50 protein-coding genes and 1 tRNA gene (2 of these 51 running past the window's edge) are annotated in these 56,676 nt (G+C 73.5%); 17 read left to right on the forward strand and 34 right to left on the reverse strand.

What is annotated here, in order from left to right:
- On the reverse strand, positions 1-1,007 hold the 5' portion of the coding sequence (locus tag EUS26_RS11990) for an acetyl-CoA C-acetyltransferase (RefSeq protein WP_130014063.1). Its footprint begins 280 nt before the window's first position; 1,007 of the gene's 1,287 nt are visible here — the first part of the coding sequence; it begins with the start codon at positions 1,005-1,007; its stop codon lies beyond the left edge, outside the window.
- Positions 1,008-1,094: 87 nt separating this feature from the next.
- On the opposite strand from EUS26_RS11990, the gene EUS26_RS11995 reads away from it, so the two are divergent.
- Both EUS26_RS11995 and EUS26_RS12000 read left to right on the forward strand, forming a co-directional pair.
- The gene (locus EUS26_RS11995) at positions 1,095-1,769 is read left to right on the forward strand and encodes a TetR/AcrR family transcriptional regulator (protein ID WP_130014064.1); all 675 of its coding nucleotides are present in this window, start codon (positions 1,095-1,097) and stop codon (positions 1,767-1,769) included.
- The gene (locus tag EUS26_RS12000; protein WP_130014065.1) at positions 1,766-3,811 is read left to right on the forward strand and encodes an acyl-CoA dehydrogenase family protein; all 2,046 of its coding nucleotides are present in this window, start codon (positions 1,766-1,768) and stop codon (positions 3,809-3,811) included. The genes EUS26_RS11995 and EUS26_RS12000 overlap by 4 nt, the downstream gene beginning before the upstream one ends.
- 7 nt (positions 3,812-3,818) lie before the next feature.
- Here EUS26_RS12000 and EUS26_RS12005 read toward each other — a convergent pair whose 3' ends face one another.
- Positions 3,819-4,385: a DinB family protein gene (locus EUS26_RS12005; protein WP_130014066.1), complete on the reverse strand. Its 567-nt coding sequence runs from the start codon at positions 4,383-4,385 to the stop codon at positions 3,819-3,821.
- Between the two features lie 60 nt (positions 4,386-4,445).
- Between EUS26_RS12005 and EUS26_RS12010 the strand changes: the two genes are divergently transcribed.
- Complete coding sequence (locus EUS26_RS12010) at positions 4,446-5,390, forward strand: helix-turn-helix transcriptional regulator (protein ID WP_130014067.1); 945 nt, start codon at positions 4,446-4,448, stop codon at positions 5,388-5,390.
- Between the two features lie 75 nt (positions 5,391-5,465).
- Here the strand turns inward: EUS26_RS12010 and EUS26_RS12015 are convergent, their stop codons facing one another.
- The 4 genes from EUS26_RS12015 to EUS26_RS12030 form a co-directional block, all read right to left on the reverse strand.
- On the reverse strand, positions 5,466-6,143 hold the full coding sequence (locus EUS26_RS12015) for a YdcF family protein (RefSeq protein ID WP_337590219.1): 678 nt from the start codon (positions 6,141-6,143) through the stop codon (positions 5,466-5,468).
- A gap of 227 nt (positions 6,144-6,370) precedes the next feature.
- Entirely contained in the window at positions 6,371-7,591 is a 1,221-nt protein-coding gene (rocD, locus tag EUS26_RS12020; RefSeq protein WP_130014069.1) for an ornithine--oxo-acid transaminase, read from the reverse strand.
- Positions 7,592-7,817: 226 nt separating this feature from the next.
- On the reverse strand, positions 7,818-9,158 hold the full coding sequence (locus tag EUS26_RS12025) for an MFS transporter (protein WP_130014070.1): 1,341 nt from the start codon (positions 9,156-9,158) through the stop codon (positions 7,818-7,820).
- Between the two features lie 64 nt (positions 9,159-9,222).
- The gene (locus EUS26_RS12030) at positions 9,223-9,753 is read right to left on the reverse strand and encodes a TetR/AcrR family transcriptional regulator (RefSeq protein ID WP_130014071.1); all 531 of its coding nucleotides are present in this window, start codon (positions 9,751-9,753) and stop codon (positions 9,223-9,225) included.
- A gap of 52 nt (positions 9,754-9,805) precedes the next feature.
- Between EUS26_RS12030 and EUS26_RS12035 the strand changes: the two genes are divergently transcribed.
- Entirely contained in the window at positions 9,806-11,323 is a 1,518-nt protein-coding gene (locus EUS26_RS12035; RefSeq protein WP_130014072.1) for an MFS transporter, read from the forward strand.
- Between the two features lie 12 nt (positions 11,324-11,335).
- Here EUS26_RS12035 and EUS26_RS12040 read toward each other — a convergent pair whose 3' ends face one another.
- A complete protein-coding gene (locus EUS26_RS12040; RefSeq protein ID WP_130014073.1) occupies positions 11,336-11,833 on the reverse strand; it encodes a YajQ family cyclic di-GMP-binding protein in 498 nt (165 codons plus the stop codon).
- Between the two features lie 96 nt (positions 11,834-11,929).
- On the opposite strand from EUS26_RS12040, the gene EUS26_RS12045 reads away from it, so the two are divergent.
- From EUS26_RS12045 to EUS26_RS12055, 3 genes are all read left to right on the forward strand, one after another.
- Positions 11,930-12,012 (forward strand) — tRNA-Tyr (locus EUS26_RS12045).
- A gap of 186 nt (positions 12,013-12,198) precedes the next feature.
- On the forward strand, positions 12,199-12,747 hold the full coding sequence (locus tag EUS26_RS12050; protein ID WP_130014074.1) for an RNA polymerase sigma factor: 549 nt from the start codon (positions 12,199-12,201) through the stop codon (positions 12,745-12,747).
- 59 nt (positions 12,748-12,806) lie between these two features.
- Entirely contained in the window at positions 12,807-14,201 is a 1,395-nt protein-coding gene (locus EUS26_RS12055; RefSeq protein WP_130014075.1) for a hypothetical protein, read from the forward strand.
- Positions 14,202-14,255: 54 nt separating this feature from the next.
- Here EUS26_RS12055 and htpX read toward each other — a convergent pair whose 3' ends face one another.
- From htpX to EUS26_RS12095, 8 genes are all read right to left on the reverse strand, one after another.
- A complete protein-coding gene (gene htpX, locus EUS26_RS12060) occupies positions 14,256-15,128 on the reverse strand; it encodes a zinc metalloprotease HtpX (RefSeq protein ID WP_130014076.1) in 873 nt (290 codons plus the stop codon).
- Positions 15,129-15,237: 109 nt separating this feature from the next.
- Positions 15,238-16,776 carry an NADH-quinone oxidoreductase subunit N gene (locus tag EUS26_RS12065; RefSeq protein WP_130014077.1) on the reverse strand — a complete coding sequence of 513 codons (1,539 nt, stop codon included), beginning with the start codon at positions 16,774-16,776 and terminating at the stop codon, positions 15,238-15,240.
- The gene (locus tag EUS26_RS12070; protein ID WP_238148956.1) at positions 16,773-18,380 is read right to left on the reverse strand and encodes a complex I subunit 4 family protein; all 1,608 of its coding nucleotides are present in this window, start codon (positions 18,378-18,380) and stop codon (positions 16,773-16,775) included. Before EUS26_RS12070 ends, EUS26_RS12065 begins: the two co-directional genes overlap by 4 nt.
- Positions 18,377-20,395, reverse strand: a complete 2,019-nt coding sequence (locus tag EUS26_RS12075) for an NADH-quinone oxidoreductase subunit 5 family protein (RefSeq protein ID WP_238148957.1) — start codon at positions 20,393-20,395, stop codon at positions 18,377-18,379. Before EUS26_RS12075 ends, EUS26_RS12070 begins: the two co-directional genes overlap by 4 nt.
- On the reverse strand, positions 20,388-20,720 hold the full coding sequence (gene nuoK / locus EUS26_RS12080; protein ID WP_130014078.1) for an NADH-quinone oxidoreductase subunit NuoK: 333 nt from the start codon (positions 20,718-20,720) through the stop codon (positions 20,388-20,390). The genes EUS26_RS12075 and nuoK (EUS26_RS12080) overlap by 8 nt, the downstream gene beginning before the upstream one ends.
- Complete coding sequence (locus tag EUS26_RS12085; protein ID WP_130014079.1) at positions 20,717-21,277, reverse strand: NADH-quinone oxidoreductase subunit J family protein; 561 nt, start codon at positions 21,275-21,277, stop codon at positions 20,717-20,719. Before EUS26_RS12085 ends, nuoK (EUS26_RS12080) begins: the two co-directional genes overlap by 4 nt.
- Positions 21,274-21,801 (reverse strand): NuoI/complex I 23 kDa subunit family protein, encoded by a 528-nt coding sequence (locus tag EUS26_RS12090; RefSeq protein ID WP_130014080.1) that lies wholly within the window; start codon positions 21,799-21,801, stop codon positions 21,274-21,276. The genes EUS26_RS12085 and EUS26_RS12090 overlap by 4 nt, the downstream gene beginning before the upstream one ends.
- Complete coding sequence (locus EUS26_RS12095) at positions 21,798-22,778, reverse strand: complex I subunit 1/NuoH family protein (protein ID WP_130014081.1); 981 nt, start codon at positions 22,776-22,778, stop codon at positions 21,798-21,800. Before EUS26_RS12095 ends, EUS26_RS12090 begins: the two co-directional genes overlap by 4 nt.
- A 161-nt stretch (positions 22,779-22,939) precedes the next feature.
- Here EUS26_RS12095 and EUS26_RS12100 point away from each other — a divergent pair, with 161 nt between their 5' ends.
- Positions 22,940-23,389 carry a GNAT family acetyltransferase gene (locus EUS26_RS12100; RefSeq protein ID WP_130014082.1) on the forward strand — a complete coding sequence of 150 codons (450 nt, stop codon included), beginning with the start codon at positions 22,940-22,942 and terminating at the stop codon, positions 23,387-23,389.
- Here EUS26_RS12100 and EUS26_RS12105 read toward each other — a convergent pair.
- The 5 genes from EUS26_RS12105 to EUS26_RS12125 all read right to left on the reverse strand — a co-directional run bounded on the left by EUS26_RS12105 (position 23,386) and on the right by EUS26_RS12125 (position 27,287).
- The gene (locus tag EUS26_RS12105; protein WP_130014083.1) at positions 23,386-23,988 is read right to left on the reverse strand and encodes an NADH-quinone oxidoreductase subunit C; all 603 of its coding nucleotides are present in this window, start codon (positions 23,986-23,988) and stop codon (positions 23,386-23,388) included. The genes EUS26_RS12100 and EUS26_RS12105 overlap by 4 nt on opposite strands.
- Entirely contained in the window at positions 23,985-24,599 is a 615-nt protein-coding gene (locus EUS26_RS12110; RefSeq protein ID WP_130014084.1) for an NADH-quinone oxidoreductase subunit B, read from the reverse strand. Before EUS26_RS12110 ends, EUS26_RS12105 begins: the two co-directional genes overlap by 4 nt.
- 1 nt (position 24,600) lies before the next feature.
- Complete coding sequence (locus EUS26_RS12115; protein ID WP_130014085.1) at positions 24,601-24,957, reverse strand: NADH-quinone oxidoreductase subunit A; 357 nt, start codon at positions 24,955-24,957, stop codon at positions 24,601-24,603.
- A gap of 11 nt (positions 24,958-24,968) precedes the next feature.
- Positions 24,969-26,456 carry a serine hydrolase gene (locus EUS26_RS12120; RefSeq protein ID WP_130014086.1) on the reverse strand — a complete coding sequence of 496 codons (1,488 nt, stop codon included), beginning with the start codon at positions 26,454-26,456 and terminating at the stop codon, positions 24,969-24,971.
- A gap of 81 nt (positions 26,457-26,537) precedes the next feature.
- Positions 26,538-27,287 (reverse strand): fructosamine kinase family protein, encoded by a 750-nt coding sequence (locus tag EUS26_RS12125; RefSeq protein ID WP_130014087.1) that lies wholly within the window; start codon positions 27,285-27,287, stop codon positions 26,538-26,540.
- A gap of 42 nt (positions 27,288-27,329) precedes the next feature.
- Here EUS26_RS12125 and EUS26_RS12130 point away from each other — a divergent pair, with 42 nt between their 5' ends.
- Positions 27,330-27,836, forward strand: coding sequence for a low molecular weight protein-tyrosine-phosphatase (locus tag EUS26_RS12130; RefSeq protein WP_130014088.1), 507 nt, complete (start codon positions 27,330-27,332; stop codon positions 27,834-27,836).
- Between the two features lie 2 nt (positions 27,837-27,838).
- Here the strand turns inward: EUS26_RS12130 and EUS26_RS12135 are convergent, their stop codons facing one another.
- Positions 27,839-28,804: an SDR family NAD(P)-dependent oxidoreductase gene (locus tag EUS26_RS12135; RefSeq protein WP_130014089.1), complete on the reverse strand. Its 966-nt coding sequence runs from the start codon at positions 28,802-28,804 to the stop codon at positions 27,839-27,841.
- Between the two features lie 70 nt (positions 28,805-28,874).
- Between EUS26_RS12135 and EUS26_RS12140 the strand changes: the two genes are divergently transcribed.
- From EUS26_RS12140 to EUS26_RS12170, 7 genes are all read left to right on the forward strand, one after another.
- Entirely contained in the window at positions 28,875-29,969 is a 1,095-nt protein-coding gene (locus EUS26_RS12140; RefSeq protein ID WP_130014090.1) for a lipid II:glycine glycyltransferase FemX, read from the forward strand.
- Between the two features lie 37 nt (positions 29,970-30,006).
- Positions 30,007-30,327: a TraR/DksA family transcriptional regulator gene (locus EUS26_RS12145; protein WP_130014091.1), complete on the forward strand. Its 321-nt coding sequence runs from the start codon at positions 30,007-30,009 to the stop codon at positions 30,325-30,327.
- A 71-nt stretch (positions 30,328-30,398) separates the two neighbouring features.
- Positions 30,399-32,294 carry a 2-oxoacid:acceptor oxidoreductase subunit alpha gene (locus tag EUS26_RS12150; RefSeq protein ID WP_130014092.1) on the forward strand — a complete coding sequence of 632 codons (1,896 nt, stop codon included), beginning with the start codon at positions 30,399-30,401 and terminating at the stop codon, positions 32,292-32,294.
- Complete coding sequence (locus tag EUS26_RS12155) at positions 32,291-33,502, forward strand: 2-oxoacid:ferredoxin oxidoreductase subunit beta (protein ID WP_130014093.1); 1,212 nt, start codon at positions 32,291-32,293, stop codon at positions 33,500-33,502. The genes EUS26_RS12150 and EUS26_RS12155 overlap by 4 nt, the downstream gene beginning before the upstream one ends.
- Before the next feature lie 9 nt (positions 33,503-33,511).
- Positions 33,512-34,483 carry an EamA family transporter RarD gene (gene rarD / locus EUS26_RS12160; RefSeq protein ID WP_130014094.1) on the forward strand — a complete coding sequence of 324 codons (972 nt, stop codon included), beginning with the start codon at positions 33,512-33,514 and terminating at the stop codon, positions 34,481-34,483.
- 64 nt (positions 34,484-34,547) lie between these two features.
- Positions 34,548-35,216 carry a TetR/AcrR family transcriptional regulator gene (locus EUS26_RS12165; RefSeq protein WP_165368601.1) on the forward strand — a complete coding sequence of 223 codons (669 nt, stop codon included), beginning with the start codon at positions 34,548-34,550 and terminating at the stop codon, positions 35,214-35,216.
- Positions 35,217-35,234: 18 nt separating this feature from the next.
- A complete protein-coding gene (locus tag EUS26_RS12170; protein WP_130014096.1) occupies positions 35,235-38,009 on the forward strand; it encodes an MMPL family transporter in 2,775 nt (924 codons plus the stop codon).
- Here the strand turns inward: EUS26_RS12170 and EUS26_RS16980 are convergent.
- On the reverse strand, positions 37,979-38,974 hold the full coding sequence (locus tag EUS26_RS16980; RefSeq protein ID WP_165368602.1) for a hypothetical protein: 996 nt from the start codon (positions 38,972-38,974) through the stop codon (positions 37,979-37,981). The genes EUS26_RS12170 and EUS26_RS16980 overlap by 31 nt on opposite strands.
- A gap of 174 nt (positions 38,975-39,148) precedes the next feature.
- Here EUS26_RS16980 and EUS26_RS12185 point away from each other — a divergent pair, with 174 nt between their 5' ends.
- Positions 39,149-41,125 (forward strand): PhoX family protein, encoded by a 1,977-nt coding sequence (locus EUS26_RS12185; protein WP_130014098.1) that lies wholly within the window; start codon positions 39,149-39,151, stop codon positions 41,123-41,125.
- 50 nt (positions 41,126-41,175) lie between these two features.
- Here the strand turns inward: EUS26_RS12185 and EUS26_RS12190 are convergent, their stop codons facing one another.
- The 12 genes in view from EUS26_RS12190 to EUS26_RS12245 are tightly spaced (at most 15 nt apart) and all read right to left on the reverse strand, a layout consistent with a single transcriptional unit that may run on beyond the window.
- Positions 41,176-42,183, reverse strand: a complete 1,008-nt coding sequence (locus EUS26_RS12190; protein WP_130014099.1) for a polyprenyl synthetase family protein — start codon at positions 42,181-42,183, stop codon at positions 41,176-41,178.
- On the reverse strand, positions 42,180-43,727 hold the full coding sequence (gene nuoN / locus EUS26_RS12195) for an NADH-quinone oxidoreductase subunit NuoN (RefSeq protein ID WP_130014100.1): 1,548 nt from the start codon (positions 43,725-43,727) through the stop codon (positions 42,180-42,182). Before nuoN ends, EUS26_RS12190 begins: the two co-directional genes overlap by 4 nt.
- The gene (locus EUS26_RS12200) at positions 43,727-45,283 is read right to left on the reverse strand and encodes an NADH-quinone oxidoreductase subunit M (protein WP_165368603.1); all 1,557 of its coding nucleotides are present in this window, start codon (positions 45,281-45,283) and stop codon (positions 43,727-43,729) included. Before EUS26_RS12200 ends, nuoN begins: the two co-directional genes overlap by 1 nt.
- The gene (gene nuoL / locus EUS26_RS12205; RefSeq protein WP_130014121.1) at positions 45,283-47,259 is read right to left on the reverse strand and encodes an NADH-quinone oxidoreductase subunit L; all 1,977 of its coding nucleotides are present in this window, start codon (positions 47,257-47,259) and stop codon (positions 45,283-45,285) included. Before nuoL ends, EUS26_RS12200 begins: the two co-directional genes overlap by 1 nt.
- Before the next feature lie 15 nt (positions 47,260-47,274).
- Positions 47,275-47,574 (reverse strand): NADH-quinone oxidoreductase subunit NuoK, encoded by a 300-nt coding sequence (nuoK, locus tag EUS26_RS12210; protein ID WP_130014101.1) that lies wholly within the window; start codon positions 47,572-47,574, stop codon positions 47,275-47,277.
- On the reverse strand, positions 47,574-48,500 hold the full coding sequence (locus EUS26_RS12215; protein ID WP_238148958.1) for an NADH-quinone oxidoreductase subunit J: 927 nt from the start codon (positions 48,498-48,500) through the stop codon (positions 47,574-47,576). Before EUS26_RS12215 ends, nuoK (EUS26_RS12210) begins: the two co-directional genes overlap by 1 nt.
- Positions 48,497-49,195, reverse strand: a complete 699-nt coding sequence (gene nuoI / locus EUS26_RS12220) for an NADH-quinone oxidoreductase subunit NuoI (protein WP_130014102.1) — start codon at positions 49,193-49,195, stop codon at positions 48,497-48,499. The genes EUS26_RS12215 and nuoI overlap by 4 nt, the downstream gene beginning before the upstream one ends.
- Positions 49,188-50,624, reverse strand: a complete 1,437-nt coding sequence (nuoH, locus tag EUS26_RS12225) for an NADH-quinone oxidoreductase subunit NuoH (RefSeq protein ID WP_130014103.1) — start codon at positions 50,622-50,624, stop codon at positions 49,188-49,190. Before nuoH ends, nuoI begins: the two co-directional genes overlap by 8 nt.
- Positions 50,621-53,164 carry an NADH-quinone oxidoreductase subunit G gene (locus EUS26_RS12230; protein ID WP_130014104.1) on the reverse strand — a complete coding sequence of 848 codons (2,544 nt, stop codon included), beginning with the start codon at positions 53,162-53,164 and terminating at the stop codon, positions 50,621-50,623. The genes nuoH and EUS26_RS12230 overlap by 4 nt, the downstream gene beginning before the upstream one ends.
- Complete coding sequence (nuoF, locus tag EUS26_RS12235) at positions 53,161-54,474, reverse strand: NADH-quinone oxidoreductase subunit NuoF (RefSeq protein ID WP_130014105.1); 1,314 nt, start codon at positions 54,472-54,474, stop codon at positions 53,161-53,163. Before nuoF ends, EUS26_RS12230 begins: the two co-directional genes overlap by 4 nt.
- Positions 54,471-55,418 (reverse strand): NADH-quinone oxidoreductase subunit NuoE, encoded by a 948-nt coding sequence (gene nuoE, locus EUS26_RS12240; RefSeq protein WP_238148959.1) that lies wholly within the window; start codon positions 55,416-55,418, stop codon positions 54,471-54,473. The genes nuoF and nuoE overlap by 4 nt, the downstream gene beginning before the upstream one ends.
- Positions 55,415-56,676 carry the 3' portion of an NADH-quinone oxidoreductase subunit D gene (locus tag EUS26_RS12245; protein WP_202865133.1) on the reverse strand. The gene runs 157 nt beyond the window's last position, so 1,262 of the gene's 1,419 nt are visible here — the last part of the coding sequence; the start codon falls outside the window, past its right edge; it ends in the stop codon at positions 55,415-55,417. Before EUS26_RS12245 ends, nuoE begins: the two co-directional genes overlap by 4 nt.

A 56,676-nucleotide genomic window follows, 5' to 3' on the forward strand; every position in this document is an offset into this window, starting at 1 on the left:
GCCTCGTGGATCTCGAACCGGTCGATGTCGTCCAGGGTGAGGCCCTGGCGGGCGAGGAGGCGCGGCACGGCATACGCCGGCGCCATGAGCAGCCCCTCGTCGCCGGACACGTAGTCCACGGCCGCGACCTCGGCGTCGACGAAGCGCGCGAGCGCCGGCAGCCGGTGCTCGGCCGCCCACTGCGGGCTGCCGAGCAGCAGCAGCGCCGCGCCGTCGGACAGCGGCGTCGAGTTGCCGGCCGTCATCGTGGCGCCCTCGCCCTTGCCGAAGACCGGGGACAGCGCCGCGAGCTTGTCGACCGAGGTGTCCGGGCGCAGCCCCTCGTCGCGGGTGAGGCGCAGGAAGCCGGTGGCCAGGTCGTCGAAGAAGCCGGAGTCCCACGCGGCGGCGAGGCGGTGGTGGCTGGCCGCCGCCAGCTCGTCCTGGGCCTCGCGGGTGATCCCCCACTCCCGCGCGGTGAGGGCCTGGTGCTCCCCCATCGACAGCCCGGTGCGTGGCTCGGCGTTGCGCGGCGTCTCCGGCGCGAGGTCGCCGGGCCGGACCGCGGCGAGCGCCTTGGCGCGCGCCATCGGGGTGCGGGCCCTGCTGGCGCCGAGCAGGGCCTTGCGCAGCCCCTCCCCGACCGCGATCGGGGCGTCGCTCGCGGAGTCCACGCCACCCGCGACGCCGGAGTCGACCTGGCCCAGCCGGATCTTGTTGGCGACCTGGAGCACGGTCTCGAGGCCGGTGCCGCAGGCCTGCTGCAGGTCGTAGGCCGGGGTCGTCGCCGCGAGTGCCGAGCCGAGGACCGCCTCGCGGGTGAGGTTGAAGTCGCGGGCGTGCTTGAGCACCGCGCCGGCGGCGACCTCACCCAGGCGCTCGCCCGCCAGCCCGAAGCGGGCGACGAGCCCGTCGAGGGTGGCGGTGAGCATGGCCTGGTTGGAGGCGGCGGCGTAGGCACCGCCCGCCTTGCCGAACGGGATCCGGTTGCCGCCGACGATGACGGCGTCGGTGAGCTGGTCGGGCATGAGGTCTCCTCGCGTGCGGGTCACGATGGGGCAACTATGTGATACCGACTGTAGCCGATACAGCCGGTACGCGGTACTCTGGCTGCCATGACGATCCACACCGGCAGCCGTGGCCAGGCCGTCGCCGAGCCGCGTGACGGGCGGGACTCCCGGTGGGAGGCGCACCGCGCGCGCCGCCGCCGACAGCTCGTGGAGGCCGCCCTCAAGGCCATCCGTCGGCACGGCGCCGGCGTCGGCATGGACGAGATCGCCGCCCAGGCCGGCACCAGCAAGACGGTGCTCTACCGGCACCTGGGCGACCGCGCCGGGCTCTACGGCGCGGTCGTGCAGGCCGTCGACGAGAACGTCCTCACCGACCTGGAGGCCGCCCAGCAGCGGGGCGTCGACGTGGTGTCGCGCATCGAGGCGATGGTGCGCTCGTACCTCTCGCTAGTGCAGCGCGACCCGGAGATCTACCGCTTCGTCATGACCCGCCCCCTGGAGACCACGGAGGGTGACCCGGACGACCCCGTCCACCGCATCACCGACCGGGTGAGCGAGCAGATCGCCGCCGCCATCCGCACCCACCTCGTCGACACCGGCCGTGGCGCCGAGGCCGACACCCTCGCCCTGGCCTGGGGGCACGGCATCGTCGGGCTCGTCCGGGCGAGCGCCGACCACTTCCTCACCGGCCGCAGCACCACCCAGCTCGGCGTCGACGAGGCCACCTACGCCGTCGTCGAGCTCATCCGACCAGCACTCGCAGGAGGACCCCGCCCATGACCACGTCCGCCCAGCCGCAGACCCACACCCCCCGACCGGACCCCGACGTCCCCATGCCGGCCAGCGCCGATGCGGGGGCGACCCGGCCCCGCTCCTCCGAGCAGCTGACCGACCTCGGTGAGGCCCTGCGCCGGGCGACCGGTGGCCGCTACGGCCCGGTCCGCGACCTGGCCCGCGCCACCGTGCCGGTCGAGACGATGGTGCGCGACCCCGAGCTCACCATGCCGCAGGCCCGCGAGTGGACCACGGACGCGCTGCGCCGGCTGGTCGACCTGGGCATGGCCGGCAGCGGCTTCCCCGTCGCCCAGGGCGGCCTGGACGACGTCGGCCGCTCCTGCGTCGACTTCGAGATGACCGCCCACGGCGACCTGTCGCTGACGGTCAAGTCCGGCGTTCACTTCGGCCTCTACGGCGGCGCGGTGACCGCGCTCGGCACGCAGTGGCACCACGAGACCTTCCTGCCGCCCATCCTGTCGATGGACCAGATCGGGTGCTACGCCATGACCGAGTTCGGGCACGGGTCGGACGTCGCGTCGCTGGAGACCACGCATACCTATGACGCGCAGACCGACGAGATCGTCGTGCACTCCCCCACCCCGTCGGCCACCAAGACCTACATCGGGGCGGCCGCCCACGACGCGCACGTCGCCGCGGTCTACGGGCAGCTCGTCGTCGACGGCGAGTCGCACGGCGTGCACGTCGTCGTCGTGCCGATCCGCGACGAGGACGGCCGGCCGGCTCCGGGTGTCACCCTCGGCGACAACGGCGCCAAGGGCGGCCTCGCCGGGGTGGACAACGGGACCATCACCTTCGACCAGGTGCGGGTGCCGCGCCGCCACCTGCTCGACCGGTACGGCGGGATCGACGACGACGGGCGCTACGTCTCCGACATCGACAGCGACGGCAAGCGCTTCTTCACCATGCTCGGGACCCTCGTCCGCGGGCGCATCTGCGTGGCCGCCGGCGCGGCGACCGCGTCGAGGAAGGCGCTGTCGATCGCCACCCGGTACGCGCTGCGCCGGCGCCAGTTCAGCGCGCCCGGGCACGACGGCGAGGTGCTGCTGCTGGACTACCTGGCCCACCAGCGCAAGCTGCTGCCCGGCATCGCCACCGCCTACGCCCACATGTTCGCGGTCAACGAGCTGACCGAGCGGCTGCAGGAGCTGCACGAGATGCCGACCAAGGACCAGGAGGCCCAGCGCGAGCTGGAGACCCGGGCCGCGGGGCTCAAGGCGGTGACGACCCGCTTCAGCAACGACACGATCCAGATGTGCCGCGAGGCGTGCGGCGGCGCCGGCTACCTCGCCGAGAACGGCCTCACCACGTTGCGCGGCGACGCCGACGTCTTCGCCACCTTCGAGGGCGACAACACGGTGCTGCTGCAGCTGGTCGCCAAGGGGCTGCTGTCGGGCTACAAGGAGATGTGGGGAGACCTGGACATGCGCGGCATGGTGCAGTTCGCCGCGCGCGCCTTCGGCGGGCAGTTCGTCGAGGCCACGGCCGCCCGGCCGCTCGTCGAGCGGCTGCGCTCGGCCGCGGCCCGCAAGGGGGACGAGGACACCCTGCTGGACCGGGGGTGGCACCTCGCGATGTTCGCCGACCGGGAGCGGCACGTGCTGGAGACCCTGGCGACCCGGCTTCGCCGCCGGGCCGACGACCAGGACTCCTTCGAGGCCTTCAACTCTGCGCAGGACCACGTGCTCCTCGCGGCCCGCACCCACATGGACCGGGTCGTCCTGGAAGCCTTCGTCGCCGGCATCGACGCCTGCGAGGACGAGCAGGTGCGCGAGGTGCTCGAGCGGCTGTGCACGCTCTACGCCCTGAGCTCCATCGACGCGGACTCCGGCTGGTTCCAGGCGCACAACCGGATGTCGGCCGGGCGCGCCAAGGCGGTCGTCGCCCAGGTCAACACGCTGTGCGCCGAGCTGCGGCCGCAGGCGCTGGAGCTCGTCGAGGGCCTGGGCATCCCCGAGCCCTGGCTCAACTCGCAGATGCTGCGCGAGGAGACCGCTGAGCGCTGGACGCCCGGCGCGGCGGTCTGAGCGCCGCTCAGCACAGACCGTGCGCCCAGAGGTCGCGCAGCAGCGCGACCTCGGCGAGGTGGTGGATGACCTCGCGGTTGATGTGGAGGACCAGGGTGAGCATGGGCGCCGCGGCCCACGGTCCCTCCGCCGGGCCCACCGGCCGCTGCAGCGCCGCCTCGTCGAGCCCGTGCACCCCGGCCGACCAGCCGGCATACGCGGCGTCCAGCTGCTCGAGGGCGCCGGCCGCGGAGCCGGCGTAGTCCCAGGCGAGGACGTCCGCCGGAGGGCCGCCGAAGTGGCTGTGGGCGCGCGAGCCCAGCACCCCGACGACCACGTGCCCGAGCCGCCAGGCGATCGACGTGACGGGAGCCGGGGTCGGCTCCGGGTCGGCCCAGTCCAGCAGCCAGTCGCCGCCCCCGGCACGGGCCGTCACCGAGGCGGGTGGCGTGGCGCCGCGCGGCCGCGCGCTCCACGTGCCCGGCACCGGCTCCCAGAGGTACTCCTCGTCGGTCAGCCCGTCCAGCCGTGGCCTGGCGTGGTGGGTCCAGTGGAAGTCCAGCTGCTCCGCCAGCTCTCTCGTCAGTGGGTCCATGGTGCGAGCACACCACGCGAGCCGGACAGGAGATGTCCGCAGCCGTGGCACAGTGTCGCCATGACCGATCCCACGACCCGGGTCCTGCGGCTGCTCGGGCTGTTCCAGACCCGGGCGCTGTGGACCTCCGAGGAGCTGGCCCAGCGGCTCGGGGTGACGACGCGCAGCATCCGGCGCGACATCGACCGGCTGCGTGAGCTCGGCTACCCGGTGCGCGCCAGCAGCGGGACCGGTGGGGGCTACCAGCTGGGCGCGGGCGGCTCGCTGCCGCCGCTCCTGCTGGCCGAGGACGAGGCGGTCGCCATCGCCGTGTGCCTGCGGCTGGCTGCCGGCGGCACCGTCGCCGGTGTCGCCGAGAGCGCCGTGCAGATCCTCGCCAAGCTGGACCAGGTGATGCCCGCCCGCGCCCGCGAGCAGGTCTCCGCCCTCCACGACACCCTCGTGACGGTGGGCCGGCCCGCCGCGGTGGTCGACCCCGCGATCCTCATGGCGGCCTCGCGGGCCTGCCGCGACCGGCTCCGCGCCACGCTCCGGTATGCCGCCCGCAGCGGGGAGGAGACGACCCGCCGCATCGAGCCGGCGAGCCTCGTCGCGGTGAGCTACCGGTGGTACCTGCTCGCCTTCGACCTGGACCGGGACGACTGGCGCAGCTTCCGGCTGGACCGCGTCCTCGAGCTCACCGTGGGCACGCTGCGCGGTGCGGTGCGCGAGGTCCCCGACCCGGCGGCCTACATCACCCGGTCGGTGACCCGCTCCCCCTACCGCTACGTCGCCACCGCACGGGTGCGGATGGGGCTCGGTGACCTCGCCGAGCGGGTCTCGCCGCTGGCCGGGGAGATCCGCGAGCTGGGCGACGGGTGGTGCGAGCTCGTGACCGGCGGCGAGACGCTGGACTACCTCGCGGTCGAGCTCATGCTGCTGGGCACCGAGGTCGAGGTGCTGGACCCGCCCGAGCTGGTGGAGCACCTCGAGGCCGTCTGCCGTCGGTTGCGCCCGGCCCGGTGACGCCGGTGCGGACGGTCGTGTCACCACCGTCGTCCGGTGACACCAGGTCCTGCGTGAGAAGACGCGCGAGGGCACTCAGCGCGCGGCGAGACCGGCCAGAAGAGCCACGCCGACGACCAGGGCCGCGACGACGGCGTGCGCCCGACGGGCCTCCTTGAGCACGACGAGCAGCTCGCGCAGGTAGGTCCCCGCCGCGGAGTCCACCGGCGCCCGCACCCCGACCACGCGCAGCGGCAGCCGGTGCCGGCGGACGCGCCAGCTGGTCCGCGGTGCGTGGTAGGCGCTGGTGACCACCGCATAGGGCGGGGGTATGCCGCGCCTCCGCAGCAGGTCCGTGGAGAGCAGGAGGTTCTCCACCGTCGTGGTGGCCCGGTCCTCGAGCACGACGGGGACGTCGGGGTCGACCCCGCGGACCCACCGCTGCATGGCCACCGCCTCGGGAGGGCGACCCCGGGTGCCTCGGCCACCGGTGAGGACGAGCGGGACGTCGGCCCTCTCCTGACCTGCGCCGCCGCCGGTCGAGCCGCCCGAGCGGGTGCCACCGCGCCCGCCCGCCACCGAGGACAGCAGCCTGAGTCCGCCCTGCAGCCGAGCGGCGAGCTCCGGGCCCACCTCGCCGTGGGGCACGGGCATCCCGAGCACGACGACGGCGCCGCAGCGGGCTGCGGCGCCGGGGCGGCAGAGCCGCCACCGCACCGCCAGCAGGACCAGCATGACGAACCCGGGACAGGCGGCGAGCAGCAGCAGCCCCATGCCCAGGCCGACGGCCACGGGGCCGGCGGCGGCCGCCAGCAGGACCAGACCGACGACGGGGACGGAAAGGGCGAGCAGGCCGCCGACCAGGGCGCCCCGGGCGTCACCGTCGCGACGTCCCCGGACCAGCCGGGTGACGGCATACGTCAGCAGCAGCGAGGGGAGGACCAGCCCCAGCGCGGCGAGGACGACCCCGCTCCCGAGGAGCGAGGAGGAGAGCGCGTCGCTCAGCCGCGCGCCTCGGCCAGCACCGAGGCCAGTGCGTCGGTGACCTGCCGCAGCTCGTCCTCGGTGATCGTCAGCGGCGGGGCGAGGCGGATGGTCGAGCCGTGGGTGTCCTTGGCCAGGACGCCCTTCTTGGCCAGCGCCTTGCACGCCTCCTTGCCGGTCATGAGCTCGGGGTCGATGTCGATGCCGGCCCACAGCCCCCGCACGCGGACGGCCTTGGCGCCGTGCCCGAGCAGCTTGCCGAGCTCCTCGGCGAAGACGCCCTCGAGCTGCTTGGCGTGCGCCTGGTGCTCCCCGGTGGCGAGCAGGTCGACGACGGCCTTGCCGACGGCGGCCGCCAACGGGTTGCCGCCGAAGGTGGACCCGTGGGTCCCGGGCGTGATGACGTTCATCACCTCGGCGTCGGCGGCGACGGCCGAGACCGGGACGATGCCGCCGCCGAGGGCCTTGCCCAGGGTGTACATGTCGGCCTCGACACCCTCGTACTCGCAGGCCAGCGAGGTGCCGGTGCGCCCGAGGCCGGACTGGATCTCGTCGGCGATCATGAGGACCTTGCGGCTGGTGCACAGCTCGCGCAGACCGGGCAGGAAGCCCTCCTCGGGGATCATCACGCCCTGCTCGCCCTGGATCGGCTCGACGAGCACGGCGGCGGTGTTGTCGGTGATGGCCGCCTCGATGGCACCGAGGTCGCCGTAGGGCACCGCGACGAAGCCCGGGGTGTAGGGACCGTAGTGGTCGTGCGCCTCCGGGTCGTCGGAGAAGGAGATGATCGTCGTCGTGCGGCCGTGGAAGTTGCCGTCCATGACGATGATCTCGGCCTGCCCCTCGGGCACACCCTTGACCTGGTAGGCCCACTTGCGGGCGATCTTCAGGGCGGTCTCGACGGCCTCGGCGCCGGTGTTCATCGGCAGGATCATGTCCTTGCCGACGAGCTTCGCCAGCGCCTCGCAGAACGGGCCCAGCTGGTCGTTGTGGAAGGCGCGCGAGGTCAGGGTGGAGCGGTCCAGCTGGTCCTTGGCGGCCTGCACGAGCCCGGGGTGGCGGTGCCCGAAGTTCAGCGCCGAGTAGCCCGAGAGCGCGTCGATGTAGGTGCGTCCCTCGACGTCGGTCACGTGGATGCCCTCGGCGTGCCCCACGACCACCGGCAGCGGGCTGTAGTTGTGGGCGGCGACCTTGTCCTCGAGATCGATGTAGGCCTGGTTCGTGGACAGCTCAGTCATGCTCGTCATCCTAGGGGTCGCGCGGGGGTGGGCAGGCAGCGCCCGGGGGCTGGTGGGCAGGACCACACCACGCCGTGTAGTCATGCATAGGTCAGTATAGCTATGCATCCGCTGTGACAGCGCAGCCGGCTCGCGGGCCGGAGCGCGCGTCCTGTGCGGTCGGAGCGCGCGTCCGGTGCGGCCGGAGCACGCGTCCGGTGCGGCCGGAGCGCGCGTCCTGTGCGGGTCAGGTGGTCTCGAGGGCGTCGCCCGCGTGCTCCGGCAGCAGCAGGTATGCCGCGAGGGCGCCGACGACGAAGGCGGCACCGAAGATCGCGAAGAGGGCGGCGTTGCCCCAGGCGCCGAGGATGACCGGCACCAGCAGCGGGGCCGCGATCGAGGCGATGCGCCCGAACCCGGCCGCGGCCCCCGCACCCGAGGCCCGGACGCTGGTGGGGTAGATCTCGGGGGTGATGGCGTAGAGGGCGCCCCAGGCGCCGAGGTTGAAGAAGCTCATCGCGCACCCGGCGGCGATGATCTGCCAGACCTCCCCGGCCATGCCGAAGCAGACCGCGGCCGCGGCGGACCCGAGCAGGAACGTCGCCAGCGTCACGCGGCGGCCCCACACCTCGACGAGGACGGCCGCGAGGGCGTAGCCCGGGAGCTGGGCCAGGGTGATGACCAGGGTGTAGCCGAAGGAGCGCACCAGGTCGAAGCCCTGGGCGTAGAGCAGGGTGGGCAGCCAGATGAACGCGCCGTAGTAGGAGAAGTTGACGCAGAACCAGACCACCCAGATGCCGGCGGTGCGGACCCGGTAGGCCGCCGACCACAGCGCCCCGGCCGTCTTCGGGGGCGCGTCGGGCAGCGCCCGGCTCTCCTCGTGCGGGACCCCGGCGGACTCCTCGAACGAGCGCACCACCTCCTCGGCCTCGGCGGCCCGGCCCCGACGCTCGAGGAAGAGCGGCGACTCGGGCATACCCCACCGGATGACGACGGCGTAGAGCGCCGGGACGAGCCCCAGCGCGAAGGCCCAGCGCCAGCCGTCGTCGCCCAGCGGCACGACGAAGAAGCCGATGAGCGCGGCCAGGAGCCACCCCACCGCCCAGAAGGACTCGAGGATGACCACCATGCGCCCGCGGATCCGGGTCGGGGACAGCTCGCTCACCAGGGTGGAGGCGACCGGCAGCTCGGCGCCCAGGCCGATGCCGACGAGGAAGCGCAGCACGAGCAGCGCGGCCAGCCCGGTCGCGAGCGCCGACGCCCCCGTCGCGAGGCCGTAGACCAGCAGGGTGAGGGCGAAGACGGTGCGCCGGCCGTAGCGGTCGGCGAGCATCCCGCCGAAGGTCGCCCCCAGGGCCATGCCGACGAAGCCGATGGACAGCAGCCAGGACTGCTCGGTGCGGGTGAGGTCCCACTGCGTGGCGACCGCGAGCCCGACGAAGGAGATGAGCCCGACGTCCATGGCGTCGAGGGCCCACCCGGCGCCCGACCCGAGCAGGACCCGGGTGTGCTGCCGGGTGTAGGGCAGCCGCCCCATCCGCTGCGGCCGGGTGGGCCGGGACTGGTCGGTCACCTGAGTGCTCACCATGAGCATAGATGGTATGCCCTGACCGCCGGTCGACGCACCAGGCCCCCTCGCCCGGCGCCGCGGCTCAGCGCGGGAGGGAGGTGAGCAGGGCGAGGATCCGGTCGACCGCGTCGGCCGGCACCGCGTCGCTGCCCCCGAGCGCGGTCCGCACGTAGATCCCGTCGCTGACCCGCAGCGCCAGGAAGGCGAGGTCGGCGTCACCCAGGGCGTCGGTCAGCGCCGCGAGGAAGTAGTCGTCGAGCAGGACGAGGGCGTCGCGCGCCGCCTGGTGCTCGTCGAGCTGCCCGAGCTTGAGCAGCGCGAGGTAGGTCCGGTCGAAGGGCCGGTCCGCGGCCACCGACTCGCGCAGGAAGACCTCGAGCGCGTCGGGCCGGGAGGACAGCCGGCGCTGCTCCGCCTCCCCGAACACCTCCAGCCGCTCGGCCAGCCCCTGCACGAGGGCGTCCTTGGACCCGAAGTGGTAGAGCAACCCACCCTTGGAGACCCCGGCGTGCTCGGCGGTCGCGGCGAGCGTCCCTGCCCGCTCGCCGTGCTCGATGACGAGCTCCTCGAAGGCGTCGAGGAGGCGGGAGCGCGTCTGTTCACCCTTGGCCATGCTCCCATCCTAGGGCTTGGCTGTTAACCGTCCAGACGGTATAGTTTTGACCATGACCGTGTCCGCTCTCACCCCTCCTGCGGCATACCCTCGCGCCACCCGCCGTGACTGGGCCGGGCTCGCCGTGCTCATGCTGCCGGTGCTGCTCGTGTCGATCGATACGACGGTGCTGAACTTCGCGCTGCCGCGCATCGCGCAGGACCTCTCCCCCTCCGCCGCGCAGCAGCTGTGGCTCATCGACGCCTACCCGCTGGTGCTGGCGACCCTGCTGGTGACGATGGGCACCGTCGGTGACCGGGTCGGGCGACGGCGCATCCTGCTGGTGGGCGCGACCGGCTTCGCGGGTGTCTCCGTGCTCGCGGCCTTCGCCCCGACCGCCGAGCTCCTGCTCCTGGCGCGGGTCGCGCTGGGCGTCTTCGGGGCCACGCTCATGCCGGCCACCCTGTCGTTGCTGCGCACGATGTTCCTCGACCGGGCGCAGCGCCGGCTGGCGATCGCCGTCTGGGCCACCGCCTTCTCGGTCGGCTCCGCACTGGGGCCGGTGGTCGGCGGCGTCCTGCTCGCGCACTTCGCCTGGGGCTCGGTCTTCCTCGTCGCCGTCCCGGTGCTGCTGCCGCTGCTGCTGCTCGGCCCGTTCCTCGTCCGCGAGTCCCGCGACCCGGCCCCGGGCCGCATCGACCTGGGCGGGATGGCCCTGTCGATGGCCGCCCTCGGCGGTCTGGCGTGGGCGGTCAAGCACGCCGCCGTCGACGGTCCGGACGCCCTCGCCGCGGCCGTCCTGCTGCTGGCCCTGCTCGCGGGCGCCGGGTTCGTGCGCCGGATGCGGCGGTCCCCCGACCCCATGCTCGACGTGCGCCTCTTCGCGGTGCCCGTCTTCTCCGGGGCCCTGGCGGTGAACCTGCTGAGCATCGTCGCGCTGACCGGCTTCCTCTTCTTCGTCACCCAGCACCTGCAGCTCGTCGAGGGCATGCCGGCCCTGGACGCCTCGCTCGTGCTCGTCCCGGGTGTCCTCGCGATGGTCGCGTCCGGCCTGCTCGTGGTGCAGGTGGTCCGCCACGTCCGCCCGGCGATCGCCGTGGTGGGTGGGCTGACCTTCTCGTTCTGCGCCTACGCGTTGCTCGCGCTCGGGGGCGCCGGCGTCTCGGTGACGCAGATCGCGGTGGCCTTCGCGCTGCTCGGGGTGGGCATCGGGGCCGCGGAGACCATCTCGAACGACCAGATCCTCACCGCCGTGCCCCCGGCCAAGGCCGGCGCCGCCTCGGCGGTGAGCGAGACCGCCTACGAGTTCGGGGCGGTGCTCGGCACGACGGTGCTGGGCGGTCTGCTGACCGCGGTCTACCGCAGCTCGCTCGTCGTCCCGGCCGGGACCGGAGACGACGCCGCCGCCGCGGCGCGCGAGACCCTGGGCGGGGCCGCCGCGGCAGCCGAGCGGACCGGCGACCCGGCCCTGCTCGAGGCGGCCCGCTCCGCCTTCGACGCCGGTGTCGGTGTGACGAGCGCCGCCGGGACGGTGCTGGTCGCGGTCGCGGCCGTCGTCGCCTGGGTCACGCTGCGCCGCGCCGACCGGTGACCCCCGGGAGGGTCACCGGTAGTTGGTGAACTGCAGCGCCACGTCGAGGTCCTTCTCCTTGAGCAGCCGCTGGATCGCCTGCAGGTCGTCGCGGGACTTCGAGGTCACCCTCAGCTCGTCGCCCTGGATCTGGCTCTTCACCGACGTCGGGCCCTCGTCGCGGATGATCTTGCCGATCTTCTTGGCGTTCTCGCTGGAGATGCCGCTCTTCAGCGCGGCCTCGAGCCGGTACTCCTTGCCCGAGGCGTAGGGCTCGCCGTCGTGGGTGTAGTCGAGGTGCTTGAGCGACACCCCGCGCTTGACCAGCTTGGTCTGCAGCACGTCGAGCACGGCCTTGCAGCGCTCCTCGCTGTTGGCGGCCATCGAGATGGTCTCCCCCGCCAGCTCCACCCGCGCGCCGACGTTGCGGAAGTCGTAGCGGGTGGAGATCTCCTTGGCCGCCTGGTTGACGGCGTTGGCGACCTCCTGGTGATCGACCTTGCTGACGATGTCGAAGGACGAGTCGGCCATGGGCATACCTCCTGTGTCGTGGCGGACCGGCGGCTCCTGGACGAGTTCGGAGCACCGGGGCATCACTGTTAGCATGACACCCGCGCTTCGCGCACTGGCAGGTTGTCCGAGCGGCCAATGGAAGCGGACTGTAAATCCGTCGGCGTATGCCTACGCAGGTTCGAATCCTGCACCTGCCACCCACGAGGACGGGCACCGGGAGACCGGTGCCCGTCCTTCTGTCTCCCCCTCCTGCGTCGTCGGGTATGCCTCGCCGCGGCCGGCGCGGGCGCGCCAGCGCGGCGCCTGCAACAGCGCGGCGGCCTCCGACATAGTGCAGGTGGACGGGCCGACGGGGCCCGGCCCGCCACACGGCAGGAGGAGCGATGGCCCTACGCCTCGCCGGGACCGCCGCCCACCAGGGCGCGTCCGGGAGCAGCCGGGACACGGCCTGGTTCGACGGGTTCTTCGCCCAGCACGCGACCCAGGTCCACCGGTACTTCGTCCGCCGGGCCACCGGCAACGACGTCGACGACCTCACCGCCGAGGTGTTCGCGACCGCGTGGCGGCGGCGCGACCGCATCCCGGCCGAGCACGAGCTGCCGTGGCTCTACCGGACCGCGTCCTACGTGCTCGCCAACCACCGCCGCAAGCCCACGCTGACCCTGCTGTCGGACTACTCCGGGCAGGAGGACGGCGCCGGCCAGCACATGCGCAGCGTCGACCCCGCCGACCTCGTCATGGTTGACGACGAGGTGCGCCGCGCCCTCGCCCGGCTGAGCGCGCGGGACCGCGGCATCCTCATGCTGCACGCCTGGGAGGGGCTGGACGGGGAGGGCCTGGCCCAGGCCCTCGGCCTCACCCGGGGCGGCGCCGCCGCGGCCCTCTCCCGCGCCCGGGCCCGGCTCCGCGAGGCCTGGGAGCACGACCACTGACACCACCGGCCGCCCTGCGCGACCGCACCACCCCGCACCACCGCTCGAAGGAGACCGACATGGTCCAGCACCACGGCGACGAGGGCCTGCACCGCCTGCAGGCCAGCGACCCGGCCACCGGGTCCCACCCCGACCTGCACCGGCTGCGGTCGCTGGTCGCGCACAAGGCCCCGGCGAGCCAGGGTGCCGAGCGCGCCAGCCGGGTGGACGACGACCTGCTGCGCGGGCCGGCGATCCGCGCCCCGTGGGTGGCCGCGGCGTGCATCGCCGCGCTCGCCATCGGCGCCGGGGGGTATGCCCTCGGTACCCAGCGCGGCAGCGGCACCCTGCTCGTCGCGGGCGAGGACTCCCTGCTCGCCCCCGCCGGCGCCGGCATCGACGCCGGCCTGGGCGCCGAGCTGGCCGGAGAGTCCTTCTCCGTGAGCAGCTCCACCGCCGAGGGCGCCGCCGAGCCCTACGACCCCGGCCCGGTGCGGCTCGTGCCGGGCGCCGGCCTGTCTGCCGAGCGGACGACCGCGCCGGTGCGCGTGCTGCGCAGCGAGGAGGACCCGCAGGCCTTCGTCGACGAGTGGGCGCGGACCCTCGGGCTCCAGGGGGCCCCGATCCCGACCGACGTCGAGTTCCTCGGCGAGGGCACCGTCGGCCTGGCCGAGGCGGAGACCGGCCGGATGATCATGGCCTCCACCGAGGGTGGGGGGCTGCACGTCAGCTACACCGACGTCTTCTCCTCCCCCGACTGCCGGGAGACCCTGGAGATGGGCTACGCGCGGGAGCGGGAGATGCTGCAGGAGTTCTGGGAGGGCACCTTCGGCGCGGGCACGCCGCTGCCCACCGCGCAGGACTGCCGTGACGTCGGCGACGAACGGCCGACGGACGAGCAGGCGCTGGCCGCGGCCCGGGACTTCCTCACCTTGGCCGGCATCCCCACGGAGGGGTTCGACGTCCAGGTGCAGGACTACGCCGACGAGGGATCGAGCACGGTCTACGTCGAGGCCGCCCCGGAGGGCGGCGCCTACGGGCCGCGCCACATCACTCTCACCGTCGGCCCGGCCGGGGTCGTCGACGCCTCCGCCGGGCTCGGCGAGATGGTCTCGCTCGGCGACTACCCCGTCATCTCCCCGGTGGAGGCGGTTCAGCGCTACGGCCTGCGCGAGTTCTCGATGGAGTACGGCGTGCAGCTGCCGCAGGACCTCGAGGAGGTCACCGCGGACCCCGGCGAGCGCACCTTCGTCGAGCCGCAGATCCCCGACAGCCCCGAGATCAGCGACGGCATGGACCTGCCGCTGCTGCTCAAGGACAAGGAGGTCACCGGGGCCACCCTGGTCCAGGGGACCATCTACACCCAGTCCGGGAGCATGGAGGTCCCGACCTGGGAGCTCACCACCGACGACGGCATGAGCTACCCGGTCATGGCGGTGGCCGACCAGGCCATCGACTGGGTCGCCTGGGAGTGACGCGACCGGGCGGGGGGAGCACAGCCGGAGCCCCCGCCCCGCACGGCAGACCGGTCAGAGGCGCTCGATGCCCGGCTGGTTGCCCTGCGCCATCTGCTCCAGGCGGGCGATGCGCTGGGCCATCGGCGGGTGGGTGGCGAACAGCCTGCCGGCGTCCTTGGCCCGGAACGGGTTGGCGATCATCATGTGGCTGGCGTTGACCACCTGCCGCTCCGGCGCCAGCGGGGCGCGGGCGGTGCCGGCCTCCAGCTTGCGCAGGGCGGAGGCGAGGGCGAGCGGGTCCCCGGTGAGCTGGGCGCCGTCCTCGTCGGCGTCGTACTCCCGGGTCCGGCTGATCGCCAGCTGCACGACCGAGGCGGCGATCGGCGCGAGCAGCGCCATCGCGAGCATCGCGATCGGGTTGCCGCCGTTCTCCCGGTTGCCGCCGAAGAAGAGCGACATCTGCGCCACCGCGGTGATGACGCCGGCGATGCCGGCCGCGACCGAGCTGGTGAGGATGTCGCGGTTGTAGACGTGCATGAGCTCGTGCCCCAGGACACCGCGCAGCTCGCGCTCGTCCAGCAGGTGCAGGATGCCCTCCGTGCAGCAGACGGCGGCGTTGTCCGGGTTGCGGCCGGTCGCGAAGGCGTTCGGCGCCGCCGTGGGGCTGACGTAGAGGCGGGGCATGGGCTTGCCGGCCCGCTCGGACAGCTCCTCGACGATGCGGTACATCTGCGGCTGCTGCTCGCGGGTCACCGGCTGGGCCCGCATGGCCTTGATGGCCAGCTTGTCGGAGTTCCAGTAGCTGTAGAACGTCGTCGCGAGGGCGAAGATGCCGAACAGCCAGATGTAGCGACCACTCCCGATGATCGCGCCCATGCCGAGGAAGATCGCCCAGATGGCGCCGAAGAGCAGGGTCGTCTTCAGCCCGTTGTAGTGCCGGTTCATGACCGGTCAACGACGGGGCGTCGTGCCGGTGTTCCCGGTGTCGCAGACCCCGGTGCCGGCGCCCGTCCGACCTCGCGCGGGCTCCCCGGTCCCGGGCCCGGGCCGGCGCTCAGAGGGCACCGACGGGCAGGATGCTGCCGGCGACGAGGAGGGCGGTGAGCAGCCCGGTCAGCGCCCACAACCGGACCGGTACGCGGCGGCGGTCGCCGGCTGGGGCTGCAGCGGCCGCAGCCTGGTCGCCGGTCCCGGCCTCGCCCTGCCCTGCCGTGACGCCGCCGGCCTGCCGCCGCGGCGCCGGGGCGACGAGCACCGCGACCCAGCGCAGGTAGACGGCGAGCCCCAGCGCGATGTTGACCGCCGCCACCAGCGCCAGCCACCACGTCTCGTCGCCGAGCACGGGGCGCAGCGCCACGACCTTGGCCACGACGCCGGCCACGGCGGGGGGCAGGCCCGCCAGCGTGAGCAGCGCCAGCATCAGCGGCAGCGCCAGCCACGGGTGGCTGCGCAGCAGCCCGCGCTGCGCCTCGAGGGAGGCCGGGCGGGCCTGGACGCCCAGCGCCACGACGGCGGCGAGGACGACGAACGCCAGCAGGGTGGCGGTGACGTAGACGACGAGGTAGGACCCGGCCGCGCTGGCCGCCTGGGCCGACAGCGACGCGAGGGGCAGCAGCACCCACCCGGCCTGCGCGACCGTCGACCACGCCAGCAGCCGCACGGTGTCCTGCTGGACCAGCGCGACGAGGTTGCCGACGGTCATCGAGGCACCGGCCAGCACGGCGACCGCGACGAGCGTGGTGCCCTCGACCGTGCCCAGCGCACGGACCACGACGACGAGGCCCCCCAGGGCGGCCACCTTGGACACGGTCGCGAGGTATGCCGTGACCGGCAGAGGCGCGGCGGCGTACGTCACCGGGGTCCAGGCGTGGAACGGCACGGCGGAGACCTTGAACGCCAGCCCGGCCACGAGGAGCACGGCGGCCAGCACGAGGAGCTCGGGGTGCTCGGCCCGGGTCGCGCCGTCGAACCGGGTGCTGCCGGTCGCGGCGACCCACAGGGCGGCGCCGAGGGCGAGCAGGCCGAAGGACACGAGCGAGGTGGTGAGCAGGGCGACGGCGCCGTCCACGGCCCGCGCGCGCCGGTCGGCCGCCCACGTCGTGCGGACCAGGGCCACCAGGGCGACCGTGGGCAGGGTGGCCAGCTCCAGCGCGACGAGCAGCGACCCGAGATCGCCGGCGGCCGGGACCGCCACGACCCCGGCGGTGGCGGCCAGGAGGAGCGCGGTGACCACCGGCGCCCGCCCGGTGGTCTCGGCCCCGGCCCCGGGGCCCGGTGCCGACCAGTCCCGCCAGGTGAGGACCAGCACGACGAGCGCCGCGCCGAGGGCGCAGACCTGCAGTGCGGAGACGAGGTGGTCGGCGCGGTAGGCGCACCAGCCGCCGGCGAGGCAGAACGAGGACCGCGCCTCGCCGACCGCCAGCCGCAGCCCGGGCAGCGCCGCCACGAGCCCGGCGGCCAGGCCCAGCGCGCCGACCACCAGGTGCGGCTCGCGGCGCCCGGGCAGGGCGGCGTCCATCAGCAGCAGGAGCACCGCCGCGGCGAGGGGCGCCAGGACGGGCAGGACCGACGACAGGTCGACCTCCAGGGTCATCGGCCCAGCACCCCCTCGACGAAGGGCGCGGTCACGCCCAGCAGCAGCGTCGGGACCAGCCCGAGGACCAGGACCAGGACGCCCAGCAGGCGCAGCGCGGTGCGCTCGGTCAGCACGGCGTCGGGCACCCGCGGCTCGACCCGGTCACCGGCCCAGACCTCGCGGAGCACCCGCACGGTGTAGGCGACCGCGAGCGCACCGCCCAGCGCGGCGACGACGGCGAAGCCGCGGAACCACCCCTCCGGCCGGTCGGCCGCGGGCGACCAGGCGGCGAGGAGGGAGCCGATCTCGCCCCAGAACACGGCGAGCCCCGGGAGCCCGCTCGACGCCGCCATCCCCAGCACCAGCGCCAGGCCGAGCCGAGGGGCGACCTCGCGGACCGCCGCCCGCCGGCGCCCGAGGTCGGCGCTACCCCACCGGTGCTTCAGCCCACCGACCACGACGAAGAGCAGCGCCGAGACCAGGCCGTGGGCGACGTTGCCGAAGAGCGCGGCCTGCAGCCCGGCCTGCGTGCCGGTCGCCAGGCCGAGCACGACGAAGCCGAGGTGGGCCACCGAGGACCAGGCGATGAGGCGTTTCAGGTCGCGCTCGACCAGGCACACCAGCGAGGCCCAGACGATGCCGGTGACCCCGAGGCCGGCCAGCAGCGGCGACCACGCCGCGAAGCCCTCGGGGACGACCGGCACGACCAGCCGCACCATGCCGTAGGTGCCGAGCTTGAGCAGGACCGCCGCCAGCAGCACCGAGCCGGCGGTCGGGGCGGTCGCGTGCACCCACGGCAGCCAGGTGTGCAGGGGGAAGACGGGGGTCTTCAGGCCCAGGCCGACGAGCAGGACCGCCGCCACCGCCAGCTGGGAGCCGCGGCCGAGCGAGGCGCCCCCCTCGCCCGCCCACAGCGCCAGGTCCGTGCTGCCGGTCGCCGTCGCCACGGCGAGGATGCCGAGCAGCACCAACGAGGACGCGACCACGGTGACGAGGAGGAAACGCAGCGCGGCGCCCTCCCGGTCGCTGCCGGGGTCGCCGTAGCGCGCGACCAGCACCCACATGGGCACGAGCACGAGCTCGAGGCCGACGAAGAAGAGGATGGCGTCACCGGCGAGGAAGGCGACCAGGGCACCGAGGAGCACGACGAGCAGGCAGGCGTGGTAGGTCGCGAGGCCGGGCACGTCCTCCCCGCGCACCACCGGGATGGGTGAGGTCGGGTCGGTGTCGGCGAGGTCGACCGGCTCCGGGCGCGGCTCGCGCCCCGGGTGCAGGTGCAGCGCCGTGGCGACCACGCCCGCGAGGGCGGTGAGCAGCAGCAGCGGCACCGACAGCCCGTCCGGGCGCAGGCTGAACGACACGCCGAGACTGGGGATCCAGCTCGCCTCCAGCACGGGGCGGTCCAGCGCGACACCGGCCACCCCGAGCGCGCTGAGGCCGGCAGCGACCATCGACCCACGGTGCAGGACCCGGTGGCCGGGGGGCGCGGCCCGGCGACCGGCCGCGAGCAGCAGCACCGCCGCCAGCAGCAGCGGGCCCAGCGCGACGGCATACCACCACGTCCCGAGGTCCGGCACCAGGGCGAGCAGGTCCGCGCGCACCCTGCCGAGCGTGCCGCTCACGCGGTCACCACCCCGAGGGCCGCGAGCGCCAGCATGCCCGCCAGCACGAGGGCCAGGGCGGGCGTGGCCCGGCGCGGGCTCGTGAGGTCACCGACCCGCCCCAGCAGCCGGGACCCCACGCCGGCGCCGCGCACCCAGGAGTCGAGGACCTCCGCGTCGAACCACGCCACCGCCCGGGCCAGTGCCAGGACGGGCGTCACGACCACGACACGGTAGGCGAGGTCGGCGTGCAGGCCGCGCTCGGCCGCCAGGCTGACACCGGCCGGGATGCGGGCCGCCGCGTCCCGGGTGCGCACCCCGCCGGCGGCCAGCCGCACGAGGAGGGCGCTCACCACCATGAGCAGCAGCGTCGCGGCCATCAGCTGCAGGTCCACGTGGGCCTGCGGACCCCAGACCGGGAGCAGCAGGACGACCCCCCCGAAGAGCGTCATGAGCATGAGCGCGGAGGTGCCCATCCGGGCCGAGGAGCTGATGGCGGCCTCGGCGCGCTCGACCCCTTCGGCCTCCTGCACGACCTGGGGCTCGTCGAAGAAGTCGTCGATCCGCTCCACCGGGTCCGGTTCGTAGAGCCGGGCGTGGCCCTGCGCGGCGGTCGGGCGGCTCAGCACCAGCCAGGCCCGCATGCAGTAGGCGGCGGTGAGCGGGGCGGTCGCCCCCACGGAGGCCAGGACGAGCACCGGGACGAAGCCCCCGCCGGTCGCGGCGGTGCCGGCCTCGGCGGTCCCCAGGATCGCCTCCTTGGAGAAGAAGCCGACGAACGGCGGCACGCCGGCGAGCGCCAGCAGGCCCCAGCCGAAGCGGTGCCGGAGCACGCGGTAGCGCCGGGCGCCCGAGGCCATGAGCGCCATGGCGGTGCCGCCGACGAGGACGCCGAGCCACCCGGTGGTGAGGAACAGCAGCGCCTTGAACCAGGCGTGCGCCACCAGGTGCTGCAGCGCGGCGTCCGGCCCGGTGCCCATGGTCGCCGCCGCGAGGACGGCCAGCATGAGCGCCACCTGGCTGACGGTCGACCAGGCGAGCAGCCGCTTGAGGTCGCCCTGGGCGAAGGCCAGCACGGCGGCGCCGACCATGGTCACGCAGGCCAGCACGGCGAGCAGCAGCCGGGCCGGGCCGGAGACCGACAGCAGGGGGAACAGCTGCGCCAGCACGACCGTGCCCGCGGCCACCATCGTCGCGGCGTGGATGAGGGCGGAGGCGGGGGTGGGGCCCTCCATGGCGTCGGGCAGCCAGTCCTGGAAGGGGAACAGCGCGGACTTGCCGGCGACGCCGACGACGAGCAGGACCATGGCTGCCGTCAGCGCCGGCGAGGGGCCGGCCTCCGCCCAGTGCCGGACCACGTCGGTGGTCCGGGTGGTCCCGGCCCCGGCCACCAGGACGAGCAGACCCAGCACGAAACCCACGTCCGCCGTGCGGGTGACGAGCAGCGCCTTGCTCGCCGCGCGGGTCGCGGCCGAGCGGGTCGACTGGTGCCCGACGAGCAGGTAGGAGCACCACCCCATGACCTCCCAGCCCACGAGGGTCAGGAGCAGGTCGTCGGAGAGGACGACGAGCAGCATCGCCGAGGTGAACAGCGAGACGGTGGCGGCGAAGGGGCGGTAGCGCGGGTCGTACCAGAGGTACCAGCGGGCATACCCCTGGACCACGAGGGCGACCGCGGCGACGGTGACGGCGACGATGGCCAGCGGCCACGTCACCAGCAGCCGCAGCGGCGCGTCCAGGTCGCCCAGCGGCAGCGCGCCGATCGTCCCGGCACCCCGCCGGGCCCCCTCGATCTGGGTCAGGGTGTAGAGCTGCCAGCAGGTGGCGAGGAAGGCCAGCAGCGCGCCGCCGACACCGACCCAGGCCGCCAGCCGGTTGGACCGCCCGGTCAGCCCCAGCCCGGCGAGGGCCGCCAGCAGGGTCGCGAGGATCGCCCAGTGCGCCGGCGACCCCCACAGGTCCGGGGCCGGCAGGTGCGGCAGCGGCAGCGACGGCAGCTGCAGGTCGGACCAGGTCACGTCGGGCAGGTCAGGCACGTCCGCGCACCTCCTCCTCACCGTGGGCGTCGAGCTCGGCGTGCAGGTCGACGTGGCCGCGGGCCCGGAAGAGGGCGAGCAGGACGGCCAGGGCCAACACCACCTCGGCGGCGGCGATGGTGATGACGAAGAGCGTGAGCACGGCCGCGCCGGGGTCGCCGGCGGCCCCGGTCTGCGCCACGGTGACGAGCACCAGCCCGGCGGCGCCGAGCACGAGCTCGACGCCGATGAGCACGAGGACGGCGTGGCGGCGCGCGAGGATGCCGTAGACCCCGAGGCCGGCGAGGACCGCCGCGAGCAGGTAGGGCAGGGCGGGGCGGATCACGGTCGCTCCCCCTGCACGGCCTCGACGTCGGCGGGCGGGTCCGGCCGCTGGCTGGGGTCGTCCTGGCCGCCGACCGGCGCCCGGGCCACGGCGACCGCGGCGACGAGGGCCATGAGCAGCAGCGCCGAGAGCAGCTCGAAGGGCCAGACGTCGGTGCCGAAGATCGTCGCGGCGACCTCGGTGCTGCCGCCGCCGTCGATCGGGACGCGTCCCCACCCGAACGCCGAGAGGAGCGCGCCACCGAGGAGCACGGTGGTGCCGGCGCCGACCAGCGCCGCGGCGACCCGCTGCGGGACGCCGGTGACCACGGGGACACCTCCGGCCCGGGTGAGCATGAGGGCGAAGAGGACGAGGACGACGACCGCCCCGACGTAGACGAGCAGCTGCACCAGCGCCACCAGCTCCGCCCCGAGCACGAGGTAGCAGCCGGCCAGCCCGCCCAGGGCCACCACCAGCCACAGCGCGGCGTGCAGCACCTGCCGGGAGGTCACCGACAGCGCCGCGGCACCGGCGGTGACCAGGCCCACGGCGACGAACAGGACGTCGAGCCCGCTCACCGGGCCTCCCCCGCCTCGTCGGGCGCCGCCTCGACCTGCGGCGCGTCGGCCTCGGCGGGCTCGCGCCGGTAGCCCACCGGGAGCGCCGCCTCGGGTACCGAGGCCATGAAGCCGCCGAGGCGCTCCTTGTCGTGCAGCAGGTTGCGGATGTCGCCCTCGGCGTAGGCGAAGTCGGGCGCCCAGAACAACGCGTCGAAGGGGCAGACCTCGATGCAGATGCCGCAGTACATGCACAGCGAGAAGTCGATGTCGAAGCGGTCGAGGACGTTGTGCGAGCGCTCCCGGCCGCCCTCGGTCTGCGGCGGCTCGGTCTCCTTGTGCGAGTCGATGGTGATGCACCAGTCCGGGCACTCGCGGGCGCACAGCATGCAGGAGGTGCAGTTCTCCTCCAGCAGGGCGATGACCCCGCGGCTGCGCTCGGGCAGCGTCGGCTCGGTGTGCGGGTACTGGACCGTGTGCGCCGGTCGCGTCAGCGTCCGCAGGGTGGTGCCGAGGCCGCGGATCAGGCCGGTGACGCCGCTCATCCCCAGACCACCACCCCGACGCCGGTGACCGCCAGCTGCAGCAGCGCCACCGGGAGGAGCACCAGCCACGCGAGGCGCTGCAGCTGGTCCTCGCGCACCCGGGGCCAGGCGACCCGCAGCCAGAGGAAGAGCGCACCGACCCCTGTCGCCTTGAGCAGCGTCCACAGCACCCCGACGACACCCGCCCCGGCGTCGGCCCAGGGGCCTCGCCACCCCCCGAGGAAGAGCACGGTGAACAGCAGCGCCATGACGACCATGCCGGCATACTCGGCCAGCAGGAAGAAGGCGAAGCGCAGCCCGGTGTACTCGGTCAGCGGACCGAAGACGAGCTCGGCGTCGGCCACCGGTGCGTCGAAGGGGGTGCGCTGCAGCTCGGCGACGCTGGCGGCGAGGAAGACCACCGCGGCCGGTGCCTGCCACAGCAGCCACCACCACGACCACTGACCGACGATGCCGGTGAGCGACAGGGTCCCGGCGGCCAGGGCCACGCTGGCCGCGGCGAGGATGAGCGGCAGCTCGTAGGACACGAGCTGCGCCCCCGCCCGCAGCCCGCCGAGCAGGGCGTACTTGTTGCCCGAGCCCCACCCGGCCATGAGCGTGCCGATGACCCCGACGCTGGTGACGGCCAGGACGAGCAGCAGGCTGGCCGGCACGTCGACGGCGACCCAGGCGGCCCCCAGCGGGACGGCGGCCAGGGCGACGAGATAGGGCACCAGCGCCACGGCGGGCGCCAGCCGGAACACCGGGCGGTCCGCGGCAGCCGGCGTGACGTCCTCCTTCTGGGCGAACTTGATGCCGTCGGCGACCAGCTGCAGGACACCGTGGGGTCCCGCCTCCATCGGACCGAGCCGGCCCTGCATGTGGCCCATGAGCTTGTGCTCCAGCTGGCCCAGGGCGAGCGGCAGCGTGAGGAAGGCCGCCAGCACGGCAGCGGCCTTCAGCACGGCCTCCAGGGCCCAGGGGACATCGGCGAGCATCGCGTTCACCCTAACGAGTGAGGCGCGCGGCCGGGCGACGCCGCACCGACCGGGCCCGGCCCGTCCCGCTGGCGCGGTACGCCTCGCGATCGTCCACGCCCTCCCCGCCACCGGCACCGGCGACATCACCGTACGCCCCGGTGGCGGGGCAGGATGGAGGTATGCAGATCCTCCCCCTGTCCCTCGAGCACGCGGACGCCGCCGCCCGGCTGTGGTCGGAGTGCGGGCTCACCCGCCCCTGGAACGACCCGCAGGCGGACTTCCGGATGGCGGCCTCCGGGCCGGCCTCGGAGGTCCTCGGCGCCCTCGCCGACGACACCCTGGTCGGCACCGTCATGGTCGGCCAGGAGGGGCACCGCGGGTGGATCTACTACCTCGCCGTCGCGCCGGAGCACCGGGGCGGCGGGCTCGGCCGGACGCTCGTGCGGGCCGCCGAGGAGTGGGTGGAGAGCCAGGGCATCCCCAAGGTCATGCTCATGATCCGGGCCGAGAACGACGAGGTCGCCCGGCTCTACGAGGACCTGGGCTACGTCGACCAGGGCGTGCGGGTGCTCGGCCGGTTCCTCGACGAGGACCTGCAGCGGATGCGCGAGCAGACCGCGGGCGGCTAGTCGGGCCGCGGGCCCCAGGACGGGTCCGGGACGCCGGGCGGCAGCAGCCGCTTGCGCGGCCGGCGTCCGCGCGGTGGCGCCTCCCCCGAGCCCTCACCGGGTTCCTTGGCCCCCGGCCACGGCTTGGACGCGCGTGCAGCGAGCACGAAGTCCTTGCGCAGCGGGGTGCCCTCGAAGCCCTCGGGCAGCAGCAGCGGCCGCAGGCCCAGCCCGGTCCGGTCGTCGAAACCCTCGACGAGGAGGCCGAACATCTCGTGCGTCTCCCGCTCGTGCCAGGCCGCGCCGGCGAAGAGGTCGGTCACCGAGCGCAGCGGCGTGCCCTCGGGCACCCGGGTGCGCAGCACCAGCCGGCGGAGCCCACCGGGACCGGGAGCACCCACCCGCAGCAGGTGGCACAGGACCTCCAGACCCGGGACGAGCGGCTCCCCCTGGGTCTCGTCGCCCCCCGGGGCGTCGCCATCCTGCGCGTCTCCCTCCTGGGCGTCGGACTCGTCGACCGCGGAGAGCCAGTCGAAGAAGGCATACCCCTCGGCGCGGGCGGAGCGGACCGCCTCGTGCCACTCCCCCGGCTCGACCCGCCGCTGCACCGGGACGCTCACGCGCCGCCCTCCGGTGGCGCGACCAGGCCCCGCTGGACCTCCGCCCCGCTGACCGGCCGGTCGGCATACCTCGACCCGTGCAGCGACCCCGCGCGGGCCCGACCGGGCGTCTCCGCGGCGATCTGCTCCTGCAGCATGACGATGCCGTGCAGCAGCGCCTCCGGCCGCGGCGGGCAGCCGGGCACGTAGACGTCGACCGGGATGAGCTGGTCGACCCCCTTGGTGACCGAGTAGCTGTCCCAGTAGGGCCCGCCCGAGTTGGAGCAGGCGCCGAAGGAGATGACGTACTTCGGCTCCGGCATCTGGTCGTAGAGCCGGCGGATCGCCGGGGCCATCTTGTCGGTGACCGTCCCCGAGACGACCATGAGGTCGGACTGGCGCGGCCCCGGGGCGAAGGGGATGACCCCCAGCCGGATGAAGTCGTGCCGGGCCATGGACGCGCTGATGAACTCGATCGCGCAGCAGGCCAGGCCGAAGTTGAAGACCCACAGGGAGTACTTCCGGCCCCAGTTGAGCACGACCTGCACCGCACGGGGGGCCCGTTCCACCGGCGCACCGACCCGCGGCGTCGGCAGGGTGGTGGTCGTCGGGCCGCTCACCTGCTCGGGCACGTCACCACCACCTCAGCAGCCCGCGGCGCCACACGTGCAGCAGAGCCACGACGAGGACGCCGATGAAGACGGCCATCTCGACCAGGCTGGCGGGGCCGAGACCGGACCGGAGCACCAGCGCCCAGGGGAAGAGGTAGACGGCGTCGACGGCGAAGACGACGTAGAGCAGCGCGTAGACGAGGTAGCGCACGCTGCCCTGCTCCCACCCGGAGCCGACCGGGTCGACCCCGGACTCGTAGGTCGTCACCTTCGCGGGGGTGGGGTCGCTCGGCGCCAGCAGCCGGCGCGCGCCCGTGCCGGCCGCCACCAGGGCGACCCCGAGCAGCGTCACCAGCGCGACGACGAGGTAGTCGGACATCACCCGGAAGCCTAGCCGCCGACGTCGACGAGGTGCTGCAGGCCGACCCCGACGATCGTCGCGGCGCGCAGCTGGTCGACGGGCTCGGCGCTGCGGGTCTGCACGACCAGCACGGACCCGTCCGGCGCGGCGTCCGGGGTCTCGTCACCCGCCCGCTCCGGCTCGACGTAGAACGACATCGCCAGCACCCCGGGCAGCGAGCCACCCTTGTAGGCCTGGTAGGCGACGTCCTCGGGCGACGGCAGGCCCGGGTTCGCGGCGAGGATCTCCCGCAGCGGCTCCCCGTCCGGGTCCTCGGCGAGCTGCTGCAGGCGGGCGTGCAGCGTGCAGATCTGCGCCCCGGTGAGGAACCAGCCGATGCCGTCCTGCCACCGCGGCTCGGTCACCGTGGCCGGGTCGAGGTCGAGCTCGGCGGGCAGGTCGGCGAGCATCGCCTCACGCCGCTCGGGGACGAGCGCCTCGGCCCACCGGGTCCGCACCTCGCTGTCCACCTGCCAGCCCAGCTGGAAGACCTGGCGGGTGCTCGGCACGGGCATGATCGCGGTCGGGTCCAGCCCGGCCGCGACGGCGGTGTCGCGCAGCGCGCCCTGGCCGAGGCGGTCGATGAGCAGGTCGGTGGCGGTGTTGTCGCTGACGGAGATCATCAGGCCGGCCGCCTCGCGGACGCTGACGGTGGAGCCCTCGGGGCGGTCCTGCAGCTCGCCGGACGGCAGGCTGACCACCTCGGGGGTGAGGGTGAGCTCCTCCTCCCACGCCAGCTCGCCCGCGCGCACCTGGTCGGCCACGGCGGCCAGGACCAGGAGCTTGACGACCGACCCGCTGGGGAAGGGGTCCCCGCCCGGCTCGACGCCGGGGGACGTGTAGGTCGTCGTGCAGGTCCCGTCCTCGACCTGGCCGACCACCACCTGGCTCGTGCCGCCCAGCTCGGCCAGCGCCGCGTCCAGGTCCGCCCAGTCGTCGACCTCGGGGGTCGCCCCCGAGGTGTCCGGCTGGAGGAGCAGCGTGGAGACGAGCCCCTGCTCGTCCACGCTGACCGTCAGGAGCAGCGGCTCCTGCGCCGCCAGGCTGAGGACGGCGGTGCGCCCCACCCCGGAGGCCGGGGCGGCCGCGGTCACCACGTAGGGCCCGGCCCGGCGCACCTGGGCCAGGACCAGGCCGAGCTCGACCGGGGACACCTGCTCCAGGAAGTCCGGGGCGAGGCGCTCGGCGGCCTCCTGCCCCGCGGGCCCCTCGGCGTCCTCCTCGAGCAGACCCAGCACCCACTCCACGGCGTCGACCAGCTCAGGGTCGGTGAGGGCCTCGGCCGGGTCGACCGGCTCCGGCGCGGCCGTGGAGGCGGCGACCTCCGGAGGCACCGAGGTCGCGGAGGCGTCCTCCGGCGCGGCGGTCTGGACGACCAGCGGCGGGGTCGAGGTCTGCGCGACGTCGTCGTCGTACTCCTCGGTGCACCCGACCAGCAGCAGCGAGGCACCGAGCAGCCCCCCGATGACCCGTCGCACGTCCGCCTCCTCGCCTGGTCCCCCTATCTCAGCACGCGCCACGGCCGGTCGCAGGGCCGGGCTGCGCGGGAGCGGACCGGCTCAGCCGCGGGCGGCCCGGAGCGCGTCGCCGGCCTGCACGGCATACCCGCCGCCGAAGAGGAGGACGTGCACGAGCAGCGGCACCGTCTGGAACACCGCGGTCCGCCGCTCCCAGCCGTCGGCCAGGGGGAACGCCTCGACGTAGGCGGCGAGGACCCTGCCGCTGAACCCGCCGAAGAGCTGCATCATCGCGAGGTCCACCTCCCGGTGGGCGTAGTGGGCGCACGGGTCGATGAGCCAGCTGTGGCCCCGGTCGTCGACGAGCCGGTTGCCGGCCCACAGGTCGCCGTGGACGAGGGTGGGCGGCTCCACCGGGCCGAGGTGCTCGGCGCCCAGCGCCTGCGCGTCGGCCAGCGCCGAGGCGTCCATCCGGCCGGTCTCGACGGCGCGCCGGGCCAGCGGCACCACCCGTCGCTCCAACCAGGACTCGGCCAGCGTGTCGCACGGGGCGAGGTCCACCGGGCAGTCCCCGAGGTAGGCCGTCGGCTCGCCGTCGACGGCGCCGTACCGCTCCCCCGTGGTCCGGTGCAGGGAGGCCAGCTCGCGCCCGAACGCCTCCTCGGACGCGGCGGTGCGGTGCCCCCCGGAGGGCACCCGCTCGATGCTGATGCCGGTGCCCGAGACGTCGAGCACCTCGGGGACCCGCGCACCGGCCGCCGCGAGCGCGCGCAGCCCCACGGCCTCCCGGTCGAAGAACAGCGCGGGTGCGTCGGGCCGGGTCTTGGTGAAGGCGGCGGCTGCGGGTCCCATGGCCCCACCCTCGCAGCAGCGGCCGGTGAGAGGGTGGGGGGCATGCACATCATCACCGTCTGCCTGGGCAACATCTGCCGCTCGCCCGCCGCCGAGGCCGTGCTCACCCGCGCCCTCGACGAGGCCGGCATCGAGGGAGTCACCGTGAGCTCGGCCGGGACGGCCGACTACCACGTGGGCGAGCGCCCGCACCCGTCCTCGACCGCGGAGGGCGAGAGCCGGGGGTATGCCTTCACCACCCGGGGGGCGCAGTTCGCCGTCGGCGACTTCGACGGGGGCGACCTGGTCCTCGCCATGGACTCCGGCAACGAGCGCGACCTGCTCGCCCTGGCCCGGACCCCCGAGGACCAGGCCAAGGTCGTGCGGCTCGGCGCCTTCGCCTCCGACGCCGGCGACGGGGTGCGTGACGTGCCCGACCCGTGGGGTGCGGAGCGGGAGGCCTTCGTGGCGATGTACGACCAGATCGAGGACGCCGTCGCCGGGCTGGTCCGCGCCCTCCAGGAGGACCGGGTGGGCGAGGTCGTCGCCGCGCAGCGCGCGCCGCGCTGAGGTCAGACCGGGGCCGGCCCGCGGTTCCGAGGACCGTCCCCGTCCAGCCCCACCTCGCGCCACATCCACGCGACCGTCCGCGCCGCGGCGTCGCGGTCCGCCGCCCGCTCCGAGCGGGCGATGAGGGTGGGCCGCCCCCGCAGGTGCTGCCACCCGTCCGGGCCGATGTAGGACCCCGGCGGTAGGGGCTGGGTGAGCGCGAAGAGCACGGCAGCGGCCCCCTGCGGGGCCGACATCGCGAACGGGCGGCTGGCCGCGGTGACCAAGCGGTCCAGCCTCGGGTCGCCGGTCGCGTTCTGCAGGTTGGTGAGCACCCAGCCGGGGTGGACCAGCTGCACCTGGGTGCCGGGCGGCATCCGCCCACCCAGGTCGAGGCCCCACTGCATCGCGACGAGCTTGGCGCGGGAGTAGGCCCGCGGCAGGGTCCACCGCGTGCGCCGCAGGTGCGGGTCCTCCAGGTCGACCCGGCCGGAGGTGTGCGCGTGGGAGGTGACGAGGACCACCCGCTGGTGCACCAGGGGCAGGAGGGACTCCACGAGCAGCATCGGCCCGAGGGCGTTGACCGCGAGCAGCAGCTCGTGTCCGTCGACCGACTCCCGCCGCCGACGTGAGACGGCCCCGGCGACGTTGACCAGGTCGGCCCGCTCCTCCCCCAGCAGCCCGGCGACCTCTTCCGCCGCCCTGCGCACGGAGGTCAGGTCGGCCAGGTCGAGGTCCACCAGCGTCACGGCGTCGGACCCCGGGGCGGCGCTCTCGCGCAGCAGCCGGGCCCGCACCCGCTCCCCCTTGACCCGGTCCCGCACGGGCAGCACCAACCGGGCGCCCCACCGGGCCAGGTGGAGGGCCACCTCGCGGCCGATCCCGTCGCTGCCACCGGTCACGACGACGGTGCGGCCGCGCAGGTCCGGGACGCCCAGGTGCTCCCACCCGAGCGCCTCCCGGGCGTGTTCCGCCGCCGCCGCCGTCATGCCGCCGAGTCTGCCAGCGGACCGGCTCGTCGTCGCCGGAGGGGCGTGCCCCGGCGGCTACCCTGTCGCCATGACCCTGACCCTGGAGACGGCCCCCGACCGCGCGTCCTACATGGCAGCCCTGCTCGATCTCCCGGTCAGCAGCCCGCTGCAGGGATGGGGGTACGGCGAGGCCCGCAAGGAGCTGGGCCAGGAGCCGGTCCGCTACCTCGTCCGGCAGGGCGGGCGCACCGTGGGCGCGGTGCAGCTCATGCGCAAGACGCTGGCCCCCGGCGTGAGCACGCTCTACGCCCCGCGCGGACCCGTGCTCGCCGACCGGATGCTGCTGCCCGAGTTCGCCCGCGCCGTCCGGTCGGTCGCCCGCCGCAGCGACCACTTCCTCACGATCGAGCCCCCGGAGCCCATCTTCGCCGGTGACAGCCCCGAGCAGGAGGACCTCGCGGCCGAGCAGGCCGTCATCCCGGACCGGATCGGGCCGTTCCGCCGGGCCCGGACCGAGCAGCCCGAGCACACCATCCTCATCGACACCCGCCCGGACCCGGAGACCATCTTCGCCGGGCTGCACAAGATGGCCCGCCGCAACGTGCGCACCTCGGAGCGGATGGGGGTGCAGGCCGGCCGGGACGACAGCTTCGAGGACTTCTGGGAGATCTTCACCGCGACCAACGAGCGCTCGAGCCTCGGCGCCTTCCCGCGCCGCTACTACGAGACGCTGCTGCGCGAGGCCGACCAGGACGGGGGCGAGGCCTACCTGCTGCTGTCCCGGCACGAGGGGCGGGCGCTGGCCGGTGGTTTCTTCCTCGGGCTCGGCGACACCACGACCTACCTCTACGGCGGGTCGGTGCGCGACGACCGTCCGCCCTCGGAGGGCGAGAAGCGCAAGGACGCCAAGGCCCCGGACGCGTTCTACTGGAGCGCGATCCGGGACGCCCACGAGACCGGGTACGCCCAGCTGGACCTCTGGGGCATCCCCCGGCTGCTGGACGAGAAGAAGCACTCCTTCGGGGTGCTCCGGATGAAGCTCAAGTTCGGGTCGCAGAGGTACTGGTACCCCGCCTACGACCTGGCCCTGTCGCCGCTGAGCTCCCCGCTGCGGGCCGCGCTCAAGGTGCGCCGGTCCTACCTCAACTACCGCAGCTTCGGCACCACCGACGACATCCTCTGACCCGGCCCGGGGCGCGGCCCCGTGCGATGCTGGACGGATGCACGAGCAGGCACGCGCCGAGCTGGAGGCCAAGCAGACCGAGGTCCGCGCCCAGATGGAGCAGCTGAGCCGGCCCATCCAGGACCAGGGCAGCATCTCCTTCGGCAAGCGGGTCGGGGACGGCACCTCGATGGCCGTGGACCGCCTCACCGCGGTGAGCGCGCACGACAACCTGCAGGGGCTGCTGGACGACATCGCCACCGCGCTGGCCGCCGTCGAGGACGGCAGCTACGGCCGCTGCCGGGTGTGCGGCGAGGAGATCCCCGAGGGCCGGCTCGAGGCCCGGCCCTGGGCGACCACCTGCGTCCGGCACGGCTGAGCGGACCGTCGTCCGGCGGGCGGCGGCCCGGTCGGCAGCGCTATTAGGGGAGAGTAGTCTTGTCTATTGACATGTCTTCTACTCCACTGCACCAGCTCGAGCGCGTCGTCATCCGCTTCGCCGGGGACTCCGGTGACGGCATGCAGCTCACGGGCGACCGCTTCACCTCCGACACCGCGGCGCTGGGCAACGACCTGTCCACGCTGCCGAACTTCCCGGCCGAGATCCGCGCCCCCCAGGGCACGCTGCCCGGGGTCAGCTCCTTCCAGGTGCACTTCGCCGACCACGACATCGCCACCCCCGGCGACGCGCCGGACGTCCTGGTCGCGATGAACCCGGCCGCGCTCAAGGCGAACCTCGCCGACCTGCCGCGGGGCGCGACGGTCATCGCCAACTCCGACGAGTTCACCCGGCGCAACCTCGCCAAGGTGGGGTATGCCGCCAGCCCGCTGGAGGACGGCTCGCTCGCCGACGCCGGCTACCACGTGCACGCGCTGCCGCTCACGTCGATGACCGTCGAGGCGCTCGCCGGCGTCGACGGGCTGACCCGCAAGGAGAAGGAGCGGGCCAAGAACATGCTGGCCCTGGGCCTGCTCTCCTGGCTCTACTCGCGCGACACCGCCTCCACCGAGGCCTTCCTGCGGGCCAAGTTCGCGCGGGCTCCCGAGATCCTCGAGGCCAACCTCACCGCGCTGCGCACCGGCCACGCCTACGGCGAGACCACCGAGGACTTCGCGGTGCGCTACCAGGTCGCCCCCGCACCGATGAGCCCGGGCACCTACCGCACCATCACCGGCAACCAGGCGCTGGCGCTGGGGCTCGTGGCCTCGGCCTACCGCACCGGGCTGCCGCTCGTGCTCGGGTCCTACCCCATCACCCCGGCCTCGGACATCCTGCACCAGCTGTCCGCGCTCAAGGCGCACGGCGTCACCACGCTGCAGGCCGAGGACGAGATCGCCGCGATCGGGATGGCGCTCGGCGCCAGCTTCGGCGGATCCCTGGGCGTCACGACGACCTCGGGACCCGGCCTGGCGCTCAAGAGCGAGACGATCGGGCTGGCCGTGGCCACCGAGCTGCCGCTGCTCGTCATCGACATCCAGCGCGGCGGCCCCTCGACCGGCCTGCCGACCAAGACCGAGCAGGCCGACCTGCTCCAGGCCCTGCACGGCCGCAACGGCGAGTCGCCGGTCGCGGTCGTCGCGGCGCAGTCGCCGACCGACTGCTTCGACGCGGCCCTGGAGGCGGTGCGCATCGCGACCACCTACCGCACCCCGGTCATCCTGCTGTCCGACGGCTACCTCGGCAACGGATCCGAGCCCTGGCAGATCCCCGCCACGGCGCAGCTGCCCGACCTCACCGTGGAGCACACCACCGAGCCCAACGCCACCGACGAGCGGGGCGAGCCGGTCTTCCACCCCTACCTGCGCGACGAGCAGACGCTGGCCCGGCCCTGGGCGGTGCCCGGCACCCCCGGCCTGGAGCACCGGATCGGGGGCATCGAGAAGGCCGACGTCACCGGCAACATCTCCTACGACCCGGCCAACCACGACCGGATGGTGCGCCTGCGGCAGGCCAAGATCGGGGCGATCGCCGACTCCATACTCCCGATCGAGGTGGACGACCCCAGCGGTGAGGCGCGCGTCCTCGTCCTCGGGTGGGGCTCGACCTACGGGCCGATCGGCGCCGCCACCCGGCTCGTGCGCGCCACCGGCGCCAAGGTCGCGCGGGCCCACCTGCGCCACCTCAACCCCTTCCCCGCCGACCTCGGCGAGGTCCTGCGCCGCTACGACCGGGTGGTCGTGCCCGAGATGAACCTCGGCCAGCTCGCGCTGCTGCTGCGCGGCACCTACCTCGTCGACGTCCGCAGCCACACCCAGGTGCGCGGCCTGCCGTTCACCGCGGGCGAGCTGGCGCAGGTGATCCACGAGAACCTCATGGAGGTCCAGTCGCAGGAGGTGACGGTATGACGACCACCGAGCTCGGGCTGCCGGCCCGCCGGGGCACCGAGGGGGTGCCCACGCTCCCCGAGGGCGAGCAGCAGACCAAGAAGGACTTCACCTCCGACCAGGAGGTCCGCTGGTGCCCGGGGTGCGGCGACTACGCCGTGCTCGCGGCGGTGCAGGGCTTCCTGCCCGACCTCGGGCTGCGCCGGGAGAACATCGTCTTCATCTCCGGCATCGGCTGCTCCAGCCGCTTCCCGTACTACCTCGACACCTACGGCATGCACTCCATCCACGGGCGAGCCCCGGCCATCGCGACCGGCCTGGCCACCGCGCGGGAGGACCTGTCGGTGTGGGTCGTCACCGGTGACGGAGACGCCCTGTCGATCGGCGGCAACCACCTCATCCACGCGATGCGGCGCAACGTCAATCTGACGATCCTGCTCTTCAACAACAAGATCTACGGCCTGACCAAGGGGCAGTACTCCCCCACCTCGGACGTGGGGGCGGTCACCAAGTCGACCCCGTCCGGCTCGGTCGACCACCCGTTCAACCCGGTGTCGCTCGCGCTGGGCTCGGAGGCGACCTTCGTCGCGCGCACCATGGACTCCGACCGCGCCCACCTCACCGAGGTGCTCAAGGCGGCAGCCGCGCACCGCGGCACCTCGCTGGTCGAGATCTACCAGAACTGCCCGATCTTCAACGACGGCGCCTTCCAGCTGCTCAAGGACCGCGACGAGGCGACCGGCCGGGTGGCGCACCTGCGCGCCCACGAGCCGGTGCGGATCGGCGCCGAGGGGAGCGCGGAGGCCAGGGTGGTCGTCCGCGACCCCGAGGGCCGTCTCCACGTCGTCCCCGAGCAGGAGGTGCCGGAGGGGCACACCGTCGTCGTGCACGACCCGGCCGACCCCGACCCGACGCCGGCCTTCGGGCTCTCCCGCCTGGACGACCCCAGCATGCAGACCGTCCCCATGGGCATCTTCCGGCAGGTGGAGCGCCCGACCTACGACGACGGCGTCCGACAGCAGGTGCAGGAGGCCTCTGCGGGCACGACCCGGGACGCGGCGTCCCTCGACGCGCTGCTGCGCGGCCGGGACACGTGGACCGTCGACGGCACCCGCCCGGGCGAGGTCGAGCAGCTGCTCGAGGGCGAGACGACCGAGGGCCCGACCCCCGCTGCCGGGGAGGTGCTCGCCGAGGAGGGCGAGGACGTCTACGACGAGGACGCCTCCTAGGATGCGGTGGTGACGGACGAGGCCGAGCGCAGGCGCCAGCACGGCACCGCCTACGGGTTCCTCGCCTACCTCCTCTGGGGCGTCTTCCCGCTCTACTTTGCCGCCCTGCGGCCGGCCGGACCCTGGGAGATCGTCGCTCACCGCATCGTGTGGACCCTGGTGCTGTGCGCGGCCGTCCTGCTCCTCACCCGCGACCTGCGCTGGATGGTGCAGCTGGCGCGGGCACCCCGCCGGCTGGCCGGGGTGATGCTCGCCGGGCTGCTCATCACCACCAACTGGGGCATCTACACCTACGCCGTGCTCACCGGCCACGTCACCGAGGCCGCGCTGGGTTACTTCCTCAACCCGCTGGTGACCGTCGCCCTCGGCGTGGTCATCCTGCGGGAGCGGCTGCGGCGGCTGCAGTGGACCGCGGTGGGCATCGGCGCCGCGGCCGCGGTCTACCTCACCGTGGACTACGGCTCACCGCCGTGGATCAGCCTGGCGCTGGCCTGCTCGTTCGCCACCTACAGCCTGCTCAAGAACCGGCTGGGGGTGTCGCTCAGCCCGCTGCGCTCGCTCGTGGGCGAGACCGCCACCGTGCTCCCGCTCGCCCTGCTCCTCCTCCTGTGGCTGGACCGCACCGGTCAGACCACGTGGGGCGGGCACGGCGAGGTGCACACCGTCCTGCTCATGTCGACCGGCGTGGCGACCGCGGTGCCGCTGCTGCTCTTCGCCGCCGCCGCCAGCCGGGTGCCGCTGTCGACGATCGGCCTGCTGCAGTTCCTCACCCCCTTCCTGCAGCTCATGACCGGCGTCCTGCTGCTGGGCGAGACCGTGCCCGCCTCCCGCTGGGTCGGCTTCGCCCTCGTCTGGGTGGCGCTGGTGGTGCTCTCCACCGACATGGTGCGCCAGGTGCGCCGGGCCCGCGCCGAGCGGCGCGCCCGGGTGCGCGCCGCCCGGGAGGGGCGGCCCGACCTGGTCGACCCCGCCCCCTGCTAGGACGACGCATACCTGCACGCGATGCACTTTTGCACACCGTGCACATTTCCGTATGCTCGTGGTCGTGACTGTGCGACCGGACTCCGCGGCGGGCCGCGGGACCGACCCCGCCGCGCCGGGCCGCCGTGAGCTCAACAAGGCGCGCACCCGCGAGGCGATCGTGGGCGCGCTGCGCGAGCTGGTGGCCGATCTGCCCGCAGCGGAGGTCACCGTGGAGCAGGTGGCCGAGCGCGCGGGGGTGTCGCGCCGCACCTTCTTCAACTACTTCGGCGGCATCCCCGCCGTCCTCAGCGACGTGTTCGCCGAGCACGCGGCCGCGATGATCGCGCAGCTGGACCCCGACGTCATCGGCGGGGACCCGGTCACCGCGCTGCGCGGGCTGGTCCGCACCCACGGCATCCCCGAGGACCTGCTCGGCTGGTTCGTCGCCCTGAACCGCCACGGCGCCGACACCGACGCCACGATCCTGCTCGAGCGCACCGTCTGGGCCGACATGGCCGCGTGGCTGCGGGAGCGGCTGCGCGCCGTGCTGCCGGAGGCGGACCCGCTCTTCGTGGCCACCCTGGCCTCGGCCGTCATGAGCTGCTTCCAGGCGACCGAGGAGGTGTGGCTCAAGGATCTCGACACCGAGTGCCCCGAGCCGCTCCCGCGCGGCGACGTCGCCACCTTCCACGACCACCTCGACCGCGCCCTCGGCCTGCTCGCCGACGGGTGGCGCTCCCCCTCCTCCTGACCCACCGAAAGGACCACCGTGGCCACCCTGCTGCACCGACTCGGGCGCTGGTGCGCCCAGCACCGCCTGGGCGTCGTCGTCATCTGGGCCGCCGTGCTCGGCCTGACCGTCACCGGCATGCTCACCATGGCCAAGCCGCTGTCCAACGAGTTCTCCATCCCCGGCAGCCGGTTCGAGGCGGTCCTCCAGACGCTGCAGGAGGAGATCCCCGACGCCGCAGGGACGACGGGGACCGTCGTCTTCCAGGCCGACGACGGCTTCACCGACGCCCAGCGCTCGGCCGTCGCCGACGCCGTGGACGAGTGGGAGCAGCTGGACGGCGTCACCGCCGTCGACCCCTTCGAGGCGCAGCAGGAGCTGGACGCCACCGAGGGCGACCTCGCCGACGGCCGGGCCGAGCTGGCCGACGCCAGGGAGCAGCTGGCCGACGGCCGCGACCAGCTCGAGCAGGGCCGGGCCGACCTGGAGCAGGCCCGCGAGGAGCTCGAGGACGGACGCGCCCAGCTCGAGAGCGGCCAGGAGGAGCTGGACGCCCAGGCCGCGACCCTCGAGGAGTCGCAGGCCGAGCTGGACGCCCAGCTCGAGCAGCTCGAGGCGGGCGTCGCGGCGGGTCAGGTGCCGCCGCAGGCCGAGGAGCAGGCCCGGGCCGAGATCGCCGCGGGCCAGGCGCAGATCGACGCCGGCCGCGAGCAGCTGGCCGCCGCGCAGGCCGAGATCGACGCCCAGCGCGAGCAGCTGGAGTCCGGCGAGGCGGAGATCGCCGCGGGCGAGGAGGAGCTGGAGAGCAGTGCCACCGAGCTCGAGGACGGCGAGGCCGAGGTCGCGCAGGGCGAGGAGGACCTCGCCGCCGCCGCGCGCCTCGCGGACCTCACCGACGGCTTCCGGGTGGTCAGCGAGGACGGCACCACCGCCCTGACCCAGGTGTCGGTCGCCGACGCCGAGGGGTTCATCCCGCCGGAGACCACCGAGGCCATCCAGCGCATCGGCGACGACCTGGAGAGCGAGGGCCTGCAGGTCGACTTCTCCAAGGAGATCACCGACGACCTGTCCAGCCTGCTCGGCCCGGGCGAGGTCATCGGGCTGGTCATCGCGGCCGTCGTGCTGCTCGTCATGCTCGGCAGCCTCATCGCCGCCGGGCTGCCGATCCTCATGGCCCTGGTCGGCGTCGGGGTCGGCCTCACCGGCGCCCTGGCCCTGTCGCGCTTCGTCGACATGCAGTCCATCACCCCGGTGCTGGCCCTCATGCTGGGCCTCGCGGTGGGGATCGACTACTCCCTGTTCCTCATCAACCGGCACCGTGAGCAGCTGCGGCGCGGGATGCCGGTCGCCCCGTCGATCGCGCTCGCCGTGGGCACCTCCGGCAACGCGGTGACCTTCGCCGGTCTGACCGTCATCATCGCGCTCGTCGCGCTCACCCTGACCGGCATCCCCTTCCTCGGGATCATGGGCATCGTGGCCGCGGCGACCGTCGCCATCGCCGTGCTCGTCGCCATCACCCTCACCCCGGCCATGCTCTCGCTCATGGGCCACCGGGTGCTGCCGCGCCGGGAGCGTCCCGGCAGCCGGCAGGGACGGCACGAGGAGTCACCGGCCGAGCAGGGAGACGACCTCGGCCGCGGGTGGGCCGCGCGGGTGCAGCGCCACCCCTGGCTCGCCCTCGCCGGGGTCCTCGTCGTCGTCGGCGCGCTGGCCTGGCCCACCGCGCAGCTGCGCCTGGGCCTGCCGGACGGCGGCACCGAGCCGGCCGGGTCCACGGCATACACCACCTATGACACCGTCCGCGAGGAGTTCGGCGCGGGGGCCAACGGACCGATCCTCGTCGTGGCCGAGCTGGACGAGCCGGTCGCCGAGGGCGACACGGCGCTGTTCACGACCCAGGCCGACCTGGGTGAGGAGCTGGCCGCCGTCGACGGCGTCACCCAGGTGCTGCCCGCCGGCGTCAACGACGACCGGGACGTCCTGGCCTTCCGGGTGCAGCCCGAGGGGGGTCCGGCCGACGCGTCCACCGAGGCGCTCGTCGACCGGCTCGGCCCCGCCGTCGAGCAGATCGGTGAGGACCAGGGGGCGACCCTGGGCCTGACCGGGCAGACCGTCGCCAACATCGACGTCTCCGAGCAGCTGGCCGATGCGCTGCCGATCTACCTCGTGGTGGTCGTCGGGCTCTCGCTCATCCTGTTGCTGCTGGTCTTCCGCTCGGTCGTCGTGCCGCTGCTGGCGACCGGCGGGTTCCTGCTGAGCATCGGCGCGGCCTTCGGTGCGGTCGTCGGGGTCTACCAGCTCGGTTTCGCCTCCGGCTTCTTCGGGGTCAACGAGGCCGGCCCGATCCTGTCGTTCCTGCCGATCCTGCTCATCGGCATCCTCTTCGGGCTCGCCATGGACTACCAGGTCTTCCTGGTGTCGGCGATGCGCGAGGAGCACGTGCACGGGCGGGCCGCCCGGGACGCCGTCGTCGCCGGCTTCAACCACAGCGCCCGGGTCGTCACCGCCGCGGCGATCATCATGATCTCGGTGTTCGCCGGGTTCGTCTGGGCGCACCTGACGATGGTCCGTCCCATCGGCCTGGGCCTGGCGGTCGGCGTCCTCGTCGACGCCTTCCTCGTGCGGATGACGCTCACCCCTGCGGTCATGTCGCTGCTGGGCGAGCGGGCCTGGTGGCTGCCCCGCTGGCTCGAGCGCATCCTGCCGGACGTGGACGTGGAGGGCGCCCAGCTGGAGCGGGACCTCGGCGCCACGACCGCAGGGGCCGGGTCCGACGCGCCCGCTCAGGAGGGCGAGGCCGCGCCGGCCCGCTGACCGGCCGCCCGCAGCAGCGTCCGGGCGCCGACCCGCGCGGCCTGGTCACCCTCGGTGATCTGCAGCGCGAGCCGGCGCCCGGTGCGCAGGTAGACCACGATGCCGGGACCGCCGGCGTCCACGATGTAGGCCGTCCGGTCCGGGAGGGCCCGTAGCCCGATGCCACCCCAGCGCATGGGGTCGAGGTCCTGGACGTCCACCCCGGCGACCTGGTCGGCCCGCACGCGGGAGACCGTGACGGGCAGCACCCGCGAGCGCACCCGCAGCCCGTCCTGGTCGACCTCGACGGTCACGGTGGACCAGAGCAGCGCCAGCCCGCCCGCGCCGAGCCCGGTGAGCAGGACGACCACGAGCAGCACGACGCTCTCGTCGGCGACGAGCAGCACGACGGCGACGAGCGCGAAGACGACGAGCAGGCCGCCGGCCAGCACCTGGAGGGTCCGCGAGGACACCTGCGTGGCCCACGGCTGCACCGGCTCCACCGGGCGTCCTCGCACGGGCTGCACCCGCGAGCGCTCGGGCACCAGGTCGGCCAGCTCCTCCGCGGTCGGCGCCCACCGGCCGTGCACGGCATACCCCACGACGCCGGCCAGCAGCGCGCCCAGGACCGCCAGCAGCGGCCACCACTCACGCACGCCCTCCACGCCGTCCACCCCGACCCGCCAGACGGTGACGAGGTAGAGCAGCACGGCGCCCCAGGAGACCGCGGCGACGGCGGACATGACCCACCGGCCCCAGCTCGGCGGGACCACCCTCCGCGCGATGGAGGCGACGGCCGCGACCACGGTGCAGACCACCGTCGTGGCGAGGACCCCGGCGAGGAATCCCGGGCCGCTCGCGAAGCCGTCCGGGACCCGACCGGACCAGTGCGTCGGCACCCGCTCGGGGGGCGTGACGACCGCCAGGGCGACCAGCAGGACCGCGAGGGGCGTCATCGCCCAGGCTCCGGCGAGCGTGCGTCGCACGTCCGGCCTCCTTCAGGGTGGGGAGGTCCCAGCGTAGTCGCCGGGGTGCGAGCCCAAGTCGTCACCGGCCCGACGGCGGACCTTCACCTGGACGACGCCCGGAAGGGGGTGAGCGGGCCTAGGTTCCCAAGGGTCCGTGGCCCCGCCCGGACCCGTCCCGGAGGAAGGACCCTCATGACCCAGCTCACCGAGCGCCGGAGCCTGCTGCCGCTCCTCGCCGCCCACCCCGGCGGACGCAGTGCCGCGACCTGCCGCTACCGCTGCGGCGACGCCTGCTCGCAGCCCGTGCCCAACACCAGCGACAACGCCTACTTCGGTGACGTCGTCACCGCGGCCGTGCAGCGGCGCAGCCTCCTGCAGGCGGGCGCCGCGGCCACCGGCGCGGTCGCCCTGGCCTGGGGCACGGCCCGGCCGGCGGCGGCCGGGCCCGGTCGGGGCCGCCCGGGGATCGCGGGCTTCAGCCCCATCCCGCCGACGCCCGCCGACGTCGACGAGCTGGTGGTGCCGGAGGGCTACAAGTGGGCGCCGGTCATCTCGTGGGGGGACCCGATCGACCCGGGTGCGCCGGCGTTCGACGTCGACCGGCAGAGCGTCGAGGCGCAGCGGCGCCAGGCCGGCTACAACGCCGACTACCTCACGCTGCGCCGGGGCGGTGCCCGCGGGAACGCGGCCAACCGGGGGCTCATCGCGTTCAACAACGAGTACACCAATCCCGAGAGCATGTTCCCGGACTGGAGCGGCTCCCCCACTCCCGAGCAGGCCATGATCGAGATGGCCGCCCACGGGATGACCATCGTCGAGGTGTCCCGCCGCAACCCGTTCTCGCCGTGGCGCTACGACGTGGCCGGCCGCCGCAACCGCCGCATCCACGCGCACACCCCGTTCGCGGTGGACGGCCCGGCCGCGGGGTCCGCCCTTCTGCGGACCGCCGCCGACCCGCGCGGCCGCACCGTGCTGGGCACGCTCAACAACTGCGCCGGCGGCGACACGCCCTGGGGCACGATCCTGTCCGGCGAGGAGAACTTCAACCAGTACTTCGACGCGGACGGCGCGGACGACCCGGACGGCGCCCTCGCGCGCTACGGCATCACCTCCGGCGGCCGCGGGTGGGAGCAGGCCGACGACCGCTTCCGGGTCGCCGACCACCCCAACGAGGTGCACCGCTTCGGCTGGATCGTCGAGGTCGACCCGGACGACCCCCGCTCCACCCCGGTGAAGCACACGGCGCTCGGCCGGTTCAAGCACGAAGGGGCCACCATCCGGCTGGCCGACGACGGCCGGGCCGTCGCCTACATGGGCGACGACGAGCGGTTCGACTACATCTACAAGTTCGTCTCCCGCGAGCGCTACCGCAAGGGCGACAAGCGGCACAACATGCGGCTGCTCTCCGAGGGCGACCTCTACGTCGCCCGGTTCACCGGCGACGGGTTCGAGGACGGCGAGTTCGACGGCTCGGGTGAGTGGCTGCCGCTGCTGGTGGACGGCCGGTCCCACGTCCCGGGGATGTCGGTCGAGGAGGTGTGCGTGCACACCCGCCTGGCCGCGGACCTCGTGGGCCCCACCAAGATGGACCGGCCCGAGGACGTGCAGCCGAACCCGCACACCGGCCAGGTCTACGTCGCGCTCACCAACAACACCCGACGCACCCCCGGGCAGACCGACGAGGCCAACCCGCGGGCCAACAACAAGTTCGGCCACGTCATCCAGTGGACGGAGGCCGGCGACGACGCCGCCGCGCTGACCTTCCGGTGGCGCATCGTGCTCATCGCCGGCAACCCGGACGACCCGAGCACGTACTTCTCCGGCTACGACCGCAGCCAGGTCAGCCCGATCAGCTGCCCGGACAACGTCGCCTTCGACGGCCACCCCGACCACCTGTGGATCGCCACGGACGGCGCCCCGGGCACCATCGGCACCTGCGACGGCATGTTCCTCATGCCCACCGCCGGGCCCGAGAAGGGCAAGGTGCAGCAGTTCCTCTCCGTCCCCACCGGGGCCGAGTGCTGCGGGCCGGTGGTCTCCTGGGACGAGCGGTCGGTGCTGGTGAGCGTGCAGCACCCGGGCGAGGGCGGCGTGCCCAGCGGCTACCCCTACCTCGGCGACCCGGTCCCCCGGCCCGGCGTGGCGCACGTCTACCGCGGGAAGCGCTGAGCAGGCCCGGCGGCCCGGCCGCGGTGCGGTCGGGCCGGGCCGCAGGGCGGTCAGCGGGAGCGGTCGGCCACGCCGTCGACCAGCGCCCGCAGCGCGTCCACCGCGGGTGAGGGCTGCAGGTCCTCGAGCAGCTCCCGGGCCTGGGCGGCCATGGCCAGGGTGCGCTCCCGGGCCTGCGCCATCGCGGGGTGCCGGCGCAGCAGCTCGAGGGCCTCGGCCAGCTCGGCCGGGTCCTCGACCGGGCCGGCGATGAGCTGCTGCAGCCGCGCGTCGGCGGGGTCCGTGCTGCCGCGCGCGTAGAGCACCGGCAGGGTCGCCTTGCCCTCGCGCAGGTCGGCCCCGGGCGTCTTGCCCGAGTCGTCGGCCGCCGAGGCGACGTCCAGCAGGTCGTCGGCCAGCTGGAAGACGACCCCGAGGGTCTCACCGTAGGCGGTGAGCGTCCGCACCGTGCGCTCGTCGCAGCCCCCGAACATCGCGCCGTAGCGCGCGGCCGTGGCGATGAGCGACCCGGTCTTGTCCGCGAGGATCGACAGGTATGCCTCGACCGCGGCGTCGTGCCCGCCCGCCTCGGGCCCGGCCACCCCCTGGCGGTCGTCCCGGATCTGCCCGGCGCAGAGGCGGACGAAGGTCTCGGCCTGGATCTTCACCGCCTCCGGCCCGAGCCCGGCGACCACGGCCGAGGCGGTGCCGAAGAGCAGGTCGCCCACGAGGATGGCCGTGGCGTTGCCGTAGCGCGCGTTGGCGCTGCTGACCCCCCGCCGCAGGTCCGCCTCGTCCATGACGTCGTCGTGGTAGAGCGAGGCCAGGTGGGTGAGCTCGACGCCGACCGCCGCATCCACCACCTGTTCGTCCCAGCCGCGACCGACCTCGCTGGTCAGCAGGGTCAGCAACGGTCGGAACCGCTTGCCCCCCGCGCGGGCCAGGTGCAGGTTGGCCTCGGCGATGAACGGGTCCTCGTGGTCCAGGACCTCCTCGAGCCGGCTCGCGACCCTGCCCAGCCCCGCCTGGACCCGACCGGTCAGCGCGTCGTCGGAGCCAGGGATGGTCGCGGTGCTCACCGCAGGAACGCCGCGGTGCTCTGTGCGAGGTCCAGGACCGGGGAGGGCATGACCCCGAGGGCCAGGGTGATGGCGACGCCGACGAGGATCGCGAACGAGGTCATCCACGACGGTCGGACGACCGCGGTGCCGGACGCGTCGGCCGGGTCACCGAGCCACATCTGCACGACCAGGACGAAGTAGATGTAGGCGGTCACGGCGCTGGCGAGCACCCCGACGACCGCCAGCCACGCCCAGCCCTGGCTGACCGCGGCGGAGAACACCGCGAATTTGCCGGTGAAGCCGCTGGTCAGCGGCAGCCCGGCGAAGGCCATGAGCAGGAAGGTGAAGCTGGCCGCGATCCACGGAGAACGCCGGCCCAGACCGGCCCACTGGTCGACCAGCGTGGCCTCGGTCCCGGCGCTGCGCACCAGGGCGACGATGGCGAAGGCGGGGATCGTCATGAAGCCGTAGGTCGCGAGGTAGAACATCGTGCTGGAGACCCCGGCGACGTCCAGGGCGACGACCCCGGTGAGGATGAAGCCGGCGTGCGCGATCGAGGAGTAGGCCAGGATCCGCTTGACGTCGGTCTGCACGATCGCGAGCAGCGCCCCGACGACCATCGACAGGGCCGCCACGACCGCGATGACCGGCTGCCACTCCAGCCGGGCACCCTCGACGGCGACGTAGAGGACGCGCAGCATGGCGCCGAACGCGGCGACCTTGGTGCAGGCGGCCATGAAGCCGGTGACCGGGGTGGGGGCACCCTGGTAGACGTCCGGCGTCCAGGCGTGGAACGGCACCGCACCGACCTTGAAGAGCAGGCCGACGGTCACGAGCAGGACACCCGGGACGAGCAGCCCGTCCATGCCCACGTTGCTGCTGATGGCGGCCGCGATGTCGGAGAACCGCATGGAGCCGGCGTAGCCGTAGAGCAGCACCGCACCGAAGAGGAAGAACGCGGAGGAGAAGCTGCCGAGCAGGAAGTACTTCAGCGAGGCCTCCTGCGAGAGCAGCCGCCGGCGCCGGGCCAGGCCGCACAGGACGTACAGGGGCAGCGAGAGGACCTCCAGCGCCACGAAGAGGAGGATGAGGTCGTTGGCCGCGACGAAGAGCATCATCCCGCCCACCGACATGAGCATCAGCGGGTAGATCTCCGTCGTCGTGGCACCGACCTTGGCCGCCAGCGTCTCCTCCGCCGAGCCGGGGGTGGACACCCCGGACTGGGTGAAGGCGTCCGGCTGCTCCCCGCCGAACCGCTCGCTCATGACGAGCAGCCCCAGGATCGACAGCACCAGCACCAGGCCCTGCAGGGCGAGGGCCACCCCGTCGACGGCCACCGTGCCCGCCGCGGTGATGCCCGTGTTGTCCCGCCCCAGCAGGACGAGGGCGAGCAGCGCCAGGACGAGCGTGGCGACGGACAGCGGGACCTGCACGGCATACCGCGTGCGCCGGGACGCGAAGCCCTCCACCGTGACCCCGACGAGGCCGCCGACGAAGACGATGATCATCGGCAGCAGCGCCGTGTAGTTGATGTCCGGCGCGACGAACATGGAGCCACCCATCAGTGGTCACTCCCCTCGGTCGAGTGGTTGGCAGCGGTGTCCACGGCGGGCGCGGGGTCGCTGATGCCGACCGTCTGCAGCGTCTGCTGCACGGCGGGCTCCAGCAGGTCGAGCACCGGCTTGGGGTAGAAGCCCAGCACGAGGAAGGCCGCGATGATCGGGGCGACGACCCACTTCTCCCGGCCGCTCATGTCCCGCACGTCCTCGACGTCCGGCCCCGTCGGGCGCGGGCCGGTGGCGACCTTCTGGTACATCACCAGGATGTAGACGGCCGCCAGGATGACGCCGATGGCGGAGATGACCCCCAGCCACGGGTGCCGGCCGAAGGTGCCGACGATGACGAGGAACTCGCTGACGAAGGAGTTGAGCCCGGGCAGCGCCAGGCCGGACATGCCCGAGACGAACAGCGCACCCGCGACGAGCGGGGTGACCCGCTGCCACCCGCCGAAGTCGCGCAGGTCGCGCGAGCCCCGGCGGACGATGAGCATGCCCGCCACGAGGAACAGCCCGGCCGTGGTGAACCCGTGGTTGACCATGTAGAGCGTCGCGCCGGTCTGGCTCACCGTGGTGAAGGCGAAGATCCCCAGCACGATGAACCCGAAGTGGCTGATCGAGGTGTAGCTGATGAGGCGCAGCATGTCGGTCTGCCCGATGGCGAGGAACGCGCCGACGAACAGCGAGACGAGGGCGAGCGCCAGGATCACCGGCGTGGCCCACTGGCTGGCCTCGGGGAACAGCGTGAGGCAGAAGCGGATCATGCCGTAGGTGCCGACCTTGTCGAGCACCCCGACGAGCAGGACCGAGGTGGCCGGACGGGCCTGCTCGGCGGCCAGCGGCAGCCAGGTGTGCACCGGCCACATGGGCGCCTTGATCGCGAAGGCGATGAAGAAGCCGACGAAGAGCCAGCGACCGGCCTCCACCGACAGGTCCAGACCGGTGAGGTTGGAGAGCAGGAAGCCGTCGGTGCCGCGCGGGCCGGCGAGGTAGACCCCGATGACCGCGACGAGCATGACGAGCCCGCCGGCGAGCGAGTAGAGCAGGAACGACGTGGCCGCCCGCGCCCGACGGCTGCCGCCGAACACCCCGATGAGGAAGTAGACCGGGATGAGCATGGCCTCGAAGAAGACGTAGAAGAGGAACACGTCGATGGCGGCGAAGACGCCGACCATCATCGAGGTGAGCGCCAGCATGAGGGCGAAGTAGGCGTGCTGGCGTCGGCCGACGGCCGGGACGTCGTCCCAGGCGGCGACGATGCAGATCGGCACCAGCACCAGCCCGAGCAGGATCATCGACAGCGAGATGCCGTCGACGCCCAGGGCGTAGGACACCCCGAACTGCGGGATCCAGGAGTAGACCTCGGTCAGCTGGAAGCGCTCACCGCCGGCGCCTCCGCCGACCCGGAACTGGGTGGCCGTCCCGATGCCGACGGCCAGGGTCAGCAGCGCCGTGCCGAGCGCCACCGGGCGCACGAGGGCGCTGCCCTTGGGCAGGAGGGACACCACGAGCGCGCCGACGAGCGGCAGCACGAGCAGCGTGGTCAACCAGGGAAAACTCATCACTGCATCACCCAGACGGCACCGAGGATCGCGACGACGCCCAGGAGCATCGTCAGGGCATAGGAGCGGACGAAGCCGTTCTGGGTACGCCGCAGCACCCGCGACAGGCCGTTGAGCCCGCCGGTCGTGCCACCGGTCACGGTGCCCTCGACCAGCACGCTGTCGGCCTCGACCGAGGTCCGCGCGAGCGTCATGGTCGGGCTGGTGAACAGCGCCTCGTTGACGTCGTCCTGGTAGAAGTCACGGCGGGCCGCGCGGGTCAGCGCGCTGCCGTGCGGCGCGGTCCGTGGCACGTCGCTGCGGACGTACATCACCCAGGCCAGGCCGGCGCCGGCCAGCAGGAGGACGAACGCCAGGATCTGGATCGCCAGGACCGGGATGAGCGGCTCGCCGTGCTCGGCGTGCCCGAAGACCGGCTCCAGCCACCCGGTGATGATCCCGGTCGGGTAGAGCACCGCGCCCAGGACCAGCGAGCCCAGCGCCAGGACCATCATCGGCACGGTCATCAGCAGCGGCGACTCGTGCGGGTGGGCGTCCTCGTGCCAGCGGGCCTTGCCGAAGAAGGTCATGAAGAACAGCCGGGACATGTAGAAGGCGGTGATCCCCGCGCCCAGCAGCGCGACGCCACCGAAGACCCAGCCGCGCCAGCCCGGCTCGGCGAAGGCGGTCTCGATGATGAAGTCCTTCGAGTACCACCCCGCGGTGAACGGCACACCGATGATGGCCAGCCAACCTGCCATGAAGGTGAGCCAGGTGATCTTGATGTCCGCCCGCAGGGCCCCGAAGCGGCGCATGTCCACCCGGTTGCCCATGGCGTGCATGACCGACCCGGCCCCGAGGAACATGTTGGCCTTGAAGAAGCCGTGCGTCACCAGGTGGAAGATCGCGTAGAGGTAGCCCACCGGCCCCAGGCCGACGGCCAGCATCATGTAGCCGATCTGGCTCATGGTGGAGGCGGCGAGGGCCTTCTTGATGTCGTCCTTGGCGCACCCGACGAAGGCGCCGTAGAGCAGCGTGATCGCGCCGACGACCGCGACGACGAGCCGGGCGTCCGGCGTGAGGTCGTAGATCGCCTGGCTGCGGGCGATGAGGTAGACGCCGGCGGTGACCATCGTCGCCGCGTGGATGAGCGCGGACACCGGGGTCGGGCCGGCCATCGCGTCGCCCAGCCAGCTCTGCAGCGGGAACTGCGCCGACTTGCCGCAGGCCCCGAGCAGCAGGGCCAGACCGATGAGGGTCAGCGTGAGGTCGCCCGCTCCCCCGGCGTTGCCGTGCACGGTCGCGAAGTCGAGCGCCCCGAAGGTGGCGAGCATGATCGCCATCGCGGTGATGAGCCCGACGTCACCGACCCGGTTGACGACGAACGCCTTGTTGGCGGCGGCGGCGTAGTCCGGGTTGTAGTTCCAGAAGCCGATGAGCAGGTACGACGCCAGACCGACGCCCTCCCAGCCGACGAAGAGCAGCAGGTAGGAGTCGGCGAGCACGAGGATGAGCATGGCCGCGACGAACAGGTTGAGGTAGGCGAAGAACCGGCGCTTGTCCGGGTCGTCCGCCATGTAGCCCAACGAGTAGACGTGGATGAGGCTGCCCACGAAGGTGATGAGCATGACGAAGGCCAGGGACAGCGGGTCCAGCAGCAGGCCGGCCGAGAGCGAGAGGTCACCCACGCTCACCCAGTCCCACAGCGGCACCGTCAGCGAGCGCTCCTCCGGGGCGAGCCCGGTGAGCTGCGCGATGATCGCGACGCCGACGCCGAAGCTGGCCCACGACAGACCGGTCGCCAGCGCGGGTCCCCACCGGTCGGTCGTCCGACCGCCGAGCAGCAGCACCGCCGCGCCGAGGAGGGGCAGCGCGACGAGCAGCCAGCCGGCCGACGCCACACCCCCGGCCTGGGTGGCGTGGACGGCGCTCGTTCCCCCGGCGTGTTCGGCCGTCGCGAGGCTGACCGTGGCCAGCCCGTGACTCAGGTCGTGCACAGACACGAGCGCTCCTTACAGCTTGAGCAGGTTGGCGTCGTCGACCGAGGCCGAGCGACGCGCACGGAAGATGGACATGATGATCGCCAGCCCGACGACCACCTCGGCCGCGGCGACCACCATGACGAACAGGGCGTAGACCTGGCCGTCGAGGGAGCCGTGGATGCGGGCGAAGGTGACCAGCGCCAGGTTGCAGGCGTTGAGCATGAGCTCGATGCCCATGAAGACGATGATGGTGTTGCGTCGGGTCAGGACCGTGATCGCGCCCAGCGCGAAGAGCACGACCGACAGGTAGATGTAGGCCTCGAGTCCCATCAGCGCTCCTCCCGGTCCGACCGGTCGCCGTCGTCAGGGGTATGCCCGTGGCCGCGGTCGTCGCGGTCCCCCGGCTGCTGCGACGGGGCCTGCTTGGTCATCTCGTTGTCGACGGCGGCGTTCGTGCCCGCGGGCAGGTCCTCCGGGGCCTGCTCGGCGGGCGGCTGCCCGTCGGCGCGGCCGCTGCCGCCGGGGAGGCGGTAGGCGCCGGGGTTGGTCACCTGGCCGCGCGCGACCAGGACCCGCGGCACCGACTCCTCGACCGGCGTGCCGTCCGGCGCCAGCGCCGGGGTGTCCGCGGCGTTGTGCCGGGCATACACCCCGGGGTTGGGCTTGCCGGAGAGCCACTCGCCCGCCCGCAGCCGGTCCTGGGAGATCTGCCGCTGGGTGCGGCGCGGGGTGAGCCGCTCGCGGTGCGCCAGGACCATGGCGCCCATGACCGCGATGACGAGCAGCGCGCCCAGGGTCTCCAGGGTGAGCACCTGCCGCTCGAAGATCTCCCGGGCCAGGGCGGTGACGCTGCCCTCGGCCTGCACCGTCTCCAGGCCGACCGCCTGCGGCCAGGAGACCCGGGTGAGCCCGTAGACGGCGGCGGCGACGAAGAGCGCGCCCAGCCCGAAGGCGAGCACGCGCTGGCCCCGCAGGGTCTCCACCGTGGAGTCCGAGGAGTCCACGCCGACGAGCATGACGACGAAGAGGAAGAGCATCATCACGGCGCCGGAGTAGACGAACACCTGGATGATGCCGACGAACTCGGCCCGCTGGACGATGTAGATGACGCCCAGGCTGATCATCGTCATGGCCATCGCCATGGCGGCGTGGACGGCCTTGCGGGCGAAGAGCAGACCGAGGGCCCCGGCGACGGCCACGACGGCGAGGACCCAGAAGAGACCGAGCTCCATGCCGTCGATCCGGTCGGGCGTCATGAACGCGCCTCCGCGTCGGCCTCGGCCTCGCTGCGGCGGGCCTCGCGCTGCTCGACGTAGTCCCGCTGGCCGCTCGTGGACCCGGTGACCTTGCCCTGGTAGTAGTCGCGCTCCTCCATGCCCTCGGCCATGGGGAAGGGCGGGGTGAGCATGTCCGGGCGCAGGGGCGCCAGCAGCTGGTGCTTCTCGTAGATGAGCGGCGCGCGCTCGGAGTCGGCCATCTCGTACTCGTTCGTCATCGTCAGCGCGCGGGTGGGGCACGCCTCGATGCACAACCCGCAGAAGATGCAGCGCAGGTAGTTGATCTGGTAGACGCGGCCGTAGCGCTCACCGGGGCTGAACCGGGCCTCGTCGGTGTTGTCCGCGCCCTCGACGTAGATGGCGTCCGCGGGGCAGGCCCAGGCGCACAGCTCGCAGCCGACGCACTTCTCCAGCCCGTCCGGGTGCCGGTTGAGCTGGTGGCGGCCGTGGTAGCGGGTCGCCGTCGGGCGCTTGACCTCGGGGTACTCCTGCGTCGGCACCTTGCGGAACATCGTGCCGAAGGTGACGCCGAAGCCGGCGACCGGCGCGAAGAGCTGGCCGAGCAGACCGGGCTCCTTCTTGCCGCCGTCGGGGGCGGCGCCGCCGGTGCGGGCGGGGGTGGTGTCGGCGGTGCGGGCGGGCTCGTTGGTATGAGGCTCGGTCGGGTCAGCCACGGCGCTCCTTCTCCTCCTCGGTGCTGCGTGCGGTGCCAGGGTCGTCGCCACCGCGCTGGCCTGCGGCGACGGTCACCGGCCGGGCCTGCTCGACGGCGGGCCGCGGCTCGACGAGCCGCTGGCCGGGCATGGGCGGGACGGGGTAGCCGTCCGCGAACGGGTCGATCTCCTCGGGCACCTCCTGCGCCTCCTCGCGGGCGGCGGCACGCCGCTGGGCGTACCGGTCCCAGAGGAGGATACCGATGAGGACGAAGACGCCGATGCCGCCCAGGGTGAGGACGGTGACCCACCGGCCCTCGCCGAAGTAGCCCTCCTGCGCGGAGCGGATGAGCATGACGGCGACGACCCACACCAGCGAGAGCGGGATGAGGATCTTCCACCCCAGCGCCATGAACTGGTCGTACCGCACCCGCGGCAGCGACCCGCGCACCCAGACGTAGAAGAAGATGAAGCCCCACATCTTGGCGGTGAACCACAGCAGGCCCCACCAACCGGAGTCGAGGGCGCCGTCGAAGAGGACGTTGAGCGGCCACGGGGCGTGCCAGCCGCCCAGGAACAGGGTGGTGGCCAGCGCGGAGACGGTGAACATGTTGATGTACTCGCCGAGGAAGAACATGCCGAACTTCATCGAGGAGTACTCGGTGTGGAACCCGCCGCCGAGCTCACCCTCGCCCTCGGCGAGGTCGAACGGCAGCCGGTTGGTCTCGCCGATCATCGTGATGACGTAGACGACGAAGCTGAAGAACAGCGGCACGATGTACCACAGCGGGATGCCGAGCACGGTGCTCTGCTGCTGCGCCTCGACGATCTGGCTGGTCGACATCGACCCGGCGTAGAGGAAGACGGCGACGAGTGAGAGGCCCATCGCGATCTCGTAGGAGATGACCATGGCCGTCGAGCGGAGCCCGCCGAGCAGCGGGTAGGTCGAGCCCGAGGACCAGCCGGCCAGGACGAAGCCGTAGGCCGAGACCCCGGCCACCGCCAGCACGAGCAGCACCGCCACGGGGGTGTCGGTGAGCTGCAGCGGCGTCGTGTGCCCGAACATCTGCACGTCGCCACCCATGGGGATGATGGCGAAGGACACGAACGCCAGCGAGGCGACGATGAGCGGCGCGGCGTAGAACATCAGCCGGTCGGCGCCCTTGGGCGTCACGTCCTCCTTGAGGAAGAGCTTGATGCCGTCGGCCGTGGTCTGCAGGATCCCGAGCGGGCCGAGCCGGTTGGGCCCGGGCCGCTGCTGCATGCGACCGATGACCCGTCGCTCGAACCAGATGACGACGACCACCGAGAGCATGACGTAGACGAAGAGCAGGAACGCCTTGAACAGCGAGAGCCACCACGGGGTGTCGCTGAAGTCGGCGGCCGGGAAGTCCTCCATGACGAGCGGGACGCTCGTCATGACCTCGGGGTATGCCGTGAGCAGGCTCATGCCTCACCTCGTGCGGTCGATCGGTCGGGACCGCCGGTGGCGCCGGCGGTGAGCGAGACCACGGCACCGGCGTCCACCCCGAGGGTGGCCCGGACCGAGGACCCCGGCGAGTTGGTGGGTACCCAGACCACGCCGTCCTGCATCGCGGTGACCTGGACCGGCAGCTCCAGGGAGCCGGCGGTCGTGGCGACCCGCACGGTGCCGCCCTCGACGACACCGGCGTCGGCGGCCGTGGCGGCGGACAGGCGGGCCACCGCGACCGGAGCGGTCCCGGCCAGGAAGGGCTCGCCGTCCTGCAGCCGGCCCGCGTCCAGCAGGTGGTGCCAGGTGGCGAGGACGGCCTCGCCCGGGCCGGGGCTGGCGGGCCCGGCGCCGGCCACGGTCGGGTCGACCGGCCGGGTGCCGGCCCAGCGGTCCAGGCCGGTCAGCTCGCGGCGGACCTCGGTGACCGTCCCGGTCCCCAGGCGCACGCCCATGGCGTCCGCGAGCCGGTCCAGCACGACGTGGTCGGAGCTGGCACCGCTCTCGATGGCCCGCTCGAAGGGCCGCAGACGACCCTCCCAGGTGACGTAGGCGCCGGCCTTCTCCTGCTGCGGCGCGACCGGGAGGATGACGTCGGCGTAGGCGTGCACCTCGCTCTCGCGGACCTCCAGCGAGACGACGAAGGCCCGCTCGAGGGCGCGCCGGGCCAGACCCGGGTCGGGCAGGTCGTCGATCTCGACGCCCCCGACCACGAGGGCCGCGAGCTCACCGTCGGCGGCGGCCTGCAGGATCGCGGTGGCGTCGCGGCCGGGGGTACCCGGCAGGGCGTCCACGCCCCAGCGGTCGGCGACCTCGGCGACCGCACCGGCGTCACCCACCGGGCGCCCGCCCGGCAGCAGGCCGGGCAGGGCGCCGACGTCGACGGCGCCCCGCTCACCGGCACGGCGCGGCACCCAGGCCAGCGAGGCCCCGGTGGTCCGGGCCAGCGCCACGGCGGCGGACAACGCACCGGGGGTGGCGGCGAGCCGCTCCCCCACGAGGATGACCGAGCCGGCGGCCAGCGCGTCGGAGGCGGCGTGCACCGGGTCGACGTCGAGCGCCTCCACCGGACCGGCGTCGGCCTCCCCGGGGCCCTCGCTGCGGCGCCGGGCGAGCGCCTGCAGCACCTCGGCCTCGGTGCCCGGGGCCGAGGACAGCAGCATGCCGTCCAGCTTCTCCAGCCCGCGGGTGGCGAAGGGCGCCACGGAGAAGACCTGGGTGGCGTGCTTGCGCAGCCCCTTGCGCAGCCGCAGGAAGACGATGGGGCTCTCCTCCTCCGGCTCCAGCCCGACGAGCAGCACCGACGGCGCGGCCTCGAGGTCGGCGTAGCTGACCTCGCGCTGCCCGGCGACCGCGGCGGCCAGGAAGTCCGCCTCCTCGGTGCTGTGCGGGCGGGACCGGTGGTCGACGTCGTTGGTGCCGAGCGCGACCCGGGCCAGCTTGGCGTAGGCGTAGGCGTCCTCGACGCTCACCCGGCCACCCGGCAGCACCCCGACGCCGCCGGCGCCCCGGGCCGTGGACAGCCCGGCCGCCGCGGCGGCGTACGCGTCGCGCCAGGAGGTGACGGCATACTGCCCGTCCCGGCCGCGCACGACCGGGTCGTGGAGCCGGTCCGGCAGCGTGGCGTAGGCGAACGCCCACCGACCCTTGTCGCAGTTCCACTCCTCGTTGACCTCGGGGTCGTCGAGGGCCATCCGGCGCAGCACCTGGCCGCGGCGGTGGTCGGTGCGCAGGGAGCAGCCCGAGGCGCAGTGCTCGCACACGCTCGGCGTCGAGACGAGGTCGAAGGGGCGGGAGCGGAAGCGGTAGGCCGCGCCGGTCAGCGCGCCGACCGGGCAGATCTGCACCGTGTTGCCGGAGAAGTAGCTCTCGAAGGGCTGCTCCTCGTAGATGCCGACCTGCTGCAGCGCGCCGCGCTCGATGAGCGCGATGAACGGGTCGCCGGCGATCTGCTCGGAGAACCGCGTGCACCGGGCGCAGAGCACGCAGCGCTCCCGGTCCAGCAGCACCTGGCTGGAGATGTTGACCGGCTTGGGGAAGGTCCGCTTGACGTCCTCGAAGCGCGACGTGGGCCGCCCGTCGGACATCGCCTGGTTCTGCAGCGGGCACTCGCCGCCCTTGTCGCAGACGGGGCAGTCCAGCGGGTGGTTGACGAGCAGCAGCTCCATGACCCCGGTCTGCGCCTTGTCGGCGACCTCCGAGGTGTGCTGGGTGCGGACGACCATGCCCGGCGACACCGCGATGGTGCAGGAGGCCTGCGGCTTGGGCATCGGCTTGAGGTTGCCCTCGCGGTCCGGGGTGGAGACGTCCACCAGGCACTGTCGGCAGGCGCCCACCGGCTCGAGCAGCGGGTGGTCGCAGAAGCGCGGGACGTGGATCCCGACCTCTTCGGCCGCCCGGATGACCAGGGTGCCCTCCGGGACCGAGACCTCGACGCCGTCGATGGTGACCTCCACCGTCGGCACGGTCTCCTCGGCCACCTCGTCGGGGATGGTCGGGTCGCTGATCTCCACGCTCATACGGGCTGGCTCTCCTTCGCGAAGAGGGTGTTGCGCTCGGCCGGGAAGGTCTGCTGCCACGGCGTGTGCATGGCCTCCTCGAACTCCTCCCGGAAGTACTGGATGGCCGAGGTGATGGGGCTGGTGGCGCCGTCACCCAGGGCGCAGAAGCTGCGGCCGAGGATGTTGTCGCAGATGTCGTCGAGCTTCTCGATGTCGCCGGGGCGTCCCCGCCCGGCCTCGAGCCGCTCCAGGATCTGCTTGAGCCAGAACGTCCCCTCGCGGCACGGGGTGCACTTGCCGCACGACTCGTGCGCGTAGAAGTCCGTCCACCGGGAGACCGCGCGCACCACCGAGACCGTCTCGTCGAAGATCTGCAGCGCCCGGGTGCCCAGCATCGAGCCCTCGGCGGCCACCGACTCGAAGTCGAGGGGCACGTCGAGGTGGGCGTCGGTGAAGATCGGGGTCGAGGAGCCGCCGGGGGTCCAGAACTTGAGCTTCTTCCCCCCGCGCATGCCGCCGGCCATCTCCAGCAGCTCGCGCAGGGTGATGCCCAGCGGCGCCTCGTACTGCCCCGGACGCTCCACGTGGCCGGAGAGGCTGAACAGGCCGTAGCCCTGCGACTTCTCGGTGCCCATGCCGGCGAACCAGTCGGCCCCGTGCATGACGATCGAGGGCACCGAGGCGATGGACTCGACATTGTTGACCACGGTCGGGCGGGCGTAGAGGCCGGCGACCGCGGGGAACGGCGGCTTGAGGCGGGGCTGGCCGCGGCGACCCTCGAGGGAGTCCAGCAGCGCGGTCTCCTCCCCGCAGATGTAGGCGCCGGCGCCGGCGTGGACGGTGATGTCCAGGTCGAACCCGGAGCCGAGGATGTCCTTGCCGAGGTAGCCCGCGGCATACGCCTCCTCCACCGCCCGCATGAGCCGGCGGTAGACGTGGACGATCTCGCCGCGCACGTAGATGAAGGCGTGGTGGCAGTCGATCGCGAACGAGGTGATGATCATCCCCTCGATGAGGAACTGCGGGGCCGCCATCATGAGCGGGGTGTCCTTGCAGGTGCCCGGCTCGGACTCGTCGGCGTTGACGACGAGGTAGCGCGGTCCGCCGTCCGGCGGGGGCAGGAAGCCCCACTTCATCCCGGTCGGGAAGCCCGCGCCGCCGCGTCCGCGCAGGCCGGACTCCTTGGCCGCGGCGACGAGGTCGGCGGCGTCACCCGCGAGGGCCGTGCGCAGGGCACGGTAGCCGTCGTGCTGCTCGTAGGTCTCCAGGGTCCAGGACCGCTCCGCGTCCCAGAACTCGGACAGGATCGGGGTCAGCTGCGTGCTCACAGCTCGTCTCCCTTCGTCTCGTCGACGTCCTTGACACCCTCGGAGGTGGGCACCTCGTCGGCGTCGTTGGCGTCGGTGTTGACCGAGCCGTACTCACCCTGGGCGCGGCCCCCGGCCTGCCCCTCGGGGGTGGCCTCGGTGTCGGTGCCGGAGTCGGGCCGCGGCGCGGTCCACCCCTTCTCCTTGGCGAGCAGGGTGCCGCGCAGCGAGGCCTGGCCGGCGCCGGGCCCCTCGTCCGCGAGGCCGTCCGGGAAGCCCGCCAGCACCCGGCTGACCTGCTTGAAGGTGCAGACCCGCGACGGGCCGCGGGTGGGGGTGACCTGCTCGCCGGCGCGCAGCCGGTCGGTCAGCTCCTTGGTGCTCTGCGGGGTCTGGTCGTCGAAGAACTCCCAGTTGACCATGACCACGGGGGCGTAGTCGCAGGCCGCGTTGCATTCCACCCGCTCCAGGGTGATGCGGCCGTCCTCGGTGGTCTCGTCGTGCCCGATGCCGAGGTGCTCGCTGACCTCGTCGAAGATCTGGTCGCCGCCCATGACCGCGCACAGGGTGTTGGTGCACACGCCGACGGTGTACTCCCCGTTGGGGTGCCGCTTGTACTGCGTGTAGAACGTGGCCACACCGCTCACCTCGGCGGTGGTGAGGTCGAGCAGATCGGCGCACAGCCGCACCCCCCGCCCGGTGACGTAGCCGTCCACCGACTGCACGAGGTGCAGCATCGGCAGCAGGGCCGAGCGCTTCTGCGGGTAGCGGGCGATGATCTGCTCGCCGTCGGCGACCAGCTGCGCCAGCACGTCCTCGGCGTAGGGCTCCTCCGACGCGTGCAGCGGGGTGTGGTGGTGCAGGGGTCCGTCGTCGGCGTGCCCCGGCACGCTGTGGTGCACCCGGCGCTCGCTCGCCTCGTCCAGCTGGCTGCGCATGTCCTCGCGCTCGTGCGTCCCGCTCATCGGTCCACTCCTCCCATCACGGGGTCGATCGAGGCGACCGCGACGATGACGTCGGCGACCAGGCCGCCCTCGGACAGCGCGGAGGCCGCCTGCAGGTTGGTGAAGCTGGGGTCCCGGAAGTGCACGCGGTAAGGACGGGTGCCCCCGTCGGACACCGCGTGCACCCCGAGCTCGCCCTTGGGCGACTCGACCGCGGCGTAGGCCTGGCCGGGCGGCACCCGGAAGCCCTCGGTCACCAGCTTGAAGTGGTGGATCAGCGCCTCCATCGACTCGCCCATGATCTCCCGGATGTGGTCCAGGCTGTTGCCCTGGCCGTCCGCGCCGACCGACAGCTGCGCCGGCCAGGCGATCTTCTTGTCGGCGACCATGACCGGCTCGCCCTGGCTGGCCCGCAGTCGCGCGATGGCCTGCTCGGCGATGCGCAGCGACTGCCACATCTCGTCCAGCCGGATGCACAGGCGGCTGTAGGCGTCCATGTCGCGCCGGGTGACGACGTCGAAGTCGTAGGTCTCGTAGCCGCAGTACGGCTCGGCCTTGCGCAGGTCGTGCGGCAGGCCGGTGGAGCGCAGGATCGGCCCGGTGATGCCGAGCGCCATGCAGCTGGCCAGGGAGAGGAAGCCGACGTCGACCAGCCGGCCCTTGAGGACCGGGCTCTCCAGCAGGAGCTTCTCGAGCTCGCCGATGCCCTGGCGCAGCAGCGGCAGCTCGCTCTCGAGCTGGTCGAGGTGCTCGGGCAGGACGTCCTGGGCGACCCCGCCGGGGCGGACGTAGGCGTGGTTCATCCGCAGCCCGGAGACGGCCTCCATGAAGCGCAGCAGCCGCTCGCGCTCGCGGAACCCGATCGTCATGACCGTCGTGGCGCCGAGCTCCATGCCGCCGGTGGCCACCGCGATGAGGTGGGAGCCGATCCGGTTGAGCTCCATCATGAGCACGCGGATGTCGCTGGCCCGCTGCGGGATCTGGTCGGTGATGCCGAGCAGCTTCTCCACCGACAGGCAGTAGGCGGCCTCGTTGAAGATCGGCGTGAGGTAGTCCATCCGGGTGCAGAACGTGGTGCCCTGCGTCCAGGTGCGGACCTCCATGTTCTTCTCGATGCCGGTGTGCAGGTAGCCGATGCCGGCCCGCGCCTCCTGCACCGTCTCGCCGTCCAGCTCGAGGATGAGCCGGAGCACGCCGTGCGTGGACGGGTGCTGCGGCCCCATGTTGACGACGATCCGCTCCGCGCCGAGGGCCGCGACGTCCCGGGCGATGTCGTCCC

It is taken from the genome of Serinicoccus sediminis, assembly GCF_004153545.1.
GTDB classification, from domain to species: Bacteria; Actinomycetota; Actinomycetes; order Actinomycetales; family Dermatophilaceae; genus Ornithinicoccus; species Ornithinicoccus sediminis_A.

Coding starts and splice junctions, on each gene's coding strand:
- EUS26_RS11995 (WP_130014064.1), top strand. CDS start 1,095: ATGACGATCCACACCGGCAGCCGTGGCCAGGCCGTCGCCGAGCCGCGT.
- EUS26_RS12000 (WP_130014065.1), top strand. CDS start 1,766: ATGACCACGTCCGCCCAGCCGCAGACCCACACCCCCCGACCGGACCCC.
- EUS26_RS12005 (WP_130014066.1), bottom strand. CDS start 4,385: ATGGACCCACTGACGAGAGAGCTGGCGGAGCAGCTGGACTTCCACTGG.
- EUS26_RS12010 (WP_130014067.1), top strand. CDS start 4,446: ATGACCGATCCCACGACCCGGGTCCTGCGGCTGCTCGGGCTGTTCCAG.
- EUS26_RS12015 (WP_337590219.1), bottom strand. CDS start 6,143: ATGGGGCTGCTGCTGCTCGCCGCCTGTCCCGGGTTCGTCATGCTGGTC.
- rocD (WP_130014069.1), bottom strand. CDS start 7,591: ATGACTGAGCTGTCCACGAACCAGGCCTACATCGATCTCGAGGACAAG.
- EUS26_RS12025 (WP_130014070.1), bottom strand. CDS start 9,158: ATGGTGAGCACTCAGGTGACCGACCAGTCCCGGCCCACCCGGCCGCAG.
- EUS26_RS12030 (WP_130014071.1), bottom strand. CDS start 9,753: ATGGCCAAGGGTGAACAGACGCGCTCCCGCCTCCTCGACGCCTTCGAG.
- EUS26_RS12035 (WP_130014072.1), top strand. CDS start 9,806: ATGACCGTGTCCGCTCTCACCCCTCCTGCGGCATACCCTCGCGCCACC.
- EUS26_RS12040 (WP_130014073.1), bottom strand. CDS start 11,833: ATGGCCGACTCGTCCTTCGACATCGTCAGCAAGGTCGATCACCAGGAG.
- EUS26_RS12050 (WP_130014074.1), top strand. CDS start 12,199: ATGGCCCTACGCCTCGCCGGGACCGCCGCCCACCAGGGCGCGTCCGGG.
- EUS26_RS12055 (WP_130014075.1), top strand. CDS start 12,807: ATGGTCCAGCACCACGGCGACGAGGGCCTGCACCGCCTGCAGGCCAGC.
- htpX (WP_130014076.1), bottom strand. CDS start 15,128: ATGAACCGGCACTACAACGGGCTGAAGACGACCCTGCTCTTCGGCGCC.
- EUS26_RS12065 (WP_130014077.1), bottom strand. CDS start 16,776: ATGACCCTGGAGGTCGACCTGTCGTCGGTCCTGCCCGTCCTGGCGCCC.
- EUS26_RS12090 (WP_130014080.1), bottom strand. CDS start 21,801: ATGAGCGGCGTCACCGGCCTGATCCGCGGCCTCGGCACCACCCTGCGG.
- EUS26_RS12095 (WP_130014081.1), bottom strand. CDS start 22,778: ATGCTCGCCGATGTCCCCTGGGCCCTGGAGGCCGTGCTGAAGGCCGCT.
- EUS26_RS12100 (WP_130014082.1), top strand. CDS start 22,940: ATGCAGATCCTCCCCCTGTCCCTCGAGCACGCGGACGCCGCCGCCCGG.
- EUS26_RS12115 (WP_130014085.1), bottom strand. CDS start 24,957: ATGTCCGACTACCTCGTCGTCGCGCTGGTGACGCTGCTCGGGGTCGCC.
- EUS26_RS12125 (WP_130014087.1), bottom strand. CDS start 27,287: ATGGGACCCGCAGCCGCCGCCTTCACCAAGACCCGGCCCGACGCACCC.
- EUS26_RS12130 (WP_130014088.1), top strand. CDS start 27,330: ATGCACATCATCACCGTCTGCCTGGGCAACATCTGCCGCTCGCCCGCC.
- EUS26_RS12135 (WP_130014089.1), bottom strand. CDS start 28,804: ATGACGGCGGCGGCGGCGGAACACGCCCGGGAGGCGCTCGGGTGGGAG.
- EUS26_RS12140 (WP_130014090.1), top strand. CDS start 28,875: ATGACCCTGACCCTGGAGACGGCCCCCGACCGCGCGTCCTACATGGCA.
- EUS26_RS12145 (WP_130014091.1), top strand. CDS start 30,007: ATGCACGAGCAGGCACGCGCCGAGCTGGAGGCCAAGCAGACCGAGGTC.
- EUS26_RS12150 (WP_130014092.1), top strand. CDS start 30,399: ATGTCTTCTACTCCACTGCACCAGCTCGAGCGCGTCGTCATCCGCTTC.
- EUS26_RS12155 (WP_130014093.1), top strand. CDS start 32,291: ATGACGACCACCGAGCTCGGGCTGCCGGCCCGCCGGGGCACCGAGGGG.
- EUS26_RS12185 (WP_130014098.1), top strand. CDS start 39,149: ATGACCCAGCTCACCGAGCGCCGGAGCCTGCTGCCGCTCCTCGCCGCC.
- nuoN (WP_130014100.1), bottom strand. CDS start 43,727: ATGGGTGGCTCCATGTTCGTCGCGCCGGACATCAACTACACGGCGCTG.
- EUS26_RS12200 (WP_165368603.1), bottom strand. CDS start 45,283: ATGAGTTTTCCCTGGTTGACCACGCTGCTCGTGCTGCCGCTCGTCGGC.
- nuoK (WP_130014101.1), bottom strand. CDS start 47,574: ATGGGACTCGAGGCCTACATCTACCTGTCGGTCGTGCTCTTCGCGCTG.
- EUS26_RS12215 (WP_238148958.1), bottom strand. CDS start 48,500: ATGACGCCCGACCGGATCGACGGCATGGAGCTCGGTCTCTTCTGGGTC.
- nuoH (WP_130014103.1), bottom strand. CDS start 50,624: ATGAGCCTGCTCACGGCATACCCCGAGGTCATGACGAGCGTCCCGCTC.
- EUS26_RS12230 (WP_130014104.1), bottom strand. CDS start 53,164: ATGAGCGTGGAGATCAGCGACCCGACCATCCCCGACGAGGTGGCCGAG.
- nuoE (WP_238148959.1), bottom strand. CDS start 55,418: ATGAGCGGGACGCACGAGCGCGAGGACATGCGCAGCCAGCTGGACGAG.